This window comes from Legionella waltersii (assembly GCF_001468085.1).
GTDB classification, from domain to species: domain Bacteria; phylum Pseudomonadota; class Gammaproteobacteria; order Legionellales; family Legionellaceae; genus Legionella; species Legionella waltersii.
On sequence record NZ_LNZB01000036.1, the window covers coordinates 44,967 to 102,637 of the forward strand.

Here is a 57,671-nt window from a genome sequence, read left to right on the forward strand (position 1 = left end):
AACATACTCAACCTGAATAATTTCATACTCCACCAAGCCGCCAGGAGTTTCCACGGTAACGGTATCATCAAGCTCTTTACCAATTAACGCACGAGCAATCGGGGAGCTATAAGAAATTTTATTTAATTTAATGTCCGCTTCGTCTTCACCTACAATTTGATAAGAGATTTCAGAATCAGAGGACGTTTGGCATATCGTAACGGTACTACCAAACACCACTTTGCCATTGTTAGTCAGTTTACTGATGTCAATAATTTGGGCGTTGGATAATTTGGCTTCAAGTTCCTGAATACGGCCTTCATTAAAGCTCTGCTGTTCACGAGCCGCATGGTACTCCGCATTTTCCTTCAAATCACCATGAGCTCTTGCCGTAGCGATGGCTTCTACAATCTTTGGTCTTTCTACAAATTTTAAGCGTTGTAATTCCTGTTGCAGTGCTTCTGCCCCTTGAACCGTCATAGGATGTTTGCTCATATTAACCTCTAATGCAAATCTTGTAATTTTGTAACAGTTTCCCTGTCCTCGTATTTCATGGCCAGGCATGCGGCCTCAGCACCTGATAACGTTGTGGTGTAGCTGACCTTATGCTGCAAGGCATTCCGTCTTATGGCAAAGGAGTCAGCGATCGCTTGTTTTCCCTCAGTGGTATTCACAATAAAATCAATTTCATTGTTTTTAATGAAGTCCAACACATGAGGTCTTCCTTCAGCCACTTTAAAGACTCTTCGGCAATCCACTCCAGCCGCTTGCAAAGCAAGCGCTGTTCCTCGAGTCGCAATGATTTCAAAACCTAACTCGATTAAACGTTTGGCAATCTCACCCACTCGCGTTTTATCCGCATCACGAACAGACACAAATGCCTTGCGTCGTTTCGCTATATGACAACCTGCTCCAAGCTGGGCCTTAGCATAAGCTTGTCCGAAACGTTTGGCAATCCCCATCACTTCTCCAGTGGATTTCATTTCAGGACCCAGAATCGAATCCACCCCTGAAAATTTGATGAACGGAAAGACTGGAAGCTTAATGGAGTAAAACGATGGCATTTGGTGATTTTGGGTTAAACCTTGCTCTTTCAAGCTGACACCTGCTTTACAAAGAGCTGCGATTTTCGCCAGTGGTAAACCCGTTGCCTTTGACACAAAGGGAACTGTTCTTGACGCTCGTGGGTTCACTTCTAAAACGTAAATATCATCGGACTGAATGGCAAACTGAGCATTGATTAAACCCACCACGCCCAGTTTCAAGGCCATTTTGCGGATTTGCTCGGTCAAATCTTGTTGTACCACGACACTCAAGCTGAATGGAGGCAATGTGCAAGCAGAGTCGCCTGAGTGAATTCCGGCTTGCTCAATGTGTTCCATCACAGCACCAATTAAAACGTCTTTGCCATCACAAACAGCATCAATATCCACTTCAATGGCATCATTTAAGAATCTATCCAACAACACGGGTGAGTCATTAGATACCTCGACTGCGTGCGACAAGTAATGTCGTAAATCGTCTTCTTGATAAACAATTTCCATGGCTCGGCCACCAAGTACGTAGGAAGGTCTAACCACCAAGGGATAGCCGATTTGACGAGCTAATTCAATGGCCTCGGCTTCGCTGCGAACGGTTCCATTGTCCGGTTGATGCAGTTTTAATTCTTTAACCAGTTGTTGGAAGCGCTCACGATCCTCTGCTTGATCAATCGCGTCTGGAGACGTACCAATGATTTTAACCCCATTGGCCTCAAGGCTGCGTGCTAGCTTCAGTGGCGTTTGCCCGCCGTAATGAACTATCAAGCCTTCAGGTTTTTCAACATCCACAATGGATAAAACGTCTTCCAAGGTGACTGGTTCAAAATACAATCGATCAGAAGTATCGAAATCGGTCGACACGGTTTCTGGGTTACAATTAACCATAATGGTTTGATAGCCCGCCTCACGCAAAGCCAATGCAGCGTGCACGCAGCAATAATCAAACTCAATGCCTTGCCCTATTCGATTAGGTCCACCACCCAATATCATGATTTTTTTCTGACTATGATCAGGGCGAGCCTCACAACTTTGTTCGTACGTGGAATACATGTAAGCCGTATCCGTTGGGAACTCACCTGCGCAAGAATCGATTCGTTTATACACTGGTGTCACACCCAACTGCAGTCGCTTGGCTCGAACTTCGGCTTCAGAGCATTGTAACAATTGAGACAAATACAAATCAGAAAACCCTCTATGCTTCATAAAGTGAAGCGTGGCTTTATCCAAACTATCGAGTGGCTTATTAGCAATAGACTGTTCTAATTGCACCAATTCTTGAACTTGCGCCAAGAACCAACGGTCCACCCGACTTTCCATATGAATTTCTTCTAGAGATAGATTCTGCCTAAAGGCATCGGCAATATACCAAAGTCTATCCGGTGTAGGTTCGCGTAAATGCCCTCTCAATAAGGCCTTATCTTCATTTTTAGACAGCGGGTGCAAACCACTGCGCCCTATTTCTAAGCCTCGAATTGCCTTCTGCAAGGATTCTTGAAAGTTCGATCCAATGGCCATCACTTCACCAACGGATTTCATTTGTGTAGTCAGGGTATTCGGAGTTTGAGGGAATTTATCAAAATTAAATCGCGGTACTTTGGTCACGACATAATCGATGCTTGGCTCAAAGGAAGCTGGGGTTTTTCCACCTGTAATTTCATTTTTGAGCTCATCCAAGGTATAGCCGACTGCTAATTTTGCAGCCACTTTCGCAATGGGGAAGCCCGTGGCTTTAGAGGCCAAGGCAGAACTACGTGATACCCGTGGGTTCATCTCCACCACCAACATACGCCCATCTTCAGGATTGATGGCAAACTGCACGTTTGAACCGCCAGTGTCTACGCCAACAGCCCTTAACACCTTAATGGCTGCATCACGCATGCGTTGATATTCTTTATCGGTTAATGTTTGGGCAGGGGCTACGGTAATGGAGTCCCCGGTATGCACCCCCATGGGGTCAAAGTTCTCAATGGTGCAAACGATGATGCAATTGTCGTTTTTATCACGCACCACTTCCATCTCGTATTCTTTCCAGCCGAGCACGGATTCATCAATTAAAAGCTCGTGAGTAGGAGATAGCTCCAAGCCTCTTGTACAAATTTCTTCGAACTCTTCGCGGTTATAAGCAATACCCCCACCGCTACCGCCCATGGTGAAGGATGGTCTAATAATGGCTGGGAATCCAAGGCGAGCTTGAACCTGAATAGCCTCTTCCAAGCTATGAGCAATCGCTGAACGCGGCATATCCAAGCCAATCTTGATCATCAACTGGCGAAATTTCTCTCTGTCTTCTGCTCTATCAATGGCTTCGCGAGTAGCACCAATCATTTCAACCGAGTATTTGGCCAAAACCCCTTCTCGAACCAAATCCAAAGCACAGTTTAAAGCAGTCTGCCCACCCATGGTTGGCAATAAGGCATCGGGACGTTCAATTTCAATGACACGCGCTACTTCTTTCCATTGAACGGGTTCGATATACGTCGCATCCGCCAATTCCGGATCCGTCATGATCGTAGCCGGATTGGAATTAACCAAAATGACCCGATACCCTTCTTCTTTTAAAGCTCGAACAGCTTGGGTTCCGGAATAATCAAACTCACAAGCCTGACCTATCACAATAGGACCAGCCCCTAGAATCAAAATGGATTTTATATCGGTTCGTTTTGGCATAGTGGCGACAAAAAAAAATAAAAGTGAAATATTTTACCGGATTTTGGCTAAAGATTATACCCTTGAATGAGGAAAGTTGAGGAAAAGAATGGGATTTTGTCTTTAAAACATACCTCATTTAAATAATTTTATTAAAAATGAATTTTCTTACGTTTCTCTTTTAATCAAACCTTAAGTTGAATTGTTATATAATTAAATTGTGTCGATATTTTACAATGTGGTCTATAATTAAATTATAAACATAACCTGGAGGCATGAAAATGTGGAAAACGGTTAAAAAAGGCTTTAAAGATGCTGGTAAACAAATCAAACAAGGTGTTGGTGATTTATTAGATGCGGTTGACGACGTTGTAACAAATGCAGTTATAGAAGCTAAAAGGCCTGAGACAGAAGAGCCAATTAAAAATGTAGTTGATGAACTTAATAGGGTACTTAATAAACTTAAGGTTAACGAACCATACACAGGTAAAGATCCAGCTATACGCGCAGCAATACAGATGCGATCTCAATTAGGTGATGCATTGAGGGAGCTTGATAAAGATTTGGGGAAACTCAATGCAAGAGCTCCGCTTCTAGAATATAATACTCAATGGAACAACGCAGTGAATAAATTTAACCAAGCATCCGCTGAAGTAATAAGATCGTATAGAAGCGATATCACTAACGCTCCATGGAATGGGTGGACCCCTTTGAAAAAATTTGCAAATTTATTTATTGCGTTGTATAACGCATTGCCTGGAGAGGGTAAAATAGAACCCTACACATTTGACAAAACACAAGTAACTTTGGCTAGTCAAAATAATATAAAAGGACAATTAGACACACTTAAACAAGAAATGGTTGATAGTGAACCTTCTATGCGTCCCAAACAGTAATAGTTTCTCGTCAATTAAGTTAACCAGAAAAACCACGAAGCACATTATATAATGTGTTTCGTCGTTTTTCTGGTTAATGAAATTTCATAATTTGAGCACAGTTCATACAAAAGACCAAGTGGGTCATATATACAGTGGTGTTTATTTTTGACAACAATAACACCAAACATAATATAAAGTACAAAATATGGATGTAGTCAATTTTAAATGACGTAAACAATCGTTGGACCTTTTATAACACTAATTTTTCTCGGTTTTAGAAGAAAATACCATCTGTATTTCACTTTAAATTTTCTAAAACTCGCTGATTTTATCCATAAAATTCTCTTTTTAGAGGAAAAAGACTCTATAAAATCATTTAAAAGTTTGTGTGTTATTCCCTTTTTCCCTCATTGTTCCCCTTGTAGAGCATAATTTATCCGAAATTTTATTTTTTAATCAAACCTTAAGGTTAATAGTAATATAATTAAGTGTGGCTAATTTATTTACATTATGTTCTATAATTAAGATTAGATGTGATAATATTATTGGAGATACTATTGTGGTCAAAAAATATACTGAGATAGATGAGCGTACAAAGTTTAGAGATGCTTTAGGTTATCGTCCACGTGCACATAGTCAGGACCAAGAAGCAGAGCCTGTAGCCTATCAAGTAGAATCAATATTAAACACCTTAATAGACACGTTCAAAGAGCATGATAAAGAGATAGATGGATCGACTAGAAAGGCAGCATTACAAATGGGCTTTCGATTAAACAAAGCGCTTGAAGCCTATGATAAAAAGGCTCTGCATCTAGCGGGGACGAGACAACAGTTTGCCGCAGAAGTTATTCATATAATGTATGAATACAAATCTGCCGTTGAAACTAAGCCTGGTATTTTTAGGCAACTCTTATCAGAAATGGCAAATTTTATAAAAAAATGGACTACTTTATCGACTAATAAGGATATTCTTGCAAAAACAATGTTTGGTTCAAGCGGTCAGTACAAAACAGCAGCAGATGATCTGAGAGAAGCAGCGAAGCAAGAGGTAATGCCTGGAGAAGGTGCGATGAAAGCGCTAGACAGAGCTTTACCGGAGGTAACTGCTGATGATGTATTAGATCAACATGAGAAGGACTCTACCACATATAAAAGGCCATAGAGTTTATGTGTTTTTTATTTTCAGAAAAGGAGCTGCTTATTAAATCATTTTTATTTGATTGTTGAGCAGCCCTTAATGTTTTTTATCTTGTAAACTTTAATTAAGATACGGAACAGTAAATACAAAATTTAAATTATATATTACTTATTTTGATTGTTTTTTAATTAACTATTAATTAAAATAAGCTAATTGATAGTTTGGACCAATCGTTAGACCACGTATCTACTTTATTCTCAAGGAACTAGATAAAACGAATGTGTCAGGGAATGGACTCATCCGTTCGCAGGGAGTTATTACTTGCTGCTTCTGGAATGCTATTGCTCCCTGTATTTGGGATAGACTACTCCAATGAATTGAAAAAAGTGAATCCATCAATCAAGATACTAGTGCGTTTGTTACTCCTATTTTTACACCAGAAAAAACAAGAGCCACTGAAGAGGCTCTGTGCCCTAAGAGCAGAGTCTTAGGGGAAGCAGTACTAAGAATCATCATACCTGTCAAATATCAGGGCAAATATGAGTTGATATTCCACCAAATTCCATATAATCTGATCATCCAACCTATATAGAGTTTAACCAATTAAACTCAAGACCCATAAGGATTGATTGGGGATCATTATTTGACAAGGAGGTATCCATGCATCGTATTTTCAGAAGTTCCAATGTTGATCAATGCATTTCCACCATCGAGAAATTCATCATCCATGCAAATGAATTGGGGCGTTCTAATAAAGAGGCAATAGGAGATCTAATTGCTTTTTTTATGAAAAAGCCTTTGCCGAATTCCTTGCTGGAGAATAATAACGACCCTAAAGTTGCCTCGATAAAAAGAATGTGTCGAGTCATGGATTCAAGGGTGCGCATGGGATTATTGCTGGCCATTCCTGAAGTTTGCTCCAAGTTTGGGGATGATGAAGCAGATATGCCAAGTATCCTTAGCGAGAAAGACGCTGCTGTTCATTTAATTAGCGAGTTCTATCACCGGTTACGTAACGAACCCACCAATCAAATGCATTTTAAGATGAATGATGCGTGGGCAAATATAAAGACTAAAAGCACAGAAACCGCTTTGTTGTTTTGCATGCAAACTTTTGTACCGGCACTGATTATTGAAGGTGATTTCCCAAATGAGAAACGTAAGATTGCTCTGTTTCAAGAAGTATTAGGTGCCTTGGAATGTAAAACGACTTTGGTGTACACACGCAATGGAATAACGAGCAAGAATCCACAGGGTATGACTTGTTTTCTCAAAAGCATGAATATCGCCAACCGACTTTCCCTCACGCATGGCAGTTTTGAAGATTGGACTGCGAATGACATGCAACACTTTGTGCAAATGGTCAAATCATGTCCTGACTTAACTCACCTCAGCTTAGCACACATGAACATTGATGCCTGTTGTAAGGATGAAGCAAAATTTAAATGCATTTTAGACTTGATCAGTTTGCCGCAATTGCATTATTTAAATCTTTCTGGAAATCACATGAATCATTTGAACAAAGAACAACGTCAACGACTCGAGTCGGCTATGAGTAGGTCCCCAATAGAGGTTATCCAACTGCGGTCAACACCTGAAAAAATAGCGTCCAGTCATCGTTTGTTTGTCTCTTCGAAAAATGTGCTTGGTGAGAAAAGTAAAGCGGCTGATAAGACGGACGAGGATGTTTCTTTGTACACGATGTTGTTGTAGCTTCTATGGGATATCCGCTGGTCCTTCATGGTCGTGGATCGGATTTGCATGGTTCCATTAAACATCCGCTCCCTAACGGTCGCGGCTCGGTTGGTTCTATGTAGCACGGGAAAAACTGGGCTGAATAGGTCCCCAATAGAGTTCATTTTACTGCGGCCAACACCTGAAAAAATAGCGTCCAGTCATCGTTTGTTTGTCTCTTCTCAAAGTGTGCTTGGTGAGAAAAGTAAAGCGGCTGTTAAGACGGACGAGGATGTTTCTTTGTACACGATGGTGTTGTAGCTTCTATGGGAAATCCGCTCCCTGACGGTCGCGGCTCGGTTGGTTCTGGGTAGCACCAAACAAACCGAGCCGCGACCGTTAGGGAGCGGATGTTTGATGGCACAATGTAAATCCAAGGTGCAGGCATTCGGAAGCGGAAAACAAGTTGCAATTGGATAGTTGATCCAGTAAATTCTCACCGGCCAGTTATGGCAAAAGCAAGCAATACAAAGGACCAACCGAGCCACGACCGTCAGGGAGTGGATAAAGGAAAGCAGTACAATGACCCTAGAAGCAGCGATCCCGCTAGCCTATTTCATTACATTCACATGTTATGGAACCTGGTTACATGGAGAAAAACCAACATCCGTTGATCGATTATGCAATACCCCAGGAACTGATTTTTTAGTTCAAAACCCCAAAAGAGCACAATTAGTAAAAGTTCAAATGTCTGAACCCCCTTATTTGCTCGATCATAAACGACGAAACATTGTTCTAAAATCCATTAAAGAAGTTTGCACATATCGCAAATGGTCATTATTTGCGGCACATGTTAGATCCAATCATGTGCATCTAGTCCTGCATGCCATGTCTAAGCCCGAGATAGTAATGAATACAATCAAAGCTTATGCATCCCGACAATTAAATGAGTCACCATTGGACATATCACGAATGAACCGCTGGACTCGTCATGGCAGTACTCGATATTTATGGGAAGAGGAGGAGGTTGAAGCAACGATACATTACGTGGTCCATGAGCAAGGTGAATTGATGGCGTTTTATGAAAATAAAGATCGTTTAGTGGTTGGTGATTTGTAATATCCGCTCCCTAACGGTCGCGGCTCGGTTTTTTGTGCTACCCAGAAAAACCGAGCCGCGACCGTCAGGGAGCGGATGCACGATAGCACCCAACAATCCGAGCCATGCTGTGAGGGTCCAGAAACTAAAGAAAACTGAACCTCCGCCGACAAATCCAATATTAAACCATTCATTAAAAACAATAAGAATGAACATAAAACACAATTTAACGAACACGTCCATCGTCCTAAAAAGCTACGTTAACAAATACGCGTTTATCGGTTTGGGAATTGCGGTATTCAGTATTTTAATCGCTACCTGCATCGTTTCCTATCAGATTACAGGCTCCATCAGTTTAAATGGATTTATTAAAGCCCAACTAACTAACCCAGCAATATGGGTTCTTGATCTAACCCCTTTTATTTTTGCTTATTGGGGACAATCGTTTTGCTATAGCTTAATGAATAGAGCCAAAACCATTCTTTCGAACACAACCAGTGAATTTCTCAATAAAAGCGGGGATCTAGAAGGGCAGCTTAAATACGAAGTTCAACATGATAGCCTTACTCATTTGCCGAATAGTCGATTATTGAAAGAGCAAATCATTGAGTCCATAAAACAACTTAATAATTCAGGTGAACTTGCCGTAGTTATTCTAAAAATAAATGGTTTTAAACAGTTGCACAATTATTTTGGCAATTTTAATGTCAATCAGGCTTTAATCGAATACTCCAAAACCATCCAATCCGTGTTGCTTGAACATTCAATTCTGGAAGCCACGATTGGAATAAACTCCGCTGCACGCCTGGATCATGACGAATTTGCCTTATTATTACGTCGATTGAACATGAACGTCGATCGAAACAAACTCTTGGCATCCATCATCAACTCAACAACAACCAGCATCATGGTTGATGGGATTCCCGTTCCTTTCACTCCTGTTGCAGCAATTGCCACCTATCCTTTTCAAGCGGACAATGAAGAAACCTTGATCAATAACGCTCGAACAGCGGTTTATCATGCACGGAAAGAAGGAAAACCCTATATGGTTTATCATAAAAGCATGGATGAAGGGTTCAGCATTAACCGCGCTTTAATGAATCAGCTAGGGCAAGCCATTGAGCAAAATACCCTTAAAATCCATTATCAACCTATCTATGAGTTGGCCACAAGAAAAATCGTTGGTGCTGAATCCATCGTTCTGCTTGAACATGACAAAGCTGGGCTAATTCCCGTTGAGAAGTTTATGCCTCTCATTGAGGCCTCGCCATTGGTGCATAAGGTCACTGAATTCCTGTTAGCAAACAGCATAAAGCAACTTCAAAAATGGCAGCAAGAGGGCTTTATGATTTTTGGGGCAATCCATTTAGCCACTAAAGATTCCGTTAATAATGATTTACCAAGTTTAATTGAGATGATGCTTCATGAACATAAAGTAAATCCAGACCATTTAAAACTAGAACTGACGGAACAAGCTTGCCTTTTAGACCCAACAAAAACAGCCGAGATACTTCATCAGATATCCAGTTTGGGCGTGCAGCTCACCATTGCTGACTTCAACAGCAGTTTTTCCTCCTTTGTGTCTTTATCCAATCTCCCAATCCATGAACTAAAAATAGAAAAATCACTGATTATGAATATGGGAAAAGATCCAACGAAATCAAACGTCATAGAAGGCATCATTAGAGTGGCTAATTCCTTAGGGTTGAAAACCTCCGCGGATGAAATTAGTGACGTAAAAACGGCTGAGCTATTGAAGGAGTATGGCTGTGTTTATGGCCAAGGCTCTCATTTCTCACAGGCTTTAGATGCTCTTGAATTTAGCATCTTACTTCAAAAACCATCTCAATAACGATAGGCATAGTATCCGCTTGCTTACGCGCGCGGCTCGGTTCTTTCTTTTCTATCTGAAACAAATCTGAGTCACAGCAGGGAGTGAACCGAGCAGAGATCATGAGGGATAGATGTAGGGGACGGACCCCAGTGGGGTCCGTCCCCATTTGTCTTGGTACATCTTGAACCAGTTACCACATGGTAACTAATTGATAATTATAAGTATTATTTTTACACTTGAATTCCCTTTTACAAACAGGAGACTGGGATGAAAAATCAAGTTAAGGAAGTGATTAAATCAATTATTTTGTCTAAGTTGAAGCAAGATAAAGCGGTTTGGTGTGTGCCTCAGGGTTAACGCTGGGTGATTTTGTCCGCTCTCTCACGGTCGCGTCTCGGTTTTTCCTTGCCAATCGAGCCACGACCGTCAGGGATCAGATACTAGGTAACGCCAATCGAGGATGCCAAGTTGATAACTGATCTACATCAATCCATCACCTACAAGAATGAGAAGCTCTTCACACGCTACGAGAGGGACTACCCCAATGCCCTTTTAGCAGCTCCAGTTGCGTTAAAAGAACTCATTAAGTTCTTTTGGTTAAGTAAAAAACACCAACAAGACTTACTCCTGAAACCCTACGCGAAACATCTGCAATTTCAATGCGCGATTCATCAAGAAATGGGTGATATCGATTCGATGTGGCATACCTTTTTGCTGTATTCAAAAGAGTATCAAACATTTTGCCTGACGCATTTTGATGGACAATTTATTCATCACGAGCCTAAGGAGGATTCAACTTCGATGGTTGGTGAGATAGAGCTCACTTATTATTTAGAATACATTGAACAACATTTAGGGCTCAGTACACTCAAATTGTGGTTTCAGGTTACTGACTAATAAATCATCCATGTGTTGCTCCGTCCAATCCGTTAGCTGCTTTAAAATCGGAGCCAAAGACCTGCCCAACGCTGTTAAACAGTATTCTACCCTTAAGATTATTTCATGGTATTCAGTACGCTGTATGAATCCAAGTTGCTCCAATTTTTGTAAACTCTGAGTAAGAACTTTAGGAGAAATCCCGCCAATATCCCTTTTCAATTCTCCAAATCGGTATGTACTTTGAGACAGCTTAAGAATGATTAAAATAGACCATTTGTCACCAATGGCCGCTAAAATATTTCGTGAGGGGCAGTCTTTGTTGTACACATCAAATTTGATATTCAAGCTAATTTCCTTTCAGTCCAAAAACCCATATTTGTCCCAAAATTTCATGAAATGCGATGGAAAAATAACAAAGGTTATAGGTATTAGGAATCACCATTTTCAGCCAAGTATCGGTGCTCCAATAAAAGGTGAAGTCGGTAGGAGCAGGAATTGGGTTTAAGCCCTCTTTCTTGCATAAAACCATTGAACGAGGCATATGTACTGCAGAGGTCACTAAATAAAACGGATCTTGATGAACGATGTGCACTAGTTCTTTAGCCTGTGCAACCGTATTAATGGAGTATGTCTCAAGAACTACTCTGTCTTTAGGTATTGCAAACCATTCGCTTAACTCAGCCAATAAGAATGCCTCAGGTTGCTCCCCAATAGAGCCCCCTCCAGACAAAACTAATTTTGCTTTGGGTAGTTGCCGGAATAGTCTCACGCCTTCAACCAAGCGTTTGATGCTTGCTGAGGACAATAAATCATTGGCAGGAAAGCCTGGAGATAGGTTTTGGCCCCCGCTTAAAACAACAACCCATTTGACAGAAGGGTCTGCTAGTTTCACGACCTTATATCGAGCCTCTAATTGTTTGGTCAAGTAATGCGGCAAGAATCCAGTGCTGAACACAAGAAGAACGAGTAAAACAATGAACCCTAATACGCGCATGCGCTTCGATGAGATAGACCGCCAGAAAAGGAGCATGACAGCAAGCAAAAGCAAACTGATTAAAAAAGGATTCAATAAAAACTCAAGAAAATGCCTTAAAGCAGCCATTATCTCACCCTGCGCATCAAATACAGTCCTATCAAAGCAAATATCACCGTAGGAGCAAATGCAGCCAGCTCCGGTGGCCACTGGAAAACCGTGCTCACTGGCCCAAAAAAGCGATTTCCTAAATGAAAACCAAAGCCAACCATAGCTCCGACCAATAATTTAGATCCCATGGTGGAAGAACGTAATGGCCCAAAAATAAAGGGTATTGCCAACACCATCATCACCACCGTGTTTAATGGCTGAATGATCCGCTGCAATAAGGCAAATTTATAATTTGAAACGTTTTGTTGGTTATTTTTTTGATCTTTGATGTAACGTTTCAACTCCATCAACGTCATCTCATCGGGATTAGTTCCCGCTAACTTCAAAATATCCAATTTTACAGGAACATCCCAAGTGATCGTTTTAAATTGAGTGGCTTGTGTCGCATTTTCAGTGAACTCTGTCTGGCTCACTCCATAGGCTACCCAAGCGTTGTTTTCGTACTTCACTTCGTCCATATGTCGAGCCAAGGTTAGATTGTGCTGCTGGTCGAAGCGAAATTGTTTAACCGATTGCAAAATATTCCCATTTTGCACCAAGGCTATGGACACAAAATCATTGCCATAACGCAACCAAGCGCCTTTTGATGTTCTTAGGGTTTGCCCTCCTGTGAGGGCCGCGACTTTGTATTGATTGGCGTAATGTGCCATAAGCGGGACAATGGTCTCTCCCAAAGTGGTGATTAACACAATAACAATAAAGGATGCCTTTAAAACGGCTGCGGTGATCTGTCCAATGGACATCCCCGCCGAACGCATGACAATCAGCTCACTGTGATTTGCCAAAACACCCAAGCCAATTAAGCACCCGAGTAAACTTGCTACTGGGAAAAACAAATACACTTGGTAAGGCATTTGCAGTAAAACAAAAAAAGCGGCCTGGACAATTCCATAATCCACTTGACCTAAATCGTCGACCTGATTAACAAATAAAATGAAGATCTGTAGACCTACGAGCACCAAAGTGACCAAAGCAATCGCTGATAGTACGCTCCTTGATATATAACGATCTAAGATTCTACTGCTCATGCAAGTTTCACCTTATTGCGCCAAATGAAATAGACCCCTAATGCAATAACCAGTAGGTGAATCCACCACATCCCTATCCACCAAGGAATTTTACCCGTAGCTACGGCGTCACGGGCTACAAACATGAAATTAGCGTACAATATATATATCAAAATTGCCGGTAATAGCTTAGCAAACTTCCCCGATCGGGGACTGACTCGGCTGAGTGGAACAGCAATCAATGTCAGTGAAAGCACCATCAGAGGAACTGAAATTCGCCATTGCAATTCCGCTGCTTTGGCTAAATCAGGATTGTTAAAGGGCCACAAATCAGCTGTTTTAATGGTTTTAGCCTCGTTTTTGTAATTCGCCGTTGGCTGAGGCAGTTTGGATTGATAGGTTTCAAATTGAGCCACTTGGTAGTCTGCTTGGCCGGGTACACCTTGATACTCCTTACCATCCTGTAAAATTAAGTAATCCTCATTCGTTTTAGGGTTTGTTTTAGCCAGTGCTTTATTGGCCCAGAGGACATCCCAAATGACACGATTATCCCTTATACTTTGCCTAGCCATGAACACTTGTTCTCCCTGAGTATGATCGCGACTCATGGATTGCACATAGAATACTTGTTGACCTCCATTAATGGCATGGAAGCGACCGGGCATGATGGTCTGAATAAGCGTTTTAAGACCGGTAGAGCGTAACAATTTATATCGCTCCGCGGCAATTATAGGGCTCGCCCATATCATGACTGCAGCGACTAGAACGACAACAACACTTCCCATGATTAAGCTGTGCTTAAGCAGCTGATTGGGACTATAACCACTGGCACGCAACACGGTCATTTCGCTCTCTGCGTACAAACGCCCATAAGCGAGAAGTAAAGCCACATAAAATCCTAAAGGCAACAATAGCCCCATTAAATTCGGCATTTCTAAGAGCATGAGTTTCATGATGACAACCCCAGGAATCGTCCCAGAAGCCGCCCGATTCAAGTATTGAATGAATTGATTACTCATAAAAATAAGCACAAGAATCGCGGTTAACGCAATTAATGTTAAAAACACTTCTTTCGCCAAGTAACGAAAAATAATCAATCGATACCCCTAGATTGAGAATAGTATGGATAGGCTTTAATTCTGCAAACTTAACCCCAAAGCACTTGTTAGAATACCATAAATTTCAACGAAACATGATAAATGTAAGTTTCAATGCACAAGCAATTTGGTTAAACTAGTGCTCTATTTAAAGGCATAGGAATACACTATGAATTACGGACTGACTAATACTCCCTCGTTAACCAACAATGAATGCCTTGTGGTTGGACTATTTTCTGATTCAGGCTTGCCTGATTGCGCTGCTCATCTTCATCAACATCATCAAGAGCTCATCCAAACTCTGAGCCAAAAAGCCTCTGAGCCCGGGGATTTAGTATGGCAATCGGACATTGACGGTCATAGTCTTCTGCTTATTCAGTGTGGCAAACAAAATGATTACAACCCAAGTCATTTTCAAAAACGAATTACTGAGATCACTGAAGCATTGATTAAACAACGCATCAGCTCAGCCACCTTATGTTTACCGCGTTTAGCGAACGAAACTGCGGAGTGGCAACTCGAGCAAATGATCGTCCAAATTGATAACTTACGTTATCAACTCTTGGATTTTAAAACTAAAAATCCAAAATCTCATCGTTTGGAGTCCATTACTTTTTACTTACCAGGCGCCAATGAAACTAGCTTAAAAGTGGCTAAAGCCATTGCTGATGGCGTTGAATACACAAGACATTTAGCCAATTTGCCAGCGAATGTATGTACGCCAACGTATCTAGGCGAACAGGCAACAGAGCTTGCCAAACAATTCGATTCAGTGACCTGTAAAGTCATGGGGAAAGAGGAGATACAAGCAATGGGCATGGGTGCCTTTTTAGCCGTTTCCCAAGGCAGCGACCAACCCCCTCGCTTAATTGATATTCAATACCAAGGTGCTGGCAAGGCAGATCCAATCGTGCTAGTCGGTAAAGGGATAACGTTTGACTCTGGTGGTTTATCCATAAAGCCAGCCAATGCCATGGACGAGATGAAATACGATATGTCTGGCGCAGCCAGTGTTTTAGGGACCATTAAAACCTGTGCTCTTTTGAAGCTCCCCATCAATGTAGTCGGGCTTATAGCCAGCGCAGAGAACCTCATTGGTGGTTCTGCAGTGAAATCAGGGGACATCGTCAAAACCATGTCAGGACAAACCGTTGAAATAATAAATACCGATGCTGAGGGACGCTTGGTATTATGCGATGCCTTAACCTACGCAGAACGTTTCAACCCCAAATTTGTCATCGATATTGCGACTCTCACTGGAGCAATCATTGTTGCGCTCGGTTCTGTAGCAACAGGATATATGACTAATGACGATGATCTTTCGCAATTAATTGAAACTGCTGCCAAAGAAAGTCAAGACAAAGTATGGAGAATGCCTCTGGATGATGCCTATCAGGATGCTATAGATAGCCCATTAGCAGACATGATCAATGCCAATTTTGACCGTAGTGCGGGAAGCATTACTGCAGCCTGCTTTTTATCCCGCTTTACGGAAAAATATCGTTGGGCTCATTTGGATATTGCTGGTACGGCATGGGTTTCTGGAAAGAAACGCAATGCAACCGGTCGACCTGTTCCTTTATTAACTCAAATACTACGCCATGTTGCCAATTCGCGTTGATTTTTACCTATTAGCTAGTGAGCAGCCCGATGATTTGTGGCGGCTCGCTTGTCGTTTAGTGGAAAAGGCCTATCACCGTGGTCATAGGATTTTCGTGCTTTGCAAAAACCAGCAAGATGCTGAGTCATTGGATGAATTATTATGGACGTATAAAGAAGAAAGTTTTATACCCCATAATTTACAAGGAGAGGGCCCTGAACCACCACCACCCGTGCAAATTGGCTTTGATAAAGAGCCTCGTGGGTTTAATGATATACTCATTAATCTCAGCGGTGCTATACCGCCTTTTTGCCATCGCTTTAAGCGAGTCATTGAGTTGGTGAGCGCACTGGAGTCTGAGAAGGAGTTGAGTCGAGGGAGGTATAAGGAATATCGTTCGAAGGGTTATGCTTTGCATACGCATACTATTGAGAAAGAGATGGTGTAGCGTGGGTCCTTTGATGTGCGAGCTATTTGCTAGCGGATAAACGGGGATCGGGGATAACGGGGACGGACCCCAGTGGGGTCCGTCCCCAGCAACGTCCAGTCCCCAACAATATCTGCGCCGGTACAATTATCTCTCAACTACCCTGGAAACTTAGAATACTCCCATAAAATATCGCAGTCTTTTTTCAGCGCTGCTTGCATCAATTGGATCAGTGGCATTGCTCGTTTAGCCAAACTAATTTCCTGCTCTTGCTCCTCGTCATCTCTTGATTGATTCACTGCTTTAATCTTTCCTAAACCTTGTTGCAAACTCTCTAATGCCGTTGCAATGTCTTCGGATTTAATGGCTCCAGGAATACTGCCTCCATGTCCTATTAATGACAGCAATTGCTTAGCGATGTCATTAAAGTAACTGATGTTTTCATAAGCGTCACATTTAAAGGTAACAAACATAATACAGCCCCCTTCTATCCGTAATTTTGTAACAAGTATTCAGCAACGGCTCGAAGACCCATTGCCTCACCCCCTTCAGGTTTTCCTGGTTTACTGCTGATATTCCACGCCATGACATCAAAATGTACCCAAGGAGTTGATGCGGTCACAAAGCGTCTCAAAAACAAAGCGGCTACTATAGCTCCTGCATAAGCTGAAGGACTGGAGTTGGCGATGTCGGCAGCGTTAGAATTCAACAGTTCTTCATAGGGCGTAAATAAAGGCAAACGCCAAACAGGATCGGAAACCTTGTCTGCTGCATCCACTATAGCCTGAGCCAATTGATCATCATTTGAGAACATTGCAGCGATTTCAGTACCTACAGCAACACGGGCTGCACCTGTTAATGTAGCAAAATCGATGACTAGCTCTGGATTGTCTTCACAAGCTTTTACCACAGCATCGGCAAGAACAAGGCGTCCCTCAGCATCCGTATTTTCAATTTCTACCGTTAGTCCATTGCGCATGGTTAAAACATCGCCAGGCCTAAAAGCATTAGGGCCTATCGAGTTTTCGACCGCAGGGATCAAAACCTGTAAACGAATGGGCAGTTTCTGCAGCATGATCCATTGTGCTAAACCAATCACATGAGCAGCTCCCCCCATGTCCTTTTTCATCAAGCGCATTCCAGAGGAGGGTTTAATGTCTAGACCACCACTGTCAAAGCAGACTCCTTTTCCAATTAAAGTGATTTTAGGGTGTTTTGCATTACCCCAAGTGAGAGACAACAGTCTTGGGGCTGAAATTGAGGCTCTACCTACAGCATGGATTGCTGGAAAATTCTCTTTTACTAGATCATCTCCTATCCACTGAGTAAACTCTGCTTTATGAGCTGTTGCTAATTGCTCTACGGCTTGTGCTAGTTCAGCGGGCCCCATATCACTCGCAGGTCGATTGATTAAATCTCGAACTAAATAGATGGATTTTGATAATGCTAAAATTGAATCTAACTCATTGGGATCAACGATTAACGTTTTGATTGGAGTATCCCATTTTTTATAAGCATCAAATCGATACTGTGCTAAAGACCAATTAACGGCAGCTTCTTTACTCAGCGGACCTTGTAGTCGATAACAACCAGGGGGTAATACTAGAGCTGCATTCGCTAAAGCGCTCTCTTGATTTCCTGTGCCAGAGCCTATGTAGGCTTTTTCAACAACCCCATCAGAATTTGGAATAAACGTGTAATCGCCTAACTTTCCTTTGAATTGACGAGCAAAAAAGCAATTGCTTTCTAGAGAGCTATAGTTGTCTTGGCCCTCTTCCCATTCGCTTTGAGAAATTAAACTAATTGGAACGACTCTATCGCCTCGAGTATTATAAAATAAGTCTGCTTGCATGATAGTTAATCCCTCATTTGCCCACGAAATTGTTTCGGTCTAAGTCCCATTATAACCAAAGCTAGGAAATAAATAACTATCGCAGCAAAGACGTGTGACATTAACAGCGTTAATCGAGACAGTGGATGAAAGCTCATCCAATAGTCTACTGAACCGCTCATGAAGAATAAATACACAGCAACCGCCAAATTAGCAACAAGCAATTGACCAATGAATTTAATCCATCCAGACGATGGTTTGAACAGATCTCGCTTGATCAACAATACCATTAGGATTCCACAATTCACGTAGCCTGCCAAAGCAGAAGCTAGTGTCAAACCTGCATGAGCCAGATGCCAAACAAAAATAAAGCAGAGAATTGTATTTACAATCATTGAAATTGCCCCCACTTTTACTGGAGTGCTGATGTCCTGACGAGCATAAAACCCTGAGGCTAATACTTTAACCATCATAAATGCAGGAACTCCAGAACCTAGCATAATCAAACTTTTTTGAGTTTGTATGGCGTCGTAAGCACTGAATTTACCGTAGGCAAAACAACTCGCAATTAAAGGAAGGGAAAAAACAGATAATCCAATGCCTGCTGGTATACCGATTAATAAGATTAAGCGTAATCCCCAATCCAATGCCCGTGAATATTGGTCTGAGTTTTGTTCGACATGTTTTCTTGATAAGTGGGGAAGAATAACCGTCGCAATAGCCACTCCAAACACACCTAATGGAAAATCCGTTAATCTATCGGTGTAATACAACCAAGAAACGCTGCCTATTTTTAGATACGAAGCAAAGATACTATCCACCATTAAGTTCAACTGAGCGATGGATACTCCAAACAAGGCAGGAATCATGAGCTTAAGTACTTTGTTGACGCCTTGATCATCACGAACTAATCGTGGGCGAATCAATAGTTTACGCTGATGTAAGAAAGGCACTTGAAACAAGAGCTGAACAATTCCAGCGATTAATACGCCCCATGCAAGGCCGATCACTGGTTGAGGCAATACCGGACACAAATACATAGCGGCGAGTATCATGCTGATGTTCAGTAGGACTGGTGTAAAAGCTGGGACTCCAAAGTACCCATAGGTGTTGAGAACAGCCCCTGCCATAGCAGTAAGAGAGACTAGCATGAGAAAAGGAAAAGTGATGCGTAACATTTGGGTAGCTAACTCCGCACGATGACTATCATGACTAAACCCAGGAGCAAAGAGAAATACAATGACTGGAGCAGCAACTATTCCGATGACAGTGACTATGCTTAACACAGTACTCAAATAACCAGAAATACGGGCGATAAATGTGCGGACATCCTCTGGGGAGCGCGTTTTTTGATATTCAGCCAACACAGGAACAAACGCTTGAGCAAATGCACCTTCCGCAAACAAACGGCGCATGAAATTAGGAATTCTAAACGCGACAAAAAAGGCATCCATTCCAGCTTGTGCGCCAAAAAAATTGGCAAGAACCATGTCCCTAATAAACCCCATCATCCGGGATATAAAGGTCATCAGTGAAACGAGAGATGTTGAACGTAACAGGCTTTGTTTTTTGGGGATCATGGTGTATGGGGATCTTGGGATTAATGTTTAGGATTTTATATCTGAGCTTGTGAGATAATCAAGATTGATGAATTATCAGACTCCATTTTCCGCTCCCTTACGGTCGCGGCTTGGTTAACTCATTAGCAACTGAGCCGCGACCGTAAGGAAGCGGATGATATCATTGCAAGATAAAAAGCTTAGCTATTGACAAAATCTAACTCATTGTGCATGATCGTTATTTTTTGCAACAACCGATTGAGTGGAGATTTTAAGTGGCAAATATTAAATCAGCGATTAAGCGTGCTCGTCAAAACGTTAAATTGCGCCAACATAACGCCAGTGCGCGTTCTATGTTCCGTACCTACATTAAAAATGTATTGAAAGCTGTTGAATCTGGTAATCAAGAAGATGCTCGTGCCGCTTACTCAAAAGCTCAACCAGTGATTGATAAAGCTGCAAACAAAGGATTAATTCATAAAAACAAAGCGGCTCGAATTAAAAGCCGTTTAGTTGCCCGTCTTAAGGCAATGTCTGCCTAAATCTGTGTTTCCGTCGCTCTAAGTTCGAAACGATCAAGCCGGTTTTTCCGGCTTGATTTTTATTGAGCACTCTTACTGTCGAAATTCATGATCATTTAAGTTCTCATCGGGAGTATCATGCTCAGTCTGTACAGTAGGGGCTAAAAATCTCGAATAAAAGTCGTTATGCCCAAATGCAGCAACCACTCCCCGGAAAAACCCAAACATGGTTAAATTACGTGTTGGTAGCAATAAAGGAGATAAACGAGGATGTGAGTACACTTGTGAAAGGGTATCCAAAGTTGACTTCATGGATTGGATATTCTCTTTGGCAATAATCTGTTGTCTTTCTGAATCGTTTAACCTGCTATTTATTTTTGATTGAAAATCATCAACAGGAAATCTCATTATTCTGGCATATTGCTCAACCATCGCCTGGATATAGTTTGGATTTATTTGGATGCTATTCACGTTGGGATTGACGACCGCTGTAGCATTGAACGAATGAATAGCAACTCCTTTTAACATCTGATGCCAAGAGATTGGGGCAAAAAGGAGTCGAGCAATCCAGTTTCTGTTGTCTTGAACATGACCATAACTACTGGTTAAACAATCAGCAAAATAATGCAACGTTTCTTTAAATTGAAGAATACGGGCTTCTACTTGTCCTTGATAAACAGCAAGGTTCCCATTGCACTCTTCTTTTGCAAACTGATGTTGCTGCAATGCTGTTTCTAATCGGTTGGAATAATAAAGTACTGTCTCACGTCCTTTAGCCGCATGCTGCCATTCTTTATTGACATTCTTAGCCATCTTATACGCTAATGTGATACTACTAAAGTCAATGTTTGACTCAACCGTCTCCGATAATTCTTCCAATTGATGCAAACACTCCATGATGTTCACCAGCTCACAGATTTGGCTAACGGTTTCAGAAGTATTCGTTGAGGAACGTTGATACACTGTTCTGAGAATTTGATTGTCCTGCTGAGGAACAACTGGACTTTCTAAAGGGACTTCAATGTCTTCCTGATCAAGGCGATTAGGCAAATTCACTTTCTCTGAAATCAAGCTTGTGATCAGAAATAAAGGCAAGCCCTTTTCTTGTATCAAACGTCCCATTTCTGTCCTGTTTGCTGCGCTAAAAACATCCCTCCAATGGCTTTTTTCTTTCTCTGTTAATTCATCCTGGGACTGCAACCAACTTTCAATTTCAATGCTGAGCTTCGCTTTAGCCAATTGAATTTGCTTCTGTAACTCTTCCATGCTTAAAAACATTCTCTTATGCTCACTTATTAAAATGGGGACGAATCCCATTGGGGTTTGTCCCCTACTCTCGTAATGGTGTGGGATGAATTTATCACTATGATTCGTCTTGTTCAATTGCAATATAGTGGACAAAAAAATGGGATTTGATTCAATTTGAACCTTAATAAAACAGTACTGAGGAAAAACCACAAGGTCGAGGCAAAATGTGTTTTTAATGTGGGAGTTTAGATAAACCAAATGACCGAATTCAAAGCACTCTTTAACGAAGAGAGTGGGCGTTTTTCGTAAGACCTGCAGAACGTATTGCAGGAACAATCGAATGACCCTTTAAGGATCACCCGATTGAATAGATGTTACATTGAGGGTTCCATTCCGACAGGAAGTGATTCTTCGCACTCATCATCGTCTTCAGAGACAGGTTCAACGTAACGTCGACCAAGAATCTGACATAAATTTATCTTGTCTTTAGTGGACATATAGCACACCACTGACTCTATTGGGTTTGCAAGGTCTATTGGAGTTTCTTGACTTTCACTTAAGCCCTTTTGCTCTTCACTGCTTGCTTTATACGATTTATACACTGCTGGTTCCATAGGAAGCTTGTCATTAATTTTCCAATCATCCACCATCGCCATGTACAAACTATTTAAGAGCATTTTTGCATTTCTAATCTTGATGAAGAGTTTTTTCTCTTCTTCATTTCTTGGTGCTGAAAACAAAGACAATGCGTAACCATACCAACCAGAGACTTTTGGCTCGGGCTTTTTAGGTTCAATCGTTGAAAATTCCCGGTAGGTAAGGACTATTTGTTCAATGAGTGCCTTTTGATAAGACTGATATTTTTCAGGTAACTTCGTATTTCTGATAAGCCATTCTGAACGCTGCAATTTTCTTACAAGACCTTTGACTTCATCACAGTGCTCAGAATCAACACCCAGCAAGTTGAGCGTTTCGTCAGACAACGTTTCAATTTCTTGAGGCGGGACCGTCCAATATAATTTAACGTCAGGATCTTTGAAGTCTCGATAATACACCACATCTCCAGAGGCTTTTTTATGCTCTCTAACTGGTCCTGTGCTGTGCAAATAAATACGTTCATCTTGGCCACTAAATCTAGGAACAGATGGGTGTTTGCCTTCCTCAGTTAAGCGGTCAATTTGCTCTTTACTAAGCACTTTCGATAATAAGCTTATGGATTGTGTCTTACAGGTCGAAGAACAGCTAAGACTCGGCCCGGTCCACCCCAAGCTCATGCGTAACTCAAAAGGTTTTAATCTTGGCTCTCTTTTTTGTTGTTCCGCTTTTATTAACTCAATTTTATAAATGAGATTGGAAAATTGTTCATGAGAATAAATACGCTCTTTACCTTGTTCTTTCCCTTTTATGCCCTGAGACTCAACCACTTCTTTAACGGCTTGTTCTTGATCGGAAACCATTTTCAAGCATTCTTGCCTCAGTTGTTTAAAGCTGTCCTCCGTCAATTCAAAAGAAGTACCATGAAGCCCACATCCTAAATCCAAGTATCTTGCATCTTCGTGCCTCAGCCAACCATGGTTACCCGTCAAATCAACGTCCAAGCCGATTTTCTTCTTCAATTGATTCAAATAGGAATTACTGGGATTTGTGGTTGGGAGTCCATAAAAACCCCAAGTATCAACCACCTCCAACATCTTTTTCTCTTCATCCATTTTTGAGAAAAGAATACAACTATGCCACAAGGGATTACCGCCAGCTTCACCATCAAAAGTACAATGCGTAACTACGTATTTCATATAGACTTCCTTCTCGTTAAATCCATATAAAACAAGAAAATGCATTTCGCTACGAAATAACTTGTTCCAAATTGAAAGAAAATTAACCTTTCAGTAATGACATTAAGGCATGAAATTATTTTCGTAAAGCGTTGATTAAAAATTTCAAGTCACGATGCAAACAATGACCCAGGTCAGGCCTGTCTCTTTAAAGGCCAATTTGATCTTTCTGGTGTGTTTTTATACACTTTATATAATAAATTAACTGTTTTGAGGTCATATGCCAAGCATTGAAGAAATTATGAGTGGTAAAGACATCTCTAAGCATTATTTGGGAGAAAAATCCGATAAATTCAAAATTTTTCGATTTAAAAATGGAGTGTATGCAGTTCGGTTTAATGAAGATCAGTCAAAACCGCCAGATTTTATTCAGATGTGGGTAAGCCACAAAGGTGAAGGCACAATGGGAGAGCCAGAACCTATTGGCCGAGGATTATTTGGAGTTGTAAACAAAAAAACAACGGATAAAGCAGTTAAAACGTTGAGTGGAGCATCAATTACTCCAGAGGACGGTGTAGAAAACAATCTTGCCATATTAGAGCAACAATTCTTATTAAAAGATCATCACATTGACGAGTATTTCATACTGGGTTTATGGAATATAAAAAATAAAGGCAACGTGGTTTTTAATATGCCTTATGTAGAAGGAAACATACATGCTCCTAAAGAAAAAATTAGGCCACAATTTGATGAATTTATTCTAGCCCTTAAACAATTAAATGAATTGGGTTATGCTCATCCTGACTTAGCAAACTCTTACTCTCACTCCAGCTTTCAAAATATGATCATATCAGAATCAGGAGTAAGGCTCATTGATCTGGATAAAGGACTATGGAAATACAATGAAGGTCAATATCAAGCACCGTTAGCCCGAGATCAATGGATATACGTCTATAATCATCAATTTAGTAATAGAGCTACTCCGTGGAAAATTGCCCTAAAGCATTGGTATGACAAACACCCAGATCAACCCATATCTGAAAACCCTCAAGCCTTATTAAAATTATATAACAATGGATGGCTTTCACTGCCAACTAGTCTTGTTAGAGACATGCATTTGAAGAACACCGAAGTAGGCGTTGAGGAATATCAAGCTGGCAGCACAGTAAATAGAGTACATACTTTTCACGAAGCTAGCGCTGAAGATCTAGGCTATGCAGATGACTTTAAAAAAATTAAAGAAGAATTTATGGGAATTAAAGGAGATGCTCTTAAACGCGTTATTATCAAAGAACTTAAAGACTCCTTAGAGAGCATAGATACCTTGGAGGATTTAGCACGTAGAAAATTGAGTTTTTATGACTCTCCAAAAATGAAAATTTTAGATATAGCTCAGGGCAAAACAACCTCCATATTAGGACCGTTAGGCCTAAAAACTAGTTCGCACGATGCAGTTGCACAGCTGTTTAAAGATGCGGAGAAAAGGATTCAAAATCAAGAACGAAATTCACAGAAGTTATAGTGTCCTTTTTGCATAAATCATATGGTGGTTTAATCCAAATTGAGCAAATATCGGATTTCGATGAATGCGCGTCACATAACCATGGTGCTTTAAAAACGCATCTACCTTTTCAACTCGATGATTGATGTCATGCACTTCTATACACAGTTGTTTAATCGTTGAAAATTGCTCAGGCTTAATTCCTTTCAGTACATCCACTTCAGCCCCTTCCACGTCTATTTTTAAATAATCAATTCGATCAAGAGAGTGCTGATTGATAACCCTGCCTAATGAACTCAAGCGACAAGTTAATTTAGTTTCAGCAGTGATTTTCTTAAAATGTCTTTTGATGATATAGGAGCGCAAAAAGGGTAGGTATTTCAGCAGATAAAACAGGGGCTTATTGTTTATCTCCGATAGCTGCGCCAATCTCTCGTATTGTAAAAATGGTTGAAAATTAGAAATGAGTTTGTCCTTAGGTCGATAGCTTGCCGTCAATGAACTGTTTCCAAATTGTGTAAATTCGATATCACAATCTTCCGGTGGATCTCCCAGTGCAAGATTGTATAAATGCGTCATTGATTTATAGGCCTCTAAATTACGCTGCAAACACTCGAAATTGGAAGGGATGGGTTCAAAGCTATAGAGCTGTAGGTCTCTTTGACAATGTTGTACTGCAAGCAATGAAAAAACCCCGATGTTTGCGCCAACATCGAACACAACATCACCAGGTTTTAATTCAAGGAAATCTAAAAAATAGGCGTTTGACTCTATAATTTCATACAGTAGAAAATCCAAATCTGACTCATTAACGTAGTAGATTTGTCCCATTTTTGTGTCTTTTTTGGATGGTTCTTTAGGCATGTTGATTGGCCTTCATGTTGGGATCATTTGTTAAGCCAACTAAAACTAGACGGTTACCTGCATGTGGATTTTTACCATGCAAACAAACGTAATTATCAAGAATCAAAACATCACCCTCTTTCCAAGTAAAGAGAATCGTATTTTTTGCCACAGCCTCTTTAATAAATGTCGCCTCCACTTTAGAGATTGGCTCGCCGTCTCCAAAAGACGCGAGGTAGGGATGCATGTATTTATTCAACAAAATAAAGCGAAATAGTGAATTAGACACTTTGGACTTAAAAAAACTTGAAAGATAGTTGTCGTGGGGATTCAACATATTGCTGTAATTAAACCAAACCAACTCCTTTTTTTGGGGATGCATCCTACAAGCAGGGAGTGCAATCTTTGTGAATAAACCGTTTCCAAAACCCCATTTAAAACTTTCCTGTCTCTCCTTGGTGATCTGCTCGACTCGTTTAGGGTTATTCGTTTCAAATTGTGAGGGCCATGATAAGGCTGCTGTGTCTTCACAAATCCACCTTAGAAATTTGTACCAAATGCCTAAACCATAATAATGGCGACGATAAAGAATTCCTTTAGATTGTAACTTATTTTGTAAATTCTCTGGGAGTGAAAGCCAAATCTTTCGTCCATTTGCTAGTGGCGTTTCACCACCTTCTTGCGGTGCTTGCAAACAATTCAGATAAACATGTGTTGGAAAATCCGCTGCATAGGATTTTTCATTGTGCATGGGAATGTTTATATTCAAGGAAGCGGTAATTCCTTCCCTTAAATACGTTCTTTTGGCAGCACAAAGTTCATATTTATAGGCCTGTCCTAAGGAGCAACTTGATATGATTTCGGCAAATTTATCGAGATTATCTACCTTAAAACCACGAAATAAAATTCCACCATATTCAAGCAATGTGTTTTTAAATAGGGGGTTCTTTGCCTTTAAGTAGCTCGATAAATAAGCAAAATCCGCTTGGCCTTCATCTTCTGGTTCAATAACAAGCGGAAATTGCTGCTTATTGAAGAAATAGTGTTTGAGTTCTTTATCATCCTCAATCGAGTTAACCATAAATACTAGCCGAACTTGCCTGATTCACCCGTTCATAGATCTGTTTTGCTGGAATGTAATTAGGAAATTGAGTGACCAAGCGTTGTAAAATCATCCTTGAGAGCAATTCATCCCCATGATTCCATTCATTCAAAGCATCGTAATAAATTCTATCTGCGGCTTCACCCTTGAATTTAGGAACAACATTTATCAAGACAGGTTCAACGTAACTCACTTTGTTTTGCGTCATTGCGTTGAGTTTTTGCAAGGCCTTTTGCGCTTGAAAATTACCATTTTCACTGGCTTGCTCTAATAACTCTTTACCCTTTTCAGGCATGCGCTCCCCAGCGATTCCCTCTAAATAATAAGTTCCGAGTTGATACTGCGCATAAGCATTTTGTTTGGCGGCTAATTTTTGATAGATGCTCGCTGAAGCTTTGGTATCCTTTTCCACCCCCAAACCGTAATGGTACATTCTTGCCAAAGCAAGCATCGCTTTTTCATTTCCTTGATCAGACGCCTTCTGGTAATAATTCAATGCGTTTGGAAAATCCAACTTTGTTCCAACTCCTGTTTCTGACAGTAAACCAAGTGTGTATAACGCATTACCATTGCCCAAATCAGCTGCTTTTTTATACCAAGATAGGGCCTGCTGATCATTTCTTGCACTTCCAAGACCATAAAAATACATATTACCCAACTGATTCATCGCAGAATCAATTCCTTTGTCTGCGGCTTCAGTAAACAACGTTTTGGCTTTCTGATAGTCTACGGGGACACCCTTACCGTATTCATACATCAAAGCCAAGTCATAAGAGCCATAAGCATCACCTTTAACAGAGGCCGCTTCATAAGCATTGATTGCCTCAGAGTAATTATCGTCTACTGTTTCATAGATAAAACCCAAGGCGACAGAGGCTTTTGGTAATTGTTCCGCTGCCTTTTTATACCAGTACTTCGCTTGAGTATAGTCTGGCTCACCAACCGCTCCTAGCTGATACAATTGTCCGAGTAAATACTGTCCATCAGCATTCCCCTGCTCTGCTGATGCAGTGTACCAGTGTTGGGCAGCAACTGGATCGACATCCATACCTAGTCCGTTTTCCAACATATAACCTAATTTCAATTGCGCGTATTGATCCCCTTTTTTGGACAAGCCTTCATAGATTTCCTTGGCTTGATTCATTTTTTCAGCTTCACTGTTTTCGGACAAGTAATAATCGGCTAACACAATTCCTGCATGACTATTGCCTAATTGATAAGAATTACTCAGGTAGCTTAAAAACTCCTGATTGTCTTCTTTATTCAATACGGCTAGGTTGAAGTCAGCATAAGAAAATTGGGCATCGGCCGAATTTTTCAATAGTTCTCTTCCTTTGTCCTTGTCCTCTGCAACGCCTTTTCCTTCGGTTAAATAAGTTCCCATGATGAATTGACTGACTGGATTTGTCCCTGCTTTTTCATACCAATAGATGGCTTTTGCAGGATCGGCGCTTGTTCCTATGCCTCTATCGTAAAGCATTCCAAGCAACAATGCGGCATTTTCATCGCCAAGATCAGCCTGCTCTTCCGCGACTTTAAATGCCAATTTTTGCTTTTCTTGGTTATTGTCAATCGCATTATAAAAGGCCAGCGGTAGCAAAGCTTGAGCGACCCCATTTTTTGCAGCCCCTTCATATAATTTTCGCACCAAGGCTGTTTTTTGCTTTTTCACCTCAACACTGAGCTCATTATTATTATCTCTCACCAAATGCTCTGCCAGCTCATATTCAGCGGGTCCATAGTGATTTGCCGCTGATAAATAAAGCATCGACATTGCTTGTTGTGGATTGGCTTTAACAAGTTCCTGTCCTTCTGAATCCTTTCTGCCTTCACGCAACAAACTAGCTAGAGCGAATTGTGCTTGTTTATTTCCTTTGAAGGCAGAATCAGTTAACCAATTTAAAGCCGTTTGGTATTCTTTCGCGTCCTTCGCATTTCTTAAAGACAATACTCCTATGTTGTATTCAGCACCTAAATGTTGTTGCTCAGCTGAGTTTTCATAGAAAATAGCGGCTGAAGCACTGTCTTGATTTAATCCAATTCCAAATTGGAACAATTGACCAATTTCAAATTGTGCTTGAGCATCGCCAAGTATTGCTCGAGAATACAATTGATTGACCACTGACATGTAATTGGCTTTTTGTTGCCAACCTTGAGTCCACAAGCTGAGTGAATCATATTCAGCTGATTCAGATTCCTCATTAGGATTTGAATCCAAGTAGTAATTAGCATCGATATGGGGAGCAGGGAGATTCATTCTTGCAAACACATATCCATTTGCTCTTTCTAGTGCTTCAATATATGGATTTAACTTAAATATCGGATATATTTCTTCGGTTTTACTCCACTCTGAACTTTTGCTGATTAATGCATCGTAATAATTACTAATGGGTATTTCATTAGGCTGAGTCAGTTCAAACTTAGGTTTAAACAAATCCTGACGCGAGATTAAATCCAACTTAGGAGATTGATTGTAGGTATTATTTCGTAAAACAGCAGGGTTATTCCAAGCACTGAATATGCCTTGCATTTGATAAGGAGACTCTTCAAGTCTATTGGTTAAACCATTTGTTAACCACAATGCGGCTTGCTCAACAGGCACTGCTTTGATTTTTTTCTTTTCATTTTCAGCGGCCTTATCCGCCCATTGTTTCGCCAGAGTTGGGTCTGCTTGCACTCCTACTCCATTTTGATACAAATTAGCCAGTTGTTTTTGACCTTCAATGGAATCGCTTTGAGCAGCCTTTAACACCCACATAAATCCTGTTTTTGGATCATACAATTTGCTTTCTTGATCCAAATAAACATGCGCTAATTGAAGATAAGCGTCTACATTGTTCTCATTTGCAGCTTGGGTGAACCACTTCACTGCATCTTCGAATTGGTCTCTCGCTAAAGCAGCCTTGCCCAACTCAACTTGAGCAGGTACGTATTTATCAGACGCTGCCTTAGTCAGTAGTTCTGTGGCCTTATCGAGATCTTGATCGACCAATTTTCCTTGAACATACAAACTGCCTAATTTGGTTAATGCTTTAGGATTACCACTGTTAGCCGCTTTGGTCAGCCAAATGACGCCTAATTTGTAATTACTGCTGTGTTTTGTCTCTAAAAAATGTTCCGCTAAAGCGTATTGGGCAATAGGATTACCATTTTTTGCCGCATCAATGTCATATTTTGTCGCTACATCAACATTCTGTTTGACTCCAAGCCCGTATTGATAGGCAGCAGCCATAAATAGTTGGGAGTTGATATCCCCAGCGGAAGCAGCTTGCTTAAACCAACTAACGGCCTGCTCAGGATTTTTTTCATGCATCAACTCATATTTTGCCATTAATAAAACAGCTGGAAGATACCCTTTTTCTGCTGATTTTTTAAAGTATCGAAGAGCAACATTGTTGTTTTTGAGCTGCCCATATCCGTACAAAAATAATCGTCCTAGATAATAGTCAGCAACAGCATCCTTGTCACTTTTACTAATTAGTGGCTCTGCTGCTTTATCGTATACACCTAATCGATAAGCATTATAGGTCTCATCAGCAAAGGCTTGATGACTGGCAGATGCAACGATAAAACACATCAAAGGTGCTAGTGTTTTCATAAAAATTCCCCTCTTTCCAGGCTATTACACGCCAGGTATGATGCCGTAATGAACTACTCCATTGACCGCACCATTCCGAGTGCTGCTGTTTACTATCCAAAAGTTCCCTTTATTATTCAAACCAAATTTTACGTTCACGTATTCACAGACTTTAACAGCCTGGGCACAATCCAGTATCTCGCCGTAAGATTTTTTCCCGTCACCAGAGGTACAAATGAATTTTAACTCTCTTTCCCCAGTTGCCAAAACAGCCCAAGATTTTCCAACAATAGAATGATTCAGCCATAAGGAATAAAGGCTCTCTTGGTCATGCATTTGGTACAAACTCACTGTTTGTGGCATTTTATTGTAAATAAAGTACATGGACTGCAACGCCCCTTCTTTGCCGGGCAGCAAGGTAAGGACCTTTAAATTTTGTTGATACCCAACAGGTCTGCAGCCGATGGGAAATCGATCCGAATCCTTATCCTTTTTAGCGGATTTTGCATTGGAATCTGGATCCACTGATTCGGCTGTGTTTGCTGCATTCGTTGCGCCGATTGTTAATAATAACAATACCATAGTGGTGATCGAATTTTTAATTAGTTTATTCATATTTTCTTCTCACTATCGTTTAAAGGACGAACAATCACTTTTGTCCCCATAAAGTTATTACGCTCACTAGACAGCTCAACAAAATTCTCATTCAACCATTTGGCATCGTTTATAAACATGCGGACACAACCATGGCTCGCTCTTTCTCCGGGGATATCATCAGATCCATGAAGTGCGAAACCTTTATGAAAATACATGCAATAGGGCATCTTTGCACCCCCTTTTCCTATCGGAAACACATCAGAGGTGCAACGCACATTCTCTTTACTGAACACCCTGAAAATGCCAGTTAAAGTACGGCAAGATCTGTTGGAGTCAGAGCATTTGTCCCTTCCGGATGAAATAGGCCCCCACAGTACTAAATTACCTTCAGCGTCATAGGCACCCCATGCTAGTTTTTCTTGATCCACGATGATTTGCTTTTCGTGTTCGCTTCGGATCTTTAATGGAAAAGGAGATACATCAAATATATTCATTGTTGCTAGATTTTTAGGAATGGCGATTTCTTTCCCTGCCCATAGATAATTGTAACTACGATTTACTCTTTGAACGATGTCTCTTTGAACTGGATCAGGGAATAGTTTATCCCAGGATTGTCCTGCGGCTACTTTAACGCATTCATATTGAGGATACCCACACAAACCTGTCCCATAAAAATGGCCTGCGTTCAGCGAAGTGACCATGGACACCATGAATGCAGTTAGTAATATTTTTTTCATGCTGCCTCCCCCTCATGTCTTTATCGTTTTTATATGCAAGAATTGTGCAAATTTTTCAGACCGATGCTTCTTATTTATTTTTTCGGTTGTTTTAAATATAAGTTTAGACCTAAATCAAAAAATTGAAATTATTGCTATATTTAAATTATCAACTATTTATTTGAACTCGGTATGGGGTATCTTAATATTAAGAATAATTCATTCACCATCAATAACATCATAAAGCCTAAAAACTTTAAACAGTCTATTGAGCGGTTACTGCAAAAAACGAATGATTTTATTATCGTGTTTGATACGCAAGGGAAAGTGATTGCCATTAATCCCAAAGGAACGTCTTTATTTAATCTCAGCGAAAATCGTATTATTGGCCACTATATATGGGAGCTTATAGAACTTAAGTCTTTTAACATTAAACGGCAATTAGTACAGGCAATACATCATTTTGCCATTGCCAATCAAGGTTTAGCCCAACAATTTCTGTGGATTGAAAGCAAACAGAAAAAACCAATTCGAGCCTATGATGTAGTAGTCAACAAATCAGAAATAGAAAATACCCCCGTTATTTTTGCCAAAATCACTGATGTTTTACCCAACAAAATGACCGAGTGGGTTCTTTGGAGATTAAATAAAATAAGCAATCTCCATGAAACCAATAACGTTATCGATGAAGTATTAAAGCTAGTTAGCGATACGTTTGCTGCCGACTATGCGTCAGTTAGTTTAGTTGACAATCAAAAAATTGCCCATACGGTGTCTTATTACAAATCCGGAAAAAAAATGGATAACATTCATTTTTCACTAAACGACTCACCTTGCGATAAAGTGATTTTAAGCAAATCCATATGCCACTTCCAAGACGTGCAAACCTTGTTTCCTCAAGATAAATTGTTAAAAAAGATGCGCATCAACACCTATCTTGCAGGTCCAATTACCAATAGCAATCAAGAAGTCATTGGATTAATGACCATCTTAACCAAACGGCCAATGGAATTGGATTCTTTGAATAACACTATTTTTGGTTTGCTCTTAAATCGCATTAACTCTGAAATAGAACGATTAATGAATTTACGCAAGTTGGAATTTCTAGCCAGTATTCCACAACAAAATCCTAATCCCTTAATTCGCATTTTGTCTTCTGGGGAAATTATTTATGCCAACGAGGAAGGCCAAAAAATAGTTAATTACTGGAAATCAAAATGTTCAGGATTGCCAGAGGCAATTCTCAAACAAATACCACAAGTAGAAGAGCTCACTAACCCCATTAACATTGAGATTGAGGCCAATGATCGTTTTTATTTATTTTCATTGAACTGGGTGAGTGAGTTCAAACAAATCAATCTTTATGGAACCGACATTACTCAGTTAAAATACACTGAACAAGACATGATAAACCTTGCGCGTTTTGATGCTTTAACTCAAATTGCAAACCGCCAATATTTTGAAGAAACCCTTAGCGAAGAAATCTACGAGCATAACCTGAAAGGTCACGGCTTCGCATTGCTGCTCATCGATCTTGATAACTTTAAAACAATTAATGACACCTTAGGTCATCCTATAGGTGACAAATTATTGAAAGCCGCTACAAAAAGAATGGTTCGTTGTATTCGAAACACTGATTTTATTGCCCGATTAGGAGGAGATGAATTTATTGTGATTGTGCATCAAGCGAACGTTAAAATTGCCTCGCAGGTAGCCGATAAAATCATTAATGCCTTATCAAGGAATTTCCAGTTTGGTGAATACAACATGAAAATTTCCGCCAGCATTGGAATTGCTTTATACCCAGAGGCTGGTTTATCTGGTACTGATTTGCTTAAAAATGCTGATATTGCGATGTATCAATCGAAAAAAACAGGCAAAAATAGGTTCTTTGTTTTCTCAAAATCGTTGCAAGATCTAGAAGACAAAAGAAAAGAAATCTTAAAAAAAGAGATCAAAAAAGCCACAGCCAGTCACCAATTATACATTGATTACCAACCCCAATTTGATCTGAAAACCAATTCGGTTATTGGTATAGAAGCTTTAGTCAGATGGGATCACCCCAAAGAAGGCTTAATACCACCTGGTGAGTTTATTACTATTGCTGAACAAACTGGTTGTCTTCATACCATCAGCAAGTGGTTAATTGATCGCACGTTTCAAGATTTTGTCATGCTTTTAGAAACTTATCCTAAACTTACCTTAACAATTAATGTCTCATTAAGCCAATTAAGTGACCCTCGATTTATAGAAGGCTTGCAAAACAAAATGCTAAGCCATGATATAAAAGAGGATCAACTGATCCTTGATGTGTCTGAGCGAATTCTTGCCCCTCACTTTAAACAAATCTCTAGAAATCTGAAGAAGATACAGCATATTGGTATCAATCTAAGTTTGGATAATTTCAATACACCACAAATCTCTCTCCACAAACTGCTCACACTCCCACTAGACTATTTGAAAATAGACCAGCAAATGTTAGTTGGCATCGAAAAATATCCAAAATACCGAACACTGCTTGAAGGCATTATTAACCTTGGAAAAAATCTAGGACTCAAAGTCATTCAAAAGGGCGTGGAAACGAAAGAGCAACATCAAATCATCTGCGACCTCGGCTGTCAATTTGCCCAGGGTTACTTTTATTGTAAACCTGTAAATCAGGAGCGACTGGTTGATTTTCTTCGTAGTGTTTCGTCTAAAAGGGTTAGCAGGGATTCTCATTTGTTGTGACGATTTTCCGATTTATCCGTGAGCCGTATTGTATTTGGCGTGGGATTCCTTGGCTGCTTGGGGACCGGTGCGACTGCTTGGGGACGGACCCCACTGGGGTCCGTCCCCGAACTTACAGACGAACTTACCCAGACGAACTTACCCAGACGAACTTACCCAGACGAACTTACCCAGACGAACTTACCAAACTTATCCAATCTCACCATGAAAATATCGATAAATTCGATCTGCTAGCTGCGCATTAATCCCTTGTACCTTACTAATCTCTTCAAGAGAAGCTTTAGCTAATTCACGTATTCCTCCAAAGCGCTGTAATAATGCCTGACGACGCTTTGAGCCGACTCCTTCAATGCTCTCAAGAGATGATTTCGACCTGACCTTTTCCCTCCTTTTACGATGTGAAGTGATCGCAAAACGATGAGCCTCGTCACGAATATGTTGTAATAAATGCAGAGCTATAGAGTCCTCCGGGAGTGTAAATTCTTTCTCTTCATGCACTAAAATCAACGTTTCCCATCCTGCTTTTCTTAATGGCCCCTTGGCAACTCCCAAAATGATCACATCCGTTACGAGTAAAGCATCCAATACTTTTTTCGCGACAGCTACCTGCCCCTTGCCACCATCAATAACCAATAAATCAGGCAAAGACTTGGACTCAATTAATCGCTTAAATCGTCTAGTTATGGCTTGTTCCATCGCAGCATAATCGTCTCCAGGGGTAATGCCTTCGATGTTGAACCTTCTGTATTCATTCGGACAAGGGCCTTCTTTATCAAAGACAACACATGAAGCGACCGTTGCCTCACCTGAGGTATGGCTAATGTCAAAACATTCCATACGCTCTATGGATTTACCTGTTGCTAAGATCTCTTCTAAAGCGGAATAACGTGATTTAATCGTTGAGTGCTTATTCACGAATTCAGCGATGGAAACTCGCAAATTGTTTTTAGCAAAATCCATCCATCGAGATTTTATACCCCGTGGATTTACTTGTATTTTACATGCTTTCCCACGTTTCTGAGTCAGAATTTCTTCAAACAATGAATGCTCTGCAACTGAACTGTTAGTAAGAATTAAACCTGGAATTCGCTCAGTAGCATCCAAATAGTAAAATCCAATAAAGGCTTCGAAAATCTGTTGCCAGAGCAAGTCCGTATTCGCCTCTGTTTCCAGATTAAACTCAGGAACTTTTGGGAAAAAACTACGACTAGCCAATACTTGACCTTCACGAATTGTTACGCATTGGATGCAAGCAAACCCAGGTTGCGCCTCAATGGCTATGACATCGGCATCACCCCGCAATTGAACGACCGCCTGTTGCTCTTGAACCAAGCGTAAACTTTTAATTTGATCTCGTAAAACAGCTGCTTCTTCAAAGTGCAACTGTTCAACTGCTCTATTCATTCGCTCAGCCAACTCATCAAGTATCAGCTGACATTTTCCTTGTAAAAACTGCATTGCATCATCCACGGACTGTTTGTAATGCTCCGATGAAATGTAATTCACACAAGGCGCTGTGCAACGCTTGATTTGATATTGCAAACAAGGACGAGATCTTGCATTAAAATAAGTATCACGACAAGTTCGAATCTTGAATACTTTTTGAATGGTAACTAAGGTTTCTTTTACTGCAGTAGTACTTGGATAAGGCCCAAAAAAATACCCGGAAAGTGGTTTTTTTTTGCTTCTGTACAACTCAATTCGGGGAAATTCCGAATGATCTGATACATGAATATAGGGATATGATTTATCATCTCTAAGCAGTACATTGTATTTTGGTCGTAATGACTTAATTAAACTGCTTTCTAATAATAGTGCTTCTGTTTCCGTTCGTGTGACTGAAATATCAATGGATATAATTTGCTCAACTAGAGAGCGGGTCTTAACCCCACTGTTCTGCTTATTAAAATAGCTGCTTACTCTTTTTTTTAGATTACTTGCCTTCCCAACGTAAAGAACATGACCGTCCTTATCCAGCATTTGATAAATACCAGGCTCATTGGGAAGTTTACTAAGAAATGCTACTAGATCTTGTTTGTTAGTCTGTTTATTCATTTTCCATAAAGGGTCTAGTGACAACGTTTAATCTTGAGTGCCGATGTTTGCTTTACAGACCCTATTCTTCTTGAATTAAATTGTTGGGATGTTCGATAATTCGATGTTTCATCGCTAAATAAGTTAATTCAACATCGTTTTTAATTCCCAATTTTTCAAACATGCGGTAACGGTACCCGTTGATGGTTTTACTGCTTAAAAACAATCGGTCGGCAATGTCTTGTACATTCATGCCGCTGGTGATCATCAACATGACTTGCATCTCTCGCTCAGACAATAAATCAAATGGCGAATTTTGTGGTTCTTGGATACTGTTTATCGCCATTTTTTGGGCGATTTCCGCACTGAGATACTTCTCTCCTTTGGCAACCTTACGAATTGCTGCAGCCATTTCTTCTGCGCCTGATTCCTTAGTAAGGTATCCCATAGCCCCCAACTGCAACACTCTTGTAGGCAAAGGGTCAGAGCAGATAGCGGTTACCGCAATGACTTTAATATGTGGATTCGATTTTTTTAATCGACGCGTGACTTCCCAGCCATCAATACCAGGCATTTTCATATCTAATAAAATAACGTCAGGGTTATGTGTCTTAACAAAGGCCAATGCCTGCTCTCCGCTTTCGGCATCAGCAACCACAGTAACATCTGACAAATCTTCTAGCAATCGTCGAATTCCCATTCGAACCAATGCATGGTCATCAACAATGAGTACTTTAATCAAATCATGCTCCTTGACCTAACAGTCAATGAACAAACCGGGTTAGCCGATGTTAGCAAGTCTCTATCCCCATTACAATACATACAACCTCTGCTCACTAGCCGCTGACCGTTAGCACTTTGTCAAAAATCAACTTAACATGCCCTAATGTGAATGCTTGGATTGTTTTTATCCACTTTAAAATAGGGTGGAAACTCTCCTAATTCATGAGCTCTTTGCATGTATTGAGTGACGTCACTACCAATAAAATCATACAAGTCCTGGTAGCTATCAATTACAAAATAAACCGGCTGCAATTGATCAATACGATAAGGCATGCGAAATGCCGCTACTGGTTCAAACATAACTCTTAGCGGAATTTCACTTTCAACACAGTAAACGGTCTCACTGATAGACGATAAAATTCCCCCTCCATAAGCGCGCAACCCCGTTTTCGTTTTTATTAAACCAAATTCCACAGTAAACCAAAACATTCGCTGCAATAAAGCCCAGTCTTTCTCGGGTAAGGAAAGTACTTTGCAAGCATAGTCATGAACAAAATCGGCATAAACTGGATTGGTTAACATGGGACAATGGCCAAATAGCTCATGAAAAATATCAGGCTCTTGAATATAGTCTATTTCCTCTTCACAACGAATAAATGTTGCTGCAGGGAAAAAACGTGTTGCTAATAGTTCAAAGAATTCTCGGGCAGAAATTAATGCCGCAACTGGTGCAACTTGCCAACCTGTTTTCGCTTTTAAACGTGAATTAACCTCAGGAAGCTGAGGAATTTCATGACTATTTAACCCCAAAATCTCCAAGCCGCTCATAAATTCATCGCAGGCCCTTCCTGGCAATAGCTTCTGCTGTCTTTCGTATAAAATAGTCCATATTTTGTGTTCTTCCGGAGAATATTGAACGTAACCCTGAGCATTTGGAGTGTGGGCAACATAGCGGCTTTTAAATTCCATACTTTCTCCTTAACACAAGAATACAAATCACTGAGCATAATGAAGAATAACCCTTTTGTACACCCTCAGAACTTACGAAAAATCCCTTCCCCTTCGTTAAAACCAGCAGGACTTACGCAAAATTGGAAATAATTCGTCAATACCTACGTATTTTCTATTTTATATTATAGAATTCTTTAAAAGATAATTCTTAGGATGTTGAAAAATGACCATAGCTATCTTAGCCACAGGAGACGAAATTGTTCACGGTGATACGCTCAATACGAACGCCTATCATATTGCTCAAGCGCTATGCTCAGAAGGATTGCCTTTAGGTTTGCACGTTGCTTGCAGTGATAAAGAGAACGAAATTATAGAAAGCTTAAATTTCTTATCTCAACAACATGATATTTTAATTGTCATTGGTGGCCTAGGCCCAACAAAAGATGATATTACTCGTTTTGCTCTTAGTCAATTTGTAAGAGAGCCTCTTATTCAGCATCAAATAGCGCTAGAACATGTGCAAGCAAGGGTGCTCAAGGGAAAAATGGAGCTCAATGAAGGAAATTTACAACAATGTTTGTTTCCAGCCCATGCTCATTTATTTCCCAATCCAAATGGAACTGCTTTAGGTTGCAGCTATGAGTGGAAAGGAAAGACTCTTATTTTACTGCCTGGTCCCCCACGTGAATGCTTACCGATGTTCAATAATTATGCGTTACCACTCCTTTTAAACACACAGCACAGCGATAAACAAATCATTAAATGGCGAATTTTTGGTTTAGCAGAAAGTGAAATCGGTGAAACGCTTGAAAAAGCCCTTCAAGGTTTGGATTGTAAAACAGGATATCGTCTAGAAGTACCCTATATCGAATTTAAAGTTCGATGCAAAACGGAGTTAATCGACAAAGTCAAATCGATCATTGACCCAATTTTGGCACCACACATCATCTCGTCAGTTGAGAAAAAAGCCTCTGAACAATTAAAAGAGCTCATCCAACAAATCAATGACCCCATCACAATCGTTGATGAAACCACTGGCGGATTATTGCAAACCCTGCTTATCACTCCGGATACTTATCCACTCATCAATTTTCATGGCCTCAATAGAACCAAACTCTTTTTTCATATCACAGGTCTTGAAGAGTATTGGTTAAATCAGCCTTCAGAAGGTACAAGTCAGATAGCGATTCACTACAGTAGTCAAACTCAAAAAGGCAGAGAAATCCAACAAATTCCTTATCGTAGTCCCTTGGTTGTTTATTATGCTGCGGAATGGTTAAGCTTCCGTCTCTTTCATCTCATCAATCAATTGCATCAAGTCGTAACATAATTGCTGAGTTCCCTCGGCTTTGATTGCGGAAATCGTGTAAACCTTATCTTTCCAATTTAATCCATTCACTATGTTTTGAATGGTTTCATGCCTTTGAGCCTCATCTGGAATCATGTCTATCTTGTTCAAAACTAAGAATCTTGGTTTGTTTAAAAGCTCCGGATTGAATTGAGCCAATTCGTTTATAATTGCTTTGGCATCAACCACCGGATCACTTCCATCCAAAGGAGCAATATCGATCACATGCAATAGAATACAGGTTCGTGATAGATGTTTTAAAAAACGATGACCTAATCCTGCCCCCTGAGAGGCTCCCTCAATCAATCCAGGTATGTCTGCCATTACAAAGCTCTTGTGGCTTGATACGCTGACGACTCCAAGTCCTGGATGCAAGGTGGTGAAAGGATAATCTGCCACTTTGGCTTTGGAGCTCGAAACAGCTCGGATTAAGGTTGATTTACCAGCGTTTGGCAATCCTAACAAGCCAACATCAGCTAAAACACGTAACTCCAATCGCAAATGTCTGGACTCGCCTAGGCTACCCTGAGTTGTTTGTCGAGGAGCTCTATTCACACTGCTCTTATATCGAGTATTTCCCAAGCCATGAAAACCACCTTGAGCAATAAGTACTGGCACACCTGGTTGGTTAATGTCCGCTAAAAGCTCCCCAGTATCTACATCATAGACTAAAGTACCCACAGGAACACTAATGGTTAAGTCGTCTCCTTTTTTCCCAGTACAATTACCACCCATTCCTGGCTGTCCATTTTCCGCCTTATAATGACGCATGTAGCGGAAATCGATTAGGGTGTTTAAATCATTATTCGCTTCAAAATAAATACTTCCTCCATCTCCGCCGTCTCCGCCATCTGGACCACCACGCGGGATGAATTTTTCCCGTCTGAAACTTAAGCAACCATTGCCTCCTTTGCCGGCATCTACTTTTATAATTGCTTCATCAACGAATTTCATAAACAACCTTTATGCTAAAAAAAAACCCCGTTGCCGGGGTATCAAAAAGAATATAATCAAGACTAGTCGAACAACATTGTAGAATTGTTAACTAAACTTAGTTAGCTGCTTCTTTTTGTTCTTCTGGAACAATTGTGACGTACTTACGGTTTTTCTCACCTTTAACAGTAAATTTAACCAAGCCTTCAACCAAAGCGTATAAAGTATGGTCTCTACCACAACCTACTCCTGGTCCTGGATGAAAACGTGTACCACGTTGTCTTACAAGAACTTCACCAGCATTTACAAATTGACCGCCAAAACGTTTAACACCTAGAAACTTAGGATTCGAGTCACGGCCGTTACGAGTACTACCGCCTGCTTTTTTATGAGCCATTGCTATCCCCTCTTACTTGCTTATCGCAGTAATTTTAACTTGTGAATAATACTGTCTGTGCCCCATTCTTTTCATGTGGTGCTTACGACGTCTAAATTTGATAATTTTAACTTTTTTATGACGGCCATGATCAAGCACTTCTGCTTTCACAGTAGCTTTAGCAATTAATGGAGTACCACAAACTACTTTATCACCATCAACAAGCATGAGCACTTCGGAAAATTTGATTTCGTTGCCAACGTCTTCAGGCAGCATTTCAATTTTTAGAACATCACCTTCTTTTACGGTATATTGCTTACCGCCAGTCTTAATTACCGCGTACATATTTTTTATTCTCCAATTCGCCTGATTGGCTATCACAATTCCAACAAAGTGCCATATTCTATGAAATTCTGACTATTACTTCAAGTTCATTTTAAAATATTGTATACTTTACATCCCTTCCTGACTTATTCCTTGTTGAATAAGACTGCTCAGGTATTTAGTCTGGTCGCGGATTAAATAGGGACAACCTATAATTTGGAGTGACTGAACATGTCAGAGATTATTTTAGAAGCTGAAACAAGAACGGATATGGGGAAAGGTGCGAGCCGCCGCCTAAGACGTCTTGAAAATAAAGTGCCTGCTGTTATTTATGGCGGGGATAAAAAGCCAAAATCCATTCACTTTTTACACAATAAAGTGATCAAAGCACTTGAGACAGAAAGCATTTATTCAAGTGTGTTTGATATCACCGTAGACGGTAAAGTTGAACATGTGATTTTAAAATCATTACAACGACACCCCTACAAGCCTATTGTAATGCACATGGATTTACAACGAGTATCTGGAAAAGACGTGCTTGTTAAAATGGTTCCCATTCACTTTGTCAATGAAGAAGCATCACCAGGAATTAAAGCTGGCGGTATGATCCAACACACCATGACTCAAGTTGAAGTTCGTTGCCAAGCAAAAGATCTTCCTGAGTACATTGAAGTGGATATGTCTACTGTAGGATTAGATGACGTAGTTCATTTATCCAACATTAAACTTCCTAAAGGTGTGAAGCTAACCGTTGATTTGGCTGACGGCAGTCATGACTCACCCGTTGTTAGTATTCATACACCAAAAACAAGCTCTGCTGATCTAGAAGAGCCTGTTGTTGCGCCATCAGCTGTTCCAACAACTGGTGAAACAGAAGAAGATAAAGGCGCTGAGTAAGCAGCCATCTAGACCTTATTTCATGCAAATACAAAACTCTAATCGATGTATTTGCATGAAAACGACTAAAAGACCTACAGCTTATGGCCATAAAACTCATTATTGGACTCCGCAATCCAGGCACAGCCTATGAGCAGACACGACACAACGCTGGCGGTTGGTTAGTACATAGCTTAGCTCAAAGACATAATGCCCATTTTAAACTCGATAAAAAAATGCAAGCGGAATTGGCTGAATTGAAAGTGAATAATCACTCTTGTTTATTGGCATTACCCTTAACATTCATGAACCATAGCGGACAACCAGTAAGAGCAATCAGTCAATTTTATAAAATGTTGCCCGAAGAAATTATAGTTGTTCATGATGAATTGGATTTACCAGCAGGTCGAGTTAAATTAAAGACCGGCGGTGGCCATGGCGGACATAATGGACTCAGAGACATCATCGCCCAACTAGGAAGTGGTGATTTTCATCGAGTAAGAATAGGAATTGGTCATCCTGGGCATAGAGATTTGGTGCATCAGTATGTTTTAAGTAAACCTTCAATGAGCGACCGTCAACATATTTATGATGCTGTTGATAGAGGTGTAGCTGTACTACCGACTGCCATAGAGGGTGATATTGCTCGTGCAATGAATCAGTTAAACGCTTAATCGAATTGATAAGAGGTATTATTCATGGGATTTAAATGTGGAATCGTAGGCTTACCCAATGTAGGTAAATCAACTCTTTTTAATGCGCTTACTAAGGCAGGAATTGAAGCTGCGAATTACCCCTTTTGTACGATTGAACCTAATGTAGGAATTGTCACAGTACCCGATCCTCGTTTGGATGCCTTGGCTAATATCGTTAAACCACAACAAGTTCTTCATGCAACCATGCAATTTGTGGATATTGCCGGACTGGTTAAAGGCGCATCCAGTGGCGAAGGATTAGGCAATCAATTTTTAGCAAATATACGCGAAACAGACGCCATAGCTCATGTGGTTAGATGTTTTGAAAATACAGACGTTATTCATGTGGAAGGCCGCGTTGATCCAATCAGCGACATTGAGGTTATTAATACTGAGCTTGCACTAGCCGACATGGATACCCTCGAGAAGGCCATCTTGAAGGCAGGAAAAAATAGCCGAAGTGGAAATAAAGAAGCCATTTTTGAGCTTAAAACTCTAGAAAAAATTAAAGCCCACCTTGATCAGGGCTTTCCAGTTCGAACGTTGGAACTCGGCACAGACGAAATCCAAATCAGCAAGCGATTATTTCTACTGACTGCTAAACCAGTGTTATACATTGCCAATGTGAATGACGACGGTTATGAAAACAATCCCTTATTGGAAAAAGTTAAGAAACTTGCTGAACAGGAAAATGCTCGTATAGTTGCATTATGCGCTGCTACCGAAGCAGAGCTTGTTGAGTTGGATGATGAAGATCGACTCGAGTTCATGGATGGTTTAGGGCTCGAAGAACCAGGATTAAATAAAGTCATCCGAGCAGGATATGATTTATTAGGCTTACAAACTTATTTTACTGCCGGAGTCAAAGAGGTAAGAGCATGGACTGTGCATAAAGGGGCCACAGCACCTCAAGCAGCAGGAGTAATTCACACCGATTTTGAAAAAGGATTTATTCGAGCCGAGGTTATTGCTTATAAGGACTTTATTCAATTTGGTGGTGAACAAGGCTCCAAAGAAGCAGGAAAACTACGATTGGAAGGCAAGGAGTACATTGTATTGGATGGTGACGTGATGCATTTCCGTTTTAACGTCTAGCCCAGTTCATAGGATAGCCTAATTTGCAATCCGTTTCCTGAGGGTCACTGCTCGGATGTGATGTGAGAACAGAAGAATGGGGACCAGAAGAGTGGGGACGGACCCCACTGGGGTCCGTCCCCATTTAACGCGATGTCTAACAAAGAAATTGGGGTATTTCGTAAGTCCGTAGGGGATTCTATTGACAATTTAACCTGTCCCCCTTAGCATTCTTGCATTAAATTATAGAGGGTAATTGAATGACTATTGACCGTTTAAGAGAGCTTGTTCAAGATGACTTTGACGCGGTTAATCATTTAATTGTTGATAAAATTCAATCGCAAGTAGGGTTAATTCATGACTTATCCCAACACATTGTTGAAAGTGGTGGGAAGCGCTTACGCCCTCTGGTTGTCCTGTTAGCAAGCAATGCTTGTGACTACAAAGGCAGAGACCACATTTCTCTTGCAGCCATGGTTGAGTTTTTTCATACAGCCACGCTCTTGCACGATGATGTGATTGATGAATCCACACTCCGCCGCGGTAGACAGACGGCAAACAGCATTTGGGGTAGCAAAGCCAGTGTGCTAGTCGGAGATTACCTATTCACCCAATCCGTTCAATTAATGGTGGAAGTTGGTATTACTGAAATTCTGAATTTGTTAGCCAACACCTCTCACCAAATTACTTGTGGAGAAGTTAAGCAATTAGCAAACAGACACAATCCAGCCCTTAACCTAGATGATTATCTTGATGTCATCAGGGCTAAAACCGCGTTATTGTTTGCTGCTGCGGCATGTATTGGACCTATCCTTACAAGTGCGCCAATCGAAGTTCAGAATGGTCTTTATAATTATGGGATGCATTTGGGTAATGCTTTTCAACTCATCGATGATGCCTTAGATTATTGCTCCGATACGTTTACACTTGGAAAAAATATTGGCGATGATCTTGCTGATGGTAAAGCCACTTTACCATTGATTCATGCCTTACAAAACGGAACTCCTTCTCAACAAGAGCTGATCAAAGAAAGCTTAAAAGAAGGAAGTTTACGCTACCTACCAGACATATTAATCGCTATTGAACAAACAGAAGCAATACCATTCACTAAACGTGTTGCTGCACAAGAGGTTGATTCAGCGTTGACTCATTTAGAAGTAGTCCCCGATTCCATCTATAAAACTGCTTTAGTTGATTTAGCAAGATTTGCCTTAGAAAGGAATTATTGACCTATACTCTAAATAAGGTCATAAGAAAACTCCCCCAACATGGAAATGGAACCTAAATCATTCAGACGAACTGCTGAACAAATCGGCTTTGTAATTACGCATCAATGTTATGAAAATTCTGAAGCCAATCTGATGAAAGAGCAAATTCAAGATACCTACACCTTTTGGGGAAAGATATTTAATAACGTACGCTTTATGAATTTAGGGTTGTGGAATCGTAAAATTTATAATGAATACACTGCATTGCCTTTTAATTTTTCAACTATTTCTAAAACACAGGATATTTATTCCCAATTACACCTCTATTTCATGATAAGACCACTCATAAAGAAGGCGTTTTTTAATAAAAGACTTCTAGAGATTGGCTGTGGAAATGGGATTGGTCTGAAAGCAAGCTCTCAGTTACTGAAAACAAGTCATGCCTTAGGCATTGATTTAGTAAACCAGCATGTCAACAACGCAATGAAATCCTTTCATGAGGAAAACAAGGTTAATTATATCCAATCAGATGCTGAGCGACTCCCGATAGAGGATAATAGCGTAGACATAATCACTAATCTTGAAAGCTCTCATCTTTACCCAAGAATTCAGTTGTTCTTTGCAGAGGTTGAACGTGTTTTAGCACCCGGGGGCTATTTTTGTTATGCTGACCATGACGTTCCAGTGAAATCTCAAGCAAAACGATTTGAAGCTTTTCTTAAATCAAACCCCAACATGAAAGTCATTCAGAAAACGAACATCACTAGAATGGTCCAATCCTCCATCTATGAGAGAATCATTGCCAGAGAAGATAACTTTTATAACTCATCACTACAACTGTTTGGCGCAAACAGTCCAAATTTGGGAATTGATATGTTGCACCTGGCCTATGCAGTAGGTCTTATTTTTCTTCCCTGGTGGTGGATACGTTTTAAAAGACCTGAGTTACATTACATTGCAAAAGCCGCTCGAAGAGAAAAATTCTGGGGTAAAAAATATTATTTTTATTATCTTATACAGAAAATTAAATGAATAACATTATCGGGGCAGGGAATAAAATTGCATTTGTGGTGAAACACAATTGCCAAAATAGCTCAGAGGCCACTCTGGATAAAAGGATAATTCAAGAATGCTATACGTTTTGGGCTGGAATTGTTAACGATAAATCGTATTTAAATTGGGGATTATGCGATAAAAAAATTCTTAATGAGCTTCAGAACCTAGATTGTGATTTTCCTACAACAGATGGGGTGCAAAACTTTTATTCATTATCCTTAATCTACTATTTAATCCGACCATTGTTAAACAAACAACTCTATAATAAACGAATTGTAGACATTGGATCTGGTAATGGAATCGGTCTGAAAGTCATTTCGCAACTATTGGCTTCTAATTATGCTTTAGGTATCGATTTAACAAATCAATTAGTAGAGCACTCCAATAAAAATTTCCATTTAGATAATCAAGTCAACTACATCCAATCGGATGCTGAACACTTACCATTAAAAAACAATAGCATTGATATCATCACAAACCTTGAAAGCTCGCACAATTACCCAATCATCGAACATTTTTTTTCCGAGGTTGAGCGTGTTTTAGTTCCAGGTGGCTATTTTTGTTACGCTGACGTGGACATTCCAGTTAAATCACAATCTAAAGCATTGGAGCTTTTTCTAAAAAATCGACCTAATTTAAAAATAATACAAAAACAAAACATCTCAAAAATGGTCCAAGCCTCAATTTATGACCGCCTCATAGTCAATGAAGACAGGTTTTATGAGGATTCTCTTAAGCGCTTTGATCAAAGTCCAACTCTCTTCTATGACATAATGTACCTTGCAAATGCGAAAGGCCTGGCTTTTCTTCCTTGGTGGAAAATACGTTTCAGAAGACCAGAACTGAGCTACATAGCAAAAGCCGCCCGAAAAGAAAAATTTTGGGGTAAAAAATACTATTTTTATTACCTCGTTCAAAAAATCGAGTGAGACTCCTAAATAAAATAGACTCTCCTTTTCTGACTTAGTATTTTACTAGAGACTCAACTATACTTTGAGTACCAGTGAAAACTAATTCATTCAAATCAGGATTAACATGTCTAATATTACCGATGCTGGGAATAAAATCGCATTTGTAATTCAGCATGACTGCCAAGATCCTTCTGAGGCGTTATTGGATAAAAAAATAATCCAAGAGAGTTACACTTTCTGGGCAGGAATGGTTCATGAAAAGTGTTATATGAATTGGGGAATATCCGATAAGAAAATTCAGAAAGAATTAATGGGATTGAATTATAACTTCACAACAATCAGTGACGTCCAAGATTTGTATTCATTATCATTAATTTATTATTTAATCAGACCGTTATTAAAAAAGCAATTTTATAATAAACGACTTCTTGATGTCGGCTCTGGTAACGGAATTGGGCTGAAAGTAATCTCTGAGTTATTAGCAACTGATTTCGCGGTAGGGCTCGATCTAACAAGTGTATTAGCAACTCGGGCAAACAAAAACTTCTACCTAGAAAACAAAATCAATTACATACAAGCAGATGCTGAGAGTATACCTTTAGAAAACAATAGCATCGATATTATTACCAACGTTGAAAGTTCTCATAACTACCCTAGAATTGACTATTTTTTTTCTGAAATTGAAAGGGTATTAGCTCCAGGGGGGTACTTTTGTTACACAGATATTGATATTCCTAACAAATCACAGTCCAAATTTTTAGAACAATATCTAAAAAAACACCCGAATCTAAAACTAGTGGAAAAACAAAATATCAGTAAAATGGTTCAAGCGGCTATTTATGATCGTTTAATTAACAAAGAAGAATGGTTTTATCAAGCAGCGGTGAGACTCTATGGTGAACAAAGCCATGACTTTTTCAGTAATGTCTCCCATCTAGCTGGAGGCATGGGATTAATTTTCCTTCCTTGGTGGAAAATACGATTTAAAAAACCAGAACTCAAAGAAATTGCAAGAGCTGCTCGTAAATCAAAATTTTGGGGTAAAAAACTCTATTTTTATTATCTTATTCAAAAGGTTTGATCATGATAATAAATAAAGTTCCCGAAGTGATTTATGAATTTGGTAACGAAAAGAAGATAAAGCGCTTGCTCTATAAATCGAAAGAACCGATATTACTCAAAATGGTGAATTTTACTGATAAATTTTCCATCGATTTTTTTATAGAGCAATCACGAGGACTCACCACTTATAGCGTGTTTGATAACAGCCAATTTGTTGAACACAAAACGGGGGATATTACTTCCGTACTGAAAGACATCAAAAACAATAAACCCTACAGAATTTTTGGCCAATATTATCCCCGTTGGATGTGTGAAGAAGTGGAAAAACAGGTGCCTCTGTGGCAAGACATTCCTTTTCGACCACGATTTTGCAACAAGATGGTAAAAACCCTCTTTTTTCTTGGGGGAAAAGGTTCGAATACAGGAATGCATTACGATAGAGAATATCCCTCTATTCTTCATTTATGCCTATCAGGAAAAAAAAGACTATTACTCTTTACCAAAAAGCAAAATGATTTCTTGTATAAGACTCCATTTGTTGGGGATTCATTGATTGATTTTAGTAAACCCATCGAAGAAATTTATAAACAATTCCCCAACCTTAAAAAGGCACAAGGATATGAGGTCGTTTTAGAAAAAGGCGACATGCTATTTATGCCCAAAAAATGTTGGCATTATACGGAATATATCGATGCGTCTGCTGCCGCAACTTATGTGTTTTATCCAAATAAACTGGACCAACTTTATGGATCGTTTACTGGTTTATTTTATCTAGGGTATAAAGAAAACTCGGGCTTTCAAATCTGTAACTGGCCTTTCTTTAAAAAATTTGATCTCCTTTACGCCCGCTCTTCAGGCGTGAACAAATTCTTCTTAAAAGTGGTGGAAAAAATACTCTTTATTTTTTTATTACCTGCCGTCAGCGTATCAGCCTATATTTCTCATAAAATAAGGCCGAGAAAATGCTATTAGCTAGAGAATTGATAATACTCAGGCGGAACACGACATTTAAAGCAAGCACTGTTACATCCTGCTTTTTCCTGGCATTTTTGAATAACCCCTTTTTTAACCCATAATTGCAGCATCGGTTTCAGTGCAGCAATATCCAAACGAAACTCTCTGGCTAACTGTTGAGTACTTACAATGCCTTGTTGGCGTATATAATCACGTATTTGCAGAAGCACCTTGTCTCTCCAAACTGGGCGTATTAAACCGAAAAATAAATAGGACTAAAAATAGGCTAAATAACATGAGACTCACCCAAAGAACACTTTGTTGTGGGTGTTCAAAAAATTTAGCCATTTGATAAAACAATACAGCTGCCGCATAGGCAACCACGAAAGACCATATGACTGAAGTCCACATAAAATACTTACTTGCCTCCTGTCGAATCACAGCCATGGTTGATACACAAGGGATATAAAGTAATACAAACAGCAAATAGGCATAAGCGCCAACAGCACCATCAAAGCGCTGTGCCATCACCCCATAAACGGATTGAGATACTTCATTATCCGCTGCACTTGCAGCTACAGGGTTCCATAATGCATTGCCTAACTCTGATAAATTGTTTGGAATCGAATACAAAGCGGATTGCAGGCCACCCCATAGGCTAAAATGCGCAGTCGCGACGTCTCCGAACTGTCCAATTTGTGCGTACAAGGTGTTTAAAGTACCCACCACCACTTCTTTAGCCAACATTCCTGTTAATAAACCGACTGTAGCAGGCCAGTTGTCTTGACGAATACCCATTGGTGCAAAAAAGGGTGTAATCCATTGGCCAAACATGGACAGCAGGGATTCAGTACTTGCCTCACCAGAGCTTATCCCGCCTTGAAACGTAATGGCATTTAGACCACCAAGAATTACACATATAGGAATGATCAGTTTACCAGCACGAAACACAAAAAATTTAAGGCGCATCGACGTTTCTTTCACTAAACGCTTAAAAGAAGGCCTGTGATAAGCAGGCAACTCAATAATCAAAGGTGAGGCATGCCCTTTAAGAGACGTTCTTTGTAAGATGTATCCTGTAAGAACAGCCATCAATATGCCGATTAAATACAGTGAAAAGACCACATTATGTCCGCCAGTAGGGAAAAATGCCGCTACAAACACCGCATATATAGCTAGGCGAGCACTGCAGGACATGAATGGGCTCATCATGACGGTCAATAAGCGATCTCTTTCAGAGTCCAATGTTCGTGCTGCCATAATCGCTGGAACGTTACATCCGAACCCAACAATCATGGGCACAAAGGATTTTCCAGGCAAACCTAAAGCTCGCATGATTTTATCCACCACAAAAGCAGCTCTCGCCATGTACCCTGAGGTTTCTAACAGGGATAAAAAGAAAAACATGGACGCAATAACAGGAATAAAAGTGACGGTCGTATTGATTCCTTTTCCAACTCCGTTGGCTAACAAAGCGATAAGCCAATTTGGTGCATGGATTTGCTGTAAAAGCCAGGCAGTCCCAGAAACAAAGATGGTTTCTGTGCTGATGTCAAAAAAATCCTGGAACGCCCCGCCGATATTGATTGCAAATAAAAACATCAAATACATCATGGCAAAAAAGATGGGTAAGGACAGCCAGCGATTTAAAATGATCTTATCCAGCTTTGCAGTAAAATGTTCACTCGCATCACTTTGTTTTTTTTGCACGAAAGACACTATCTCATGAATTGCTTGATACCGTGCATCAGCCAAAACCACATCCAAAGCAGAGTCAGACTGTACGCCTATATTCAAGTCTTCATACCCAGGAAGAGAATCCCCTTCGGCCAGTCTAAATGAATAATAGAATGCAGCCGCACTAGAATAGCCTTCTTCAATTAAACGTTGTTGCAACTGAATTAAGTACTCTTGGACATTTTCAGGCAAGGGAAGGCTAAGAGGCTTTGCAGGTTTTAGTTCCTGGGCTAAACTGTCTATAAGCTGAGGAATACCTAGGCTTTTATGCGCCTGTATAGGAATGACCCGACAGCCTAAAGCACGCTCCAATGCCTTGATATCAATCGAAATACCCTGCTGTTGAGCTAAATCCATCATGTTTAATGCAACAACGATGGGCTTTCCTAGCTCCAAAAGTTGAGTCGTTAGGTACAAATGCCTCTCAAGATGACAAGCATCGATGACATTCAATAGGCAATCAAATTCAAGTTGAACAACGGATTGCGCCGCTATTTCCTCATCCAGGCTTAGCCCTTCTGCATTAGCTACTAGGGAATAAATTCCAGGCAAATCAGTGATTTCAAATAAGCAGTCATTGTTTTTAAACTCACCCGTTTTCTTCTCAACGGTCACTCCAGGCCAATTGCCCACCCGTTGGCTTGCACCTGTTAATGCATTAAAAACAGTGGTTTTTCCACAATTGGGATTGCCAACCAACAACACGTGGGTCATATACGCTCCAAGAACAATTGACTCGCTTCATCTTTACGCAAAGTGAGCGAAGTGCCCCTGACTTCAATTTGTAACGGGCAACCCAAAGGTGCGAGCCTAACAACAGAAAACTCGACCCCTCGGGTTATTCCCAGAGACAATAATCGACGCCGATATTGGCTGTTGGTTGCCCCAAAATCGACCAGTCTTACTTTGTCTCCAGGTTTTAGTTCACTGATATGCATAATAAAAAGCTAAATAGACTAAATATGAAATGATTCTAACACAATTGTAATCGAGAATCATTCTCATTTAATAATTTATTTTAGTCAAGAGGGGGACGGCCTCTGAGGGATCGACACATTTTTTAAAAAGGGGCATTTATACCAAAGGTCAGGTGCTTCGCCGAATGGCGCTGCCTTAGCTTCATCTATCTGGCCTTCATCGGTCCGCTTGCTGACCATCAAAGAAGAGATTAGTTGGGGCACTATCATAGGTGTCGATTCCTCAGGGACGGACCCCAGTGGGGTCAGTCCCCTAGCCTAGTAGCTTTACTAATGATGAATATCCAATGGCAGAATGTCCCCTACCGTGTAAATAGGTCCATGGTCCCCTGGCTCAAAAGCATTCGGATCAGGATTATTTATCACATCCAATTGAATACTTATCCCATCCAAAGGATATTTGCCCATCAGTTCACGACCCATTGCAGTCGCTAGAATTTCCCAAAACACCTCCGAAGGATAATCATTAGAAGGCTCCATGTATTTTAAGACATCTTCGCGCATGGTGCGATAATCAAAATACTCCGAGGTGGGTAGGTTTTTTTTATACGCAAAACGCACATAGATATTGACCATCTGACCGCCTTGGCGCTTCGTTTCATAGTTAGGGATCGCGAACTGAAAATAGTTTTTTTCCGTAGTGCTTGGTTGAGTTGGTCCTGCCCAAGAAGACATGGATCCAAAGGTTACGATGACGATGAATACCATCGCTTTGAATAAATGATTCATTGTGTTCTCCAATCAAGATAAAACACAGTAAAAGTTAAGCGCTATGACATACAGTGCTTACGTTTCTACTGATTAATTTGGTCAATCAATTTGAACATTGGAGGTTTCGAGGAGGTTTATAAATTCGAGTGTTAATGCCTAAGCTGAGGCTTAAAAAATAGAGTAAAAATGCGAGCTTGGTCATCAAAGAGAAACATTTCACTAAGTCGACAGAATCAATGGCGTAGGCTTGATTGTGTTTGCATTGAAATGAAGAGGATGCTTGGTTTTTTTGCTGGCAGGTATTGCTGCTTTGAGTTGATGTGTAGGCTTTGTTGAATTGTTCGTTTTGATGGCCAATAGTCATAACAATACCATTAAAGGCCAGCGAAAAAGCAATAAGGATGTAGATTGCAGCTTTTATCATGCCCATTATTTTAACAAGATTTGTAGCCAAGCACAAATCAGGACTTGCGCCACAGTCCAAGACAAGGCAAACGAAGACATCGAGGAGTGATGCAAGTCCTGAAATTAGCTCACTATGGCTTTAACCGAACGTTTAGGATGACGAGCCAGGTAATCAACTGACTGCATTTCAAGCAAACGACTCAGCGTACGCTTAAACGTTTCCTTCATTTCTCCTTTGAGGTATAGCTCCTGAACTGAAACCTCAGCAGAAAGTACCACCTTGATTCCTCGATCGTACATAACATCTATGAAATGAATAAACATAATGGCCTGTACGGTGTGGTTTTCTGTCAATTTAGGAATCCCACTTACGAATACTGCATCAAAACGCTCTGCAATTTCAAGATAGTCCAACTGACTCCTAGGCGAATTACAAATCAAATTAAAATCAAACCAAATGACGTTTGAATGACAGCGAAGATAGGGAATTTCCCTATTTTGAACAGTAATGGCCCCGTTAAACTCGTCACCTTTAGCGAGATGCTTATATTGTCTATCCAAGGTGGCCTGAGTACTTTCATTTAATGGGTATAAATAGGTCTCAAGTAAAGGCTCACGTCCTAAGCGATAATCTTTATTTAAATGCAGATTTAATACTTCACATTCCTTTTTAATGAGTTTTATAGCCGGTAAAAATCGCTTGCGGTGCACACCATTTTTATACAAATCATCTGGATGGGTATTCGAGGAAATGACTAGAGTGACTCCATGAAGATGCAGAGCTTGCAGCAGCTCAGCTAAAATCATAGCATAAGCTACGTCATGCACTAAAAACTCATCAAAACACAATAATCGAATGGAGTTTGATATTTCTTTTGCTATCTGTCTTAAAGGGTCTTTTTGTCCTTGAAATTTACGTAATTGTGCATCTATCTGCTGCATAAAATGGTGAAAGTGAAACCTCCCTTTCTTTGGCTCACTGACATTCTCATAAAACAAATCCACTAGATAGGTCTTGCCAACACCTACAGGCCCATACAAATAAAGACCTTTTACTGAGGCACTTCTTCTCCATGGAATCCAAGACTTTTGGGAATTTTCTAAATCAGCAGCAACCCTTTGCATGTGTTCAATAATAAGCACTTGGGCAGGGTTTTTATCGATATCCCCTCGCTTGACAGCCTCTTCATACACCATTAATAAATTCATGGTTTTGACACCATGCTTTGAATGGCGCTCGTTAATTTTTCTTTTAATAACAGTAGATTACCATGAAAAAAATGCCCTGTATCAGGAAATTCAATTAAGGGAATCACTGGTGTCGACTCTCTGGCAAATTCATCAACTAAATCAAAAGGCACTACATCATCTGCTGTGCCTTGAACAATAATCCAAGGATTAGGTGCTTGATCAAATTCCTTGTAGTCATAATGATGCACTGGAGGCGCAATAGAAATCAATAACTCATGCTGTAGCTGGGCCGCGGTCCGGTAAGCCACATAAGAACCAAAAGAAAATCCGGCAAACAACAATTTAGCATGCGGCTGCTCCGCTATCCACTGTCTAACTAAAACCAACATGTCTTCGCTTTCACCAATCCCTTGATCATAGTGTCCCTGAGATTGCCCCACTCCTCTGAAATTAAAGCGCAATGAAGGAATGCCTAATTCCTTAAAAGTTCTCGCCAAGGTAGTCACGACTTTGTTATTCATCGTTCCACCTTGCAGTGAATGTGGGTGGCCAAGAAAAGCAATGTAAGAATGATGGAGGTTTAAGGGCACTGTTAATATTGCTTCTAATGCACCAACTTGGCCTTCAAGCATCAAAGCATGTTCTCCTGGGGTATTTAATTTATCAATAAATGGCATACATTTCCTAGGAACAAAAAATGTTTTAATAATAACCTAGCGTGTAATTTCGAGAAAGCCCAGAAGATTAATTTGTTGTTGAACTGACTTTCGTAAGTAAACTTATCCACTCCCTTGCAGTCGCGGCTCGGTTTATCCGATTCTAACCGAGCCGCAACTGTAAGGGAGCGAATGATGTCACGCAGCAGCATTCCCTGGCTATTCCCACCTATGGATTTATAATTAAATAAGGTTAACCCAATAAAGAGAATTGCCATGTTCAGCTATTATAAAAAGGGATGGAAGGGAGAGCTACGCTTTGGTGAAGTCTTATTTGGTGAAGCAGATGTCTATCTCATTGAAGGCGGAGCAGCTTATATAGGATTTTATATTCTATTGACAATTTTAATTTTCATGGGCAACCCTCTATCCCTAAATAATGTCATGGTTTTACCTTTTCTTTTGTATGGCATAGCCTTTTACGTTTGGCTTCTCAAAGCGTTTTGGGGATCTGCTAATCAATGTAAAAGTAAGTTAGGTGCAATTCTCATCCGAGTTTTCACTGTTTTCTTGCCGATTCTATCGCTTGTTTTGTTTGTGCTGTTGCTTGTCTACTATATTGTGCAGGGTATTATTCAGGCTTTGAGCTAATAAATGAACAAAGGGACGGACCCTGAGGAATCGACTCATTTTTTAAAATGGGGCATTTATACCAAAGGTCAGGTGCTTCGCCTAATGGCGTTGCCTTAAGAGGTGTTATTAGGTTCATCTATCTGGCCTTCATCGGTCCGCTTGCTGACGCGCGCGGCTCGGTTTCTTCTTTGCTGTCTGAATCAAATCCTAGTCACCGCAGGGAGTGAACCGAGCCGCGCGCGTCAGCAAGCGGATACGGAACTATCGGCTTTCACGATATATCTGAGCTACAACCGTAAGGGATCGGATAAACAGACTCACCAATAGATTTGATCTCTCACTTAAGCTATGATAAAAGAACACGCACTGACCCATAGACGGCGGTGACCAGCTAACACTACTTTTGGAGGACTTGATCCATGAGACAGGTACCCGTAATGAGCCAATTTTTACAAGAATATCTCTATTCTCCACAAAACTGGAGAATCCTATGAAAGTTCATGATTTCAAACAAAAAAAGCAGAATCAAAAGAAAATTACGCTTCTAACATGCTACGATTACCCTTCTGCATGCATTGTGGCAGAATCCAACATCGATTGTGTTCTAGTAGGCGATTCAGTTGCTATGGCTGTGCATGGACATCCCACTACCATTACGGCCACCATGGAAATGATGGTTCTACACACTCAGGCTGTTGCCCGTGGTTTACAAGGTCAGTTTTTAATAAGCGACCTTCCATTTTTAGCCCACAAAAGCTCACAAAGCCAAACCATTGATAATGTAAAAGCGTTACTACAGGCTGGTGCTCATGCAGTAAAAATTGAAGGCGGAGACGAAGACACTCTGCAAACAATAGCCCACTTAGTTAATGCAGGAGTTCCTGTAATGGGGCATATTGGCTTAACTCCACAGTCACTTCATCAATTGGGTGGTTATAAAGTTCAAGGAAAAAGCCAAGCCCAAGCGGATGCTCTCATAAAGCAAGCGATGGAGTTAGAGCAAGCAGGATGTTTTGCAGTGGTTATTGAATGCGTACCACAAGCCTTAGCCAAAACCATTACTAACTCTATTGGAATTCCTACAATAGGCATTGGAGCTGGTCCCGATACAGACGGTCAAGTGCTTGTTTGGCATGACATGCTAGGTTTACAAAGCTCATTCAACCCTAAATTTGTCAAAAAATACGCCCATGGAAAAGAGGTGTTCCTTGATGCGATTAATTCCTATGCACAACAGGTGCAGCAGGTTAGTTTTCCAAGCCAAGAACATGCTTTTTAGGAGTTCATTTCATGCAAGTATTTCATCATTTAAAAGAGTGGATTCTTTTTCGTAAAACCTTATCGTCTGAGTCTACCTTAGGATTTGCACCAACAATGGGAAATTTACACTTAGGACATGCCTCACTCTTTGTCGCAAGCCAAAAGGAAAACGCTTATACAGTATCCAGCTTGTTTGTGAACCCTACTCAGTTTAACAACCCCAATGATTTCACGCACTATCCTAGAACGTTAGATGCTGATCTGGAAATCATGCAAAAGCATGGCGTCGATTTTTGCATCCTACCCAACCAAGAAGAGATTTATGCCGATGGATACAATTATCAAGTGCAAGAACATAAGCTGTGTCAGCTCATGGAAGGGAAGCACCGCCCTGGCCATTTTAATGGAGTTCTAACCATTGTCATGAAACTTTTAAATCTAACCAGGCCTACTACTGCCTATTTTGGTGAAAAAGACTATCAGCAGTTCCTATTAATTCAAGGCATGGCGAAAGCGTTGTTCATGAATATGGACATCAAATGTTGCCCTACAATTAGAGAACCAAGTGGCTTAGCCTTTAGTTCACGCAATAATCGTTTAGATCCTCAGCAAAAATCTCTTGCTGAGGATTTTGCCCAATTATTTCACCAACAAACCAAGTCTTGCGAGCAAATTGCAAAAGAACTTGAGTCTAAAGGTATTTCAGTAGATTATATTGAGGAACACGATGGGCGCCGTTTTGCAGCTGTGTATATCGGTGAAATCCGCTTAATAGACAATTATTTACTATGATTCAAACCAACTGGCATGTCATCACTGGAGGCCCCTCTTCAGGAAAAACAACCTTAATCAACCGCTTAGCAGAGATGGGCTACGAAACATCCTCGGAGATTGCTAGAGCCTATCTTAAAGAGCAACTGGCTAAAAATCACCTCACCGTAGAAGACGTTAAAAAGAATATGCTTGAGCTGCAACGTCGCATACTCAGTTTGATGTTGGAACACGAGCGCGAATTATCTATAGACGATTTGATATTTTTTGATCGCGGCACTCCAGACAGTCTTGCCTACTTTCGCTTTCATCATTTTAATGATGATCACGTCGTCAAAGCCTGCCAGCACTTGCGCTATAAAAGGGT

At 40.3% G+C, this 57,671-nt stretch carries 54 protein-coding genes (1 of these 54 only partly in view); 25 read left to right on the top strand and 29 right to left on the bottom strand.

Translation table 11 applies throughout. The features are described 5' to 3' along the window. On the bottom strand, window positions 1–474 hold a 474-nt coding region (greA, locus tag Lwal_RS06380), incomplete at its 3' end, for a transcription elongation factor GreA (protein WP_058479993.1). An 8-nt stretch (window positions 475–482) separates the two neighbouring features. Next, a complete protein-coding gene (carB, locus tag Lwal_RS06385) occupies window positions 483–3,686 on the bottom strand; it encodes a carbamoyl-phosphate synthase large subunit (RefSeq protein ID WP_058479994.1) in 3,204 nt (1,067 codons plus the stop codon). A 254-nt stretch (window positions 3,687–3,940) separates the two neighbouring features. Between carB and Lwal_RS06390 the strand changes: the two genes are divergently transcribed. From Lwal_RS06390 to Lwal_RS06425, 7 genes are all read left to right on the top strand, one after another. Beyond that, the gene (locus tag Lwal_RS06390; RefSeq protein ID WP_157737798.1) at window positions 3,941–4,561 is read left to right on the top strand and encodes a hypothetical protein; all 621 of its coding nucleotides are present in this window, start codon (window positions 3,941–3,943) and stop codon (window positions 4,559–4,561) included. Window positions 4,562–5,102: 541 nt separating this feature from the next. Then, window positions 5,103–5,705, top strand: coding sequence for a hypothetical protein (locus Lwal_RS06395; protein ID WP_058479996.1), 603 nt, complete (start codon window positions 5,103–5,105; stop codon window positions 5,703–5,705). 266 nt (window positions 5,706–5,971) lie between these two features. Then, window positions 5,972–6,172 carry a hypothetical protein gene (locus Lwal_RS06400; protein ID WP_133141233.1) on the top strand — a complete coding sequence of 67 codons (201 nt, stop codon included), beginning with the start codon at window positions 5,972–5,974 and terminating at the stop codon, window positions 6,170–6,172. A 169-nt stretch (window positions 6,173–6,341) separates the two neighbouring features. After that, the gene (locus Lwal_RS06405) at window positions 6,342–7,394 is read left to right on the top strand and encodes a hypothetical protein (RefSeq protein WP_058479998.1); all 1,053 of its coding nucleotides are present in this window, start codon (window positions 6,342–6,344) and stop codon (window positions 7,392–7,394) included. Window positions 7,395–7,937: 543 nt separating this feature from the next. Next, window positions 7,938–8,474, top strand: coding sequence for a transposase (locus Lwal_RS06410; protein ID WP_058479999.1), 537 nt, complete (start codon window positions 7,938–7,940; stop codon window positions 8,472–8,474). A gap of 187 nt (window positions 8,475–8,661) precedes the next feature. Beyond that, window positions 8,662–10,305 carry a phosphodiesterase gene (locus Lwal_RS06420; protein WP_058480001.1) on the top strand — a complete coding sequence of 548 codons (1,644 nt, stop codon included), beginning with the start codon at window positions 8,662–8,664 and terminating at the stop codon, window positions 10,303–10,305. Between the two features lie 450 nt (window positions 10,306–10,755). Next, the gene (locus Lwal_RS06425; protein WP_058480002.1) at window positions 10,756–11,184 is read left to right on the top strand and encodes a glycine-rich domain-containing protein; all 429 of its coding nucleotides are present in this window, start codon (window positions 10,756–10,758) and stop codon (window positions 11,182–11,184) included. On the opposite strand, the gene Lwal_RS06430 is transcribed toward Lwal_RS06425, so the two are convergent. From Lwal_RS06430 to lptF, 4 genes are read right to left on the bottom strand one after another with little or no spacing between them, the layout of a single operon-like run. After that, complete coding sequence (locus Lwal_RS06430) at window positions 11,140–11,511, bottom strand: winged helix-turn-helix transcriptional regulator (protein WP_231950977.1); 372 nt, start codon at window positions 11,509–11,511, stop codon at window positions 11,140–11,142. The two genes, Lwal_RS06425 and Lwal_RS06430, sit on opposite strands and share 45 nt — an antisense overlap. A gap of 1 nt (window position 11,512) precedes the next feature. Further along, window positions 11,513–12,268 carry a YdcF family protein gene (locus Lwal_RS06435; RefSeq protein ID WP_058480004.1) on the bottom strand — a complete coding sequence of 252 codons (756 nt, stop codon included), beginning with the start codon at window positions 12,266–12,268 and terminating at the stop codon, window positions 11,513–11,515. Next, window positions 12,268–13,338, bottom strand: a complete 1,071-nt coding sequence (lptG, locus tag Lwal_RS06440; RefSeq protein ID WP_058480005.1) for an LPS export ABC transporter permease LptG — start codon at window positions 13,336–13,338, stop codon at window positions 12,268–12,270. The genes Lwal_RS06435 and lptG overlap by 1 nt, the downstream gene beginning before the upstream one ends. Further along, window positions 13,335–14,414 carry an LPS export ABC transporter permease LptF gene (lptF, locus tag Lwal_RS06445; RefSeq protein ID WP_058480006.1) on the bottom strand — a complete coding sequence of 360 codons (1,080 nt, stop codon included), beginning with the start codon at window positions 14,412–14,414 and terminating at the stop codon, window positions 13,335–13,337. The genes lptG and lptF overlap by 4 nt, the downstream gene beginning before the upstream one ends. Window positions 14,415–14,583: 169 nt before the next feature. Here lptF and Lwal_RS06450 point away from each other — a divergent pair, with 169 nt between their 5' ends. Beyond that, window positions 14,584–16,035, top strand: coding sequence for a leucyl aminopeptidase (locus tag Lwal_RS06450; protein WP_058480007.1), 1,452 nt, complete (start codon window positions 14,584–14,586; stop codon window positions 16,033–16,035). After that, window positions 16,016–16,462 carry a DNA polymerase III subunit chi gene (locus Lwal_RS06455; RefSeq protein WP_058480008.1) on the top strand — a complete coding sequence of 149 codons (447 nt, stop codon included), beginning with the start codon at window positions 16,016–16,018 and terminating at the stop codon, window positions 16,460–16,462. The genes Lwal_RS06450 and Lwal_RS06455 overlap by 20 nt, the downstream gene beginning before the upstream one ends. A 137-nt stretch (window positions 16,463–16,599) precedes the next feature. On the opposite strand, the gene Lwal_RS06460 is transcribed toward Lwal_RS06455, so the two are convergent. The 3 genes from Lwal_RS06460 to murJ are packed head-to-tail and all read right to left on the bottom strand — an operon-like array spanning window position 16,600 to window position 19,852. Continuing rightward, window positions 16,600–16,914 (bottom strand): DUF1840 domain-containing protein, encoded by a 315-nt coding sequence (locus tag Lwal_RS06460; RefSeq protein WP_058480009.1) that lies wholly within the window; start codon window positions 16,912–16,914, stop codon window positions 16,600–16,602. Between the two features lie 14 nt (window positions 16,915–16,928). Beyond that, entirely contained in the window at window positions 16,929–18,293 is a 1,365-nt protein-coding gene (locus tag Lwal_RS06465) for a leucyl aminopeptidase family protein (RefSeq protein WP_058480010.1), read from the bottom strand. Between the two features lie 5 nt (window positions 18,294–18,298). Continuing rightward, window positions 18,299–19,852: a murein biosynthesis integral membrane protein MurJ gene (gene murJ / locus Lwal_RS06470; protein ID WP_058480011.1), complete on the bottom strand. Its 1,554-nt coding sequence runs from the start codon at window positions 19,850–19,852 to the stop codon at window positions 18,299–18,301. Window positions 19,853–20,106: 254 nt separating this feature from the next. Here murJ and rpsT point away from each other — a divergent pair, with 254 nt between their 5' ends. Then, the gene (rpsT, locus tag Lwal_RS06475) at window positions 20,107–20,373 is read left to right on the top strand and encodes a 30S ribosomal protein S20 (protein ID WP_058480012.1); all 267 of its coding nucleotides are present in this window, start codon (window positions 20,107–20,109) and stop codon (window positions 20,371–20,373) included. 72 nt (window positions 20,374–20,445) lie between these two features. Here rpsT and Lwal_RS06480 read toward each other — a convergent pair whose 3' ends face one another. Both Lwal_RS06480 and Lwal_RS06485 read right to left on the bottom strand, forming a co-directional pair. Continuing rightward, the gene (locus Lwal_RS06480) at window positions 20,446–21,630 is read right to left on the bottom strand and encodes a hypothetical protein (protein WP_133141232.1); all 1,185 of its coding nucleotides are present in this window, start codon (window positions 21,628–21,630) and stop codon (window positions 20,446–20,448) included. 344 nt (window positions 21,631–21,974) lie between these two features. Further along, window positions 21,975–23,393, bottom strand: coding sequence for a hypothetical protein (locus Lwal_RS06485; RefSeq protein WP_058480014.1), 1,419 nt, complete (start codon window positions 23,391–23,393; stop codon window positions 21,975–21,977). Window positions 23,394–23,652: 259 nt separating this feature from the next. Here Lwal_RS06485 and Lwal_RS06490 point away from each other — a divergent pair, with 259 nt between their 5' ends. Continuing rightward, the gene (locus Lwal_RS06490; protein ID WP_058480015.1) at window positions 23,653–24,894 is read left to right on the top strand and encodes a hypothetical protein; all 1,242 of its coding nucleotides are present in this window, start codon (window positions 23,653–23,655) and stop codon (window positions 24,892–24,894) included. Here Lwal_RS06490 and Lwal_RS06495 read toward each other — a convergent pair. Genes Lwal_RS06495 through Lwal_RS06515 form a run of 5 tightly spaced genes read right to left on the bottom strand, consistent with a single transcriptional unit; the run spans window position 24,889 to window position 31,729 of the window. Next, a complete protein-coding gene (locus Lwal_RS06495) occupies window positions 24,889–25,737 on the bottom strand; it encodes an FkbM family methyltransferase (protein ID WP_058480016.1) in 849 nt (282 codons plus the stop codon). The genes Lwal_RS06490 and Lwal_RS06495 overlap by 6 nt on opposite strands. Then, entirely contained in the window at window positions 25,730–26,797 is a 1,068-nt protein-coding gene (locus Lwal_RS06500; protein ID WP_058480017.1) for a TauD/TfdA family dioxygenase, read from the bottom strand. The genes Lwal_RS06495 and Lwal_RS06500 overlap by 8 nt, the downstream gene beginning before the upstream one ends. Beyond that, window positions 26,790–30,416: a tetratricopeptide repeat protein gene (locus tag Lwal_RS06505; RefSeq protein ID WP_058480018.1), complete on the bottom strand. Its 3,627-nt coding sequence runs from the start codon at window positions 30,414–30,416 to the stop codon at window positions 26,790–26,792. The genes Lwal_RS06500 and Lwal_RS06505 overlap by 8 nt, the downstream gene beginning before the upstream one ends. Before the next feature lie 24 nt (window positions 30,417–30,440). Then, window positions 30,441–31,010, bottom strand: a complete 570-nt coding sequence (locus tag Lwal_RS06510) for a hypothetical protein (protein WP_058480019.1) — start codon at window positions 31,008–31,010, stop codon at window positions 30,441–30,443. After that, window positions 31,007–31,729 (bottom strand): L,D-transpeptidase, encoded by a 723-nt coding sequence (locus Lwal_RS06515; RefSeq protein WP_058480020.1) that lies wholly within the window; start codon window positions 31,727–31,729, stop codon window positions 31,007–31,009. Before Lwal_RS06515 ends, Lwal_RS06510 begins: the two co-directional genes overlap by 4 nt. Before the next feature lie 171 nt (window positions 31,730–31,900). Between Lwal_RS06515 and Lwal_RS06520 the strand changes: the two genes are divergently transcribed. Further along, window positions 31,901–34,438, top strand: a complete 2,538-nt coding sequence (locus Lwal_RS06520; RefSeq protein ID WP_058480021.1) for an EAL domain-containing protein — start codon at window positions 31,901–31,903, stop codon at window positions 34,436–34,438. A gap of 189 nt (window positions 34,439–34,627) precedes the next feature. Here Lwal_RS06520 and uvrC read toward each other — a convergent pair whose 3' ends face one another. The 3 genes from uvrC to phhA form a co-directional block, all read right to left on the bottom strand. Next, window positions 34,628–36,493 (bottom strand): excinuclease ABC subunit UvrC, encoded by a 1,866-nt coding sequence (gene uvrC, locus Lwal_RS06525; protein ID WP_058480022.1) that lies wholly within the window; start codon window positions 36,491–36,493, stop codon window positions 34,628–34,630. Window positions 36,494–36,554: 61 nt separating this feature from the next. Further along, on the bottom strand, window positions 36,555–37,214 hold the full coding sequence (gene letA / locus Lwal_RS06530; protein ID WP_058480023.1) for a two-component system response regulator LetA: 660 nt from the start codon (window positions 37,212–37,214) through the stop codon (window positions 36,555–36,557). A gap of 131 nt (window positions 37,215–37,345) precedes the next feature. Further along, a complete protein-coding gene (gene phhA / locus Lwal_RS06535) occupies window positions 37,346–38,164 on the bottom strand; it encodes a phenylalanine 4-monooxygenase (protein WP_058480024.1) in 819 nt (272 codons plus the stop codon). A gap of 205 nt (window positions 38,165–38,369) precedes the next feature. Between phhA and Lwal_RS06540 the strand changes: the two genes are divergently transcribed. Further along, on the top strand, window positions 38,370–39,476 hold the full coding sequence (locus Lwal_RS06540) for a competence/damage-inducible protein A (RefSeq protein WP_058480025.1): 1,107 nt from the start codon (window positions 38,370–38,372) through the stop codon (window positions 39,474–39,476). Here the strand turns inward: Lwal_RS06540 and cgtA are convergent. The 3 genes from cgtA to rplU form a co-directional block, all read right to left on the bottom strand. Continuing rightward, window positions 39,423–40,448, bottom strand: a complete 1,026-nt coding sequence (gene cgtA / locus Lwal_RS06545) for an Obg family GTPase CgtA (RefSeq protein WP_058480026.1) — start codon at window positions 40,446–40,448, stop codon at window positions 39,423–39,425. The genes Lwal_RS06540 and cgtA overlap by 54 nt on opposite strands. Before the next feature lie 97 nt (window positions 40,449–40,545). Beyond that, complete coding sequence (gene rpmA, locus Lwal_RS06550) at window positions 40,546–40,824, bottom strand: 50S ribosomal protein L27 (protein WP_058480027.1); 279 nt, start codon at window positions 40,822–40,824, stop codon at window positions 40,546–40,548. A 12-nt stretch (window positions 40,825–40,836) separates the two neighbouring features. Further along, window positions 40,837–41,148: a 50S ribosomal protein L21 gene (gene rplU / locus Lwal_RS06555; protein ID WP_058480028.1), complete on the bottom strand. Its 312-nt coding sequence runs from the start codon at window positions 41,146–41,148 to the stop codon at window positions 40,837–40,839. 210 nt (window positions 41,149–41,358) lie between these two features. Between rplU and Lwal_RS06560 the strand changes: the two genes are divergently transcribed. The 8 genes from Lwal_RS06560 to Lwal_RS06595 all read left to right on the top strand — a co-directional run bounded on the left by Lwal_RS06560 (window position 41,359) and on the right by Lwal_RS06595 (window position 48,981). Further along, a complete protein-coding gene (locus Lwal_RS06560; RefSeq protein ID WP_058480029.1) occupies window positions 41,359–42,024 on the top strand; it encodes a 50S ribosomal protein L25/general stress protein Ctc in 666 nt (221 codons plus the stop codon). An 83-nt stretch (window positions 42,025–42,107) separates the two neighbouring features. Beyond that, window positions 42,108–42,677, top strand: a complete 570-nt coding sequence (gene pth / locus Lwal_RS06565; protein WP_058480030.1) for an aminoacyl-tRNA hydrolase — start codon at window positions 42,108–42,110, stop codon at window positions 42,675–42,677. Between the two features lie 24 nt (window positions 42,678–42,701). Further along, window positions 42,702–43,793 carry a redox-regulated ATPase YchF gene (gene ychF / locus Lwal_RS06570; protein WP_058480031.1) on the top strand — a complete coding sequence of 364 codons (1,092 nt, stop codon included), beginning with the start codon at window positions 42,702–42,704 and terminating at the stop codon, window positions 43,791–43,793. Between the two features lie 239 nt (window positions 43,794–44,032). Next, window positions 44,033–45,001: a polyprenyl synthetase family protein gene (locus Lwal_RS06575; protein WP_058480032.1), complete on the top strand. Its 969-nt coding sequence runs from the start codon at window positions 44,033–44,035 to the stop codon at window positions 44,999–45,001. 45 nt (window positions 45,002–45,046) lie between these two features. After that, window positions 45,047–46,012 carry a class I SAM-dependent methyltransferase gene (locus Lwal_RS06580; RefSeq protein ID WP_231950978.1) on the top strand — a complete coding sequence of 322 codons (966 nt, stop codon included), beginning with the start codon at window positions 45,047–45,049 and terminating at the stop codon, window positions 46,010–46,012. Beyond that, complete coding sequence (locus Lwal_RS06585; protein WP_058480034.1) at window positions 46,009–46,965, top strand: class I SAM-dependent methyltransferase; 957 nt, start codon at window positions 46,009–46,011, stop codon at window positions 46,963–46,965. The genes Lwal_RS06580 and Lwal_RS06585 overlap by 4 nt, the downstream gene beginning before the upstream one ends. 106 nt (window positions 46,966–47,071) lie before the next feature. Further along, window positions 47,072–48,028 (top strand): class I SAM-dependent methyltransferase, encoded by a 957-nt coding sequence (locus Lwal_RS06590; protein WP_058480035.1) that lies wholly within the window; start codon window positions 47,072–47,074, stop codon window positions 48,026–48,028. 2 nt (window positions 48,029–48,030) lie between these two features. Next, a complete protein-coding gene (locus Lwal_RS06595; protein WP_058480036.1) occupies window positions 48,031–48,981 on the top strand; it encodes a cupin-like domain-containing protein in 951 nt (316 codons plus the stop codon). On the opposite strand, the gene Lwal_RS06600 is transcribed toward Lwal_RS06595, so the two are convergent. The 7 genes from Lwal_RS06600 to Lwal_RS06630 all read right to left on the bottom strand — a co-directional run bounded on the left by Lwal_RS06600 (window position 48,978) and on the right by Lwal_RS06630 (window position 54,661). Further along, window positions 48,978–49,193 (bottom strand): FeoC-like transcriptional regulator, encoded by a 216-nt coding sequence (locus tag Lwal_RS06600; RefSeq protein ID WP_058480037.1) that lies wholly within the window; start codon window positions 49,191–49,193, stop codon window positions 48,978–48,980. The genes Lwal_RS06595 and Lwal_RS06600 overlap by 4 nt on opposite strands. Beyond that, a complete protein-coding gene (feoB, locus tag Lwal_RS06605) occupies window positions 49,174–51,414 on the bottom strand; it encodes a Fe(2+) transporter permease subunit FeoB (protein ID WP_058480038.1) in 2,241 nt (746 codons plus the stop codon). The genes Lwal_RS06600 and feoB overlap by 20 nt, the downstream gene beginning before the upstream one ends. Continuing rightward, complete coding sequence (locus Lwal_RS06610; protein ID WP_083500052.1) at window positions 51,411–51,638, bottom strand: FeoA family protein; 228 nt, start codon at window positions 51,636–51,638, stop codon at window positions 51,411–51,413. The genes feoB and Lwal_RS06610 overlap by 4 nt, the downstream gene beginning before the upstream one ends. Before the next feature lie 309 nt (window positions 51,639–51,947). Beyond that, window positions 51,948–52,406 (bottom strand): hypothetical protein, encoded by a 459-nt coding sequence (locus tag Lwal_RS06615; RefSeq protein ID WP_058480040.1) that lies wholly within the window; start codon window positions 52,404–52,406, stop codon window positions 51,948–51,950. Window positions 52,407–52,491: 85 nt separating this feature from the next. Then, window positions 52,492–52,842, bottom strand: a complete 351-nt coding sequence (locus Lwal_RS06620; protein ID WP_133141231.1) for a hypothetical protein — start codon at window positions 52,840–52,842, stop codon at window positions 52,492–52,494. Between the two features lie 74 nt (window positions 52,843–52,916). Beyond that, complete coding sequence (gene zapE, locus Lwal_RS06625; RefSeq protein WP_058480042.1) at window positions 52,917–54,002, bottom strand: cell division protein ZapE; 1,086 nt, start codon at window positions 54,000–54,002, stop codon at window positions 52,917–52,919. After that, window positions 53,999–54,661: an alpha/beta hydrolase gene (locus Lwal_RS06630; protein ID WP_058480043.1), complete on the bottom strand. Its 663-nt coding sequence runs from the start codon at window positions 54,659–54,661 to the stop codon at window positions 53,999–54,001. Before Lwal_RS06630 ends, zapE begins: the two co-directional genes overlap by 4 nt. A 255-nt stretch (window positions 54,662–54,916) precedes the next feature. Here Lwal_RS06630 and Lwal_RS06635 point away from each other — a divergent pair, with 255 nt between their 5' ends. From Lwal_RS06635 to Lwal_RS06650, 4 genes are all read left to right on the top strand, one after another. Then, on the top strand, window positions 54,917–55,291 hold the full coding sequence (locus Lwal_RS06635) for a hypothetical protein (protein ID WP_058480044.1): 375 nt from the start codon (window positions 54,917–54,919) through the stop codon (window positions 55,289–55,291). A 472-nt stretch (window positions 55,292–55,763) separates the two neighbouring features. Then, window positions 55,764–56,552: a 3-methyl-2-oxobutanoate hydroxymethyltransferase gene (gene panB, locus Lwal_RS06640; RefSeq protein ID WP_058480045.1), complete on the top strand. Its 789-nt coding sequence runs from the start codon at window positions 55,764–55,766 to the stop codon at window positions 56,550–56,552. A gap of 11 nt (window positions 56,553–56,563) precedes the next feature. Beyond that, window positions 56,564–57,325 carry a pantoate--beta-alanine ligase gene (gene panC / locus Lwal_RS06645; RefSeq protein WP_058480046.1) on the top strand — a complete coding sequence of 254 codons (762 nt, stop codon included), beginning with the start codon at window positions 56,564–56,566 and terminating at the stop codon, window positions 57,323–57,325. Further along, on the top strand, window positions 57,322–57,671 hold the 5' portion of the coding sequence (locus Lwal_RS06650) for an AAA family ATPase (RefSeq protein WP_058480047.1). 187 nt of this gene lie beyond the right edge of the window; only the first 350 of its 537 coding nucleotides appear in the window; it begins with the start codon at window positions 57,322–57,324; its stop codon lies off the right edge, out of view. Before panC ends, Lwal_RS06650 begins: the two co-directional genes overlap by 4 nt.

Excerpts from the sequence above, each read along its gene's own strand:
- panC (WP_058480046.1), top strand. The coding sequence starts at position 56,564 with ATGCAAGTATTTCATCATTTAAAAGAGTGGATTCTTTTTCGTAAAACC.
- Lwal_RS06520 (WP_058480021.1), top strand. The coding sequence starts at position 31,901 with ATGGGGTATCTTAATATTAAGAATAATTCATTCACCATCAATAACATC.
- Lwal_RS06420 (WP_058480001.1), top strand. The coding sequence starts at position 8,662 with ATGAACATAAAACACAATTTAACGAACACGTCCATCGTCCTAAAAAGC.
- Lwal_RS06485 (WP_058480014.1), bottom strand. The coding sequence starts at position 23,393 with ATGAAATACGTAGTTACGCATTGTACTTTTGATGGTGAAGCTGGCGGT.
- Lwal_RS06455 (WP_058480008.1), top strand. The coding sequence starts at position 16,016 with ATGTTGCCAATTCGCGTTGATTTTTACCTATTAGCTAGTGAGCAGCCC.
- Lwal_RS06560 (WP_058480029.1), top strand. The coding sequence starts at position 41,359 with ATGTCAGAGATTATTTTAGAAGCTGAAACAAGAACGGATATGGGGAAA.
- Lwal_RS06400 (WP_133141233.1), top strand. The coding sequence starts at position 5,972 with ATGGACTCATCCGTTCGCAGGGAGTTATTACTTGCTGCTTCTGGAATG.
- Lwal_RS06510 (WP_058480019.1), bottom strand. The coding sequence starts at position 31,010 with ATGAATAAACTAATTAAAAATTCGATCACCACTATGGTATTGTTATTA.
- panB (WP_058480045.1), top strand. The coding sequence starts at position 55,764 with ATGAAAGTTCATGATTTCAAACAAAAAAAGCAGAATCAAAAGAAAATT.
- murJ (WP_058480011.1), bottom strand. The coding sequence starts at position 19,852 with ATGATCCCCAAAAAACAAAGCCTGTTACGTTCAACATCTCTCGTTTCA.
- Lwal_RS06490 (WP_058480015.1), top strand. The coding sequence starts at position 23,653 with ATGCCAAGCATTGAAGAAATTATGAGTGGTAAAGACATCTCTAAGCAT.
- Lwal_RS06590 (WP_058480035.1), top strand. The coding sequence starts at position 47,072 with ATGTCTAATATTACCGATGCTGGGAATAAAATCGCATTTGTAATTCAG.
- Lwal_RS06505 (WP_058480018.1), bottom strand. The coding sequence starts at position 30,416 with ATGAAAACACTAGCACCTTTGATGTGTTTTATCGTTGCATCTGCCAGT.
- uvrC (WP_058480022.1), bottom strand. The coding sequence starts at position 36,493 with ATGAATAAACAGACTAACAAACAAGATCTAGTAGCATTTCTTAGTAAA.
- Lwal_RS06460 (WP_058480009.1), bottom strand. The coding sequence starts at position 16,914 with ATGTTTGTTACCTTTAAATGTGACGCTTATGAAAACATCAGTTACTTT.
- Lwal_RS06615 (WP_058480040.1), bottom strand. The coding sequence starts at position 52,406 with ATGAATCATTTATTCAAAGCGATGGTATTCATCGTCATCGTAACCTTT.
- Lwal_RS06495 (WP_058480016.1), bottom strand. The coding sequence starts at position 25,737 with ATGCCTAAAGAACCATCCAAAAAAGACACAAAAATGGGACAAATCTAC.
- Lwal_RS06515 (WP_058480020.1), bottom strand. The coding sequence starts at position 31,729 with ATGAAAAAAATATTACTAACTGCATTCATGGTGTCCATGGTCACTTCG.
- phhA (WP_058480024.1), bottom strand. The coding sequence starts at position 38,164 with ATGGAATTTAAAAGCCGCTATGTTGCCCACACTCCAAATGCTCAGGGT.
- Lwal_RS06580 (WP_231950978.1), top strand. The coding sequence starts at position 45,047 with ATGGAACCTAAATCATTCAGACGAACTGCTGAACAAATCGGCTTTGTA.
- Lwal_RS06450 (WP_058480007.1), top strand. The coding sequence starts at position 14,584 with ATGAATTACGGACTGACTAATACTCCCTCGTTAACCAACAATGAATGC.
- zapE (WP_058480042.1), bottom strand. The coding sequence starts at position 54,002 with ATGAATTTATTAATGGTGTATGAAGAGGCTGTCAAGCGAGGGGATATC.
- Lwal_RS06435 (WP_058480004.1), bottom strand. The coding sequence starts at position 12,268 with ATGGCTGCTTTAAGGCATTTTCTTGAGTTTTTATTGAATCCTTTTTTA.
- Lwal_RS06500 (WP_058480017.1), bottom strand. The coding sequence starts at position 26,797 with ATGGTTAACTCGATTGAGGATGATAAAGAACTCAAACACTATTTCTTC.
- Lwal_RS06595 (WP_058480036.1), top strand. The coding sequence starts at position 48,031 with ATGATAATAAATAAAGTTCCCGAAGTGATTTATGAATTTGGTAACGAA.
- Lwal_RS06480 (WP_133141232.1), bottom strand. The coding sequence starts at position 21,630 with ATGTTTTTAAGCATGGAAGAGTTACAGAAGCAAATTCAATTGGCTAAA.
- ychF (WP_058480031.1), top strand. The coding sequence starts at position 42,702 with ATGGGATTTAAATGTGGAATCGTAGGCTTACCCAATGTAGGTAAATCA.
- Lwal_RS06575 (WP_058480032.1), top strand. The coding sequence starts at position 44,033 with ATGACTATTGACCGTTTAAGAGAGCTTGTTCAAGATGACTTTGACGCG.
- Lwal_RS06390 (WP_157737798.1), top strand. The coding sequence starts at position 3,941 with ATGAAAATGTGGAAAACGGTTAAAAAAGGCTTTAAAGATGCTGGTAAA.
- feoB (WP_058480038.1), bottom strand. The coding sequence starts at position 51,414 with ATGACCCACGTGTTGTTGGTTGGCAATCCCAATTGTGGAAAAACCACT.
- pth (WP_058480030.1), top strand. The coding sequence starts at position 42,108 with ATGGCCATAAAACTCATTATTGGACTCCGCAATCCAGGCACAGCCTAT.
- lptG (WP_058480005.1), bottom strand. The coding sequence starts at position 13,338 with ATGAGCAGTAGAATCTTAGATCGTTATATATCAAGGAGCGTACTATCA.
- Lwal_RS06465 (WP_058480010.1), bottom strand. The coding sequence starts at position 18,293 with ATGCAAGCAGACTTATTTTATAATACTCGAGGCGATAGAGTCGTTCCA.
- Lwal_RS06635 (WP_058480044.1), top strand. The coding sequence starts at position 54,917 with ATGTTCAGCTATTATAAAAAGGGATGGAAGGGAGAGCTACGCTTTGGT.
- Lwal_RS06540 (WP_058480025.1), top strand. The coding sequence starts at position 38,370 with ATGACCATAGCTATCTTAGCCACAGGAGACGAAATTGTTCACGGTGAT.
- rplU (WP_058480028.1), bottom strand. The coding sequence starts at position 41,148 with ATGTACGCGGTAATTAAGACTGGCGGTAAGCAATATACCGTAAAAGAA.
- rpmA (WP_058480027.1), bottom strand. The coding sequence starts at position 40,824 with ATGGCTCATAAAAAAGCAGGCGGTAGTACTCGTAACGGCCGTGACTCG.
- cgtA (WP_058480026.1), bottom strand. The coding sequence starts at position 40,448 with ATGAAATTCGTTGATGAAGCAATTATAAAAGTAGATGCCGGCAAAGGA.
- Lwal_RS06405 (WP_058479998.1), top strand. The coding sequence starts at position 6,342 with ATGCATCGTATTTTCAGAAGTTCCAATGTTGATCAATGCATTTCCACC.
- Lwal_RS06630 (WP_058480043.1), bottom strand. The coding sequence starts at position 54,661 with ATGCCATTTATTGATAAATTAAATACCCCAGGAGAACATGCTTTGATG.
- Lwal_RS06410 (WP_058479999.1), top strand. The coding sequence starts at position 7,938 with ATGACCCTAGAAGCAGCGATCCCGCTAGCCTATTTCATTACATTCACA.
- Lwal_RS06610 (WP_083500052.1), bottom strand. The coding sequence starts at position 51,638 with ATGCATATCAGTGAACTAAAACCTGGAGACAAAGTAAGACTGGTCGAT.
- Lwal_RS06585 (WP_058480034.1), top strand. The coding sequence starts at position 46,009 with ATGAATAACATTATCGGGGCAGGGAATAAAATTGCATTTGTGGTGAAA.
- carB (WP_058479994.1), bottom strand. The coding sequence starts at position 3,686 with ATGCCAAAACGAACCGATATAAAATCCATTTTGATTCTAGGGGCTGGT.